62 protein-coding genes and 5 pseudogenes (1 of these 67 cut by a window edge) are annotated in these 56,872 nt (G+C 42.9%); 46 read left to right on the top strand and 21 right to left on the bottom strand.

The features are described from left to right. From FM037_RS16640 to FM037_RS16630, 3 genes are all read left to right on the top strand, one after another. Positions 1-327, top strand: partial view of a hypothetical protein gene (locus tag FM037_RS16640; RefSeq protein WP_144046889.1) — the 3' portion only. Its footprint begins 15 nt before the window's first position; only the last 327 of its 342 coding nucleotides appear in the window; the start codon falls outside the window, past its left edge; its stop codon occupies positions 325-327. Positions 328-438: 111 nt separating this feature from the next. Continuing rightward, positions 439-1,371, top strand: coding sequence for a hypothetical protein (locus FM037_RS16635; protein ID WP_144046888.1), 933 nt, complete (start codon positions 439-441; stop codon positions 1,369-1,371). A gap of 94 nt (positions 1,372-1,465) precedes the next feature. Then, positions 1,466-1,915 carry a GNAT family N-acetyltransferase gene (locus tag FM037_RS16630; RefSeq protein WP_229380924.1) on the top strand — a complete coding sequence of 150 codons (450 nt, stop codon included), beginning with the start codon at positions 1,466-1,468 and terminating at the stop codon, positions 1,913-1,915. A 64-nt stretch (positions 1,916-1,979) separates the two neighbouring features. On the opposite strand, the gene FM037_RS16625 is transcribed toward FM037_RS16630, so the two are convergent. The 7 genes from FM037_RS16625 to FM037_RS16595 all read right to left on the bottom strand — a co-directional run bounded on the left by FM037_RS16625 (position 1,980) and on the right by FM037_RS16595 (position 6,425). Beyond that, the gene (locus FM037_RS16625) at positions 1,980-2,582 is read right to left on the bottom strand and encodes a GNAT family N-acetyltransferase (RefSeq protein WP_144046887.1); all 603 of its coding nucleotides are present in this window, start codon (positions 2,580-2,582) and stop codon (positions 1,980-1,982) included. A 1-nt stretch (position 2,583) separates the two neighbouring features. Continuing rightward, positions 2,584-2,820: a hypothetical protein gene (locus FM037_RS16620; protein ID WP_144046886.1), complete on the bottom strand. Its 237-nt coding sequence runs from the start codon at positions 2,818-2,820 to the stop codon at positions 2,584-2,586. Beyond that, positions 2,817-3,659 (bottom strand): hypothetical protein, encoded by an 843-nt coding sequence (locus FM037_RS16615; protein ID WP_144046885.1) that lies wholly within the window; start codon positions 3,657-3,659, stop codon positions 2,817-2,819. Before FM037_RS16615 ends, FM037_RS16620 begins: the two co-directional genes overlap by 4 nt. Before the next feature lie 547 nt (positions 3,660-4,206). Further along, positions 4,207-4,455 carry a hypothetical protein gene (locus FM037_RS16610; RefSeq protein ID WP_144046884.1) on the bottom strand — a complete coding sequence of 83 codons (249 nt, stop codon included), beginning with the start codon at positions 4,453-4,455 and terminating at the stop codon, positions 4,207-4,209. Between the two features lie 55 nt (positions 4,456-4,510). Then, entirely contained in the window at positions 4,511-4,816 is a 306-nt protein-coding gene (locus FM037_RS16605; RefSeq protein ID WP_229380923.1) for a hypothetical protein, read from the bottom strand. Next, positions 4,813-5,049: a hypothetical protein gene (locus FM037_RS16600; RefSeq protein ID WP_144046883.1), complete on the bottom strand. Its 237-nt coding sequence runs from the start codon at positions 5,047-5,049 to the stop codon at positions 4,813-4,815. Before FM037_RS16600 ends, FM037_RS16605 begins: the two co-directional genes overlap by 4 nt. Positions 5,050-5,732: 683 nt before the next feature. Then, a complete protein-coding gene (locus FM037_RS16595) occupies positions 5,733-6,425 on the bottom strand; it encodes an XRE family transcriptional regulator (RefSeq protein WP_144046882.1) in 693 nt (230 codons plus the stop codon). A gap of 105 nt (positions 6,426-6,530) precedes the next feature. On the opposite strand from FM037_RS16595, the gene FM037_RS16590 reads away from it, so the two are divergent. The 9 genes and pseudogenes from FM037_RS16590 (at position 6,531) to FM037_RS16550 (ending at position 10,988) form a co-directional block, all read left to right on the top strand. Next, positions 6,531-6,725 (top strand): Cro/CI family transcriptional regulator, encoded by a 195-nt coding sequence (locus FM037_RS16590; RefSeq protein WP_144046881.1) that lies wholly within the window; start codon positions 6,531-6,533, stop codon positions 6,723-6,725. Between the two features lie 39 nt (positions 6,726-6,764). Further along, a complete protein-coding gene (locus FM037_RS16585) occupies positions 6,765-7,388 on the top strand; it encodes a hypothetical protein (protein ID WP_144046880.1) in 624 nt (207 codons plus the stop codon). 114 nt (positions 7,389-7,502) lie between these two features. After that, positions 7,503-7,787: pseudogene (locus tag FM037_RS16580) on the top strand (helix-turn-helix domain-containing protein); the annotation flags it as partial. A 188-nt stretch (positions 7,788-7,975) separates the two neighbouring features. Then, on the top strand, positions 7,976-8,221 hold the full coding sequence (locus tag FM037_RS16575) for a hypothetical protein (RefSeq protein ID WP_144046879.1): 246 nt from the start codon (positions 7,976-7,978) through the stop codon (positions 8,219-8,221). Beyond that, positions 8,218-8,892, top strand: coding sequence for a replication protein P (locus FM037_RS16570; protein ID WP_144046878.1), 675 nt, complete (start codon positions 8,218-8,220; stop codon positions 8,890-8,892). Before FM037_RS16575 ends, FM037_RS16570 begins: the two co-directional genes overlap by 4 nt. Beyond that, a complete protein-coding gene (locus FM037_RS16565; protein WP_229380921.1) occupies positions 8,879-9,118 on the top strand; it encodes a hypothetical protein in 240 nt (79 codons plus the stop codon). The genes FM037_RS16570 and FM037_RS16565 overlap by 14 nt, the downstream gene beginning before the upstream one ends. Continuing rightward, complete coding sequence (locus FM037_RS16560; protein ID WP_144046877.1) at positions 9,115-10,365, top strand: tyrosine-type recombinase/integrase; 1,251 nt, start codon at positions 9,115-9,117, stop codon at positions 10,363-10,365. Before FM037_RS16565 ends, FM037_RS16560 begins: the two co-directional genes overlap by 4 nt. Before the next feature lie 55 nt (positions 10,366-10,420). Continuing rightward, entirely contained in the window at positions 10,421-10,639 is a 219-nt protein-coding gene (locus tag FM037_RS16555) for a helix-turn-helix transcriptional regulator (RefSeq protein WP_077755034.1), read from the top strand. Further along, positions 10,629-10,988: a hypothetical protein gene (locus FM037_RS16550; RefSeq protein WP_144046876.1), complete on the top strand. Its 360-nt coding sequence runs from the start codon at positions 10,629-10,631 to the stop codon at positions 10,986-10,988. Before FM037_RS16555 ends, FM037_RS16550 begins: the two co-directional genes overlap by 11 nt. 73 nt (positions 10,989-11,061) lie before the next feature. On the opposite strand, the gene FM037_RS16545 is transcribed toward FM037_RS16550, so the two are convergent. Together FM037_RS16545 and FM037_RS16540 are read right to left on the bottom strand one after the other, a co-directional pair. After that, positions 11,062-11,265, bottom strand: coding sequence for a hypothetical protein (locus tag FM037_RS16545; protein ID WP_077755033.1), 204 nt, complete (start codon positions 11,263-11,265; stop codon positions 11,062-11,064). A gap of 276 nt (positions 11,266-11,541) precedes the next feature. Next, positions 11,542-11,883 carry a helix-turn-helix transcriptional regulator gene (locus FM037_RS16540; RefSeq protein WP_077755032.1) on the bottom strand — a complete coding sequence of 114 codons (342 nt, stop codon included), beginning with the start codon at positions 11,881-11,883 and terminating at the stop codon, positions 11,542-11,544. 645 nt (positions 11,884-12,528) lie between these two features. Here FM037_RS16540 and FM037_RS16535 point away from each other — a divergent pair. From FM037_RS16535 to FM037_RS16425, 23 genes and pseudogenes are all read left to right on the top strand, one after another. Next, positions 12,529-12,942: a S24 family peptidase gene (locus tag FM037_RS16535; RefSeq protein WP_144046875.1), complete on the top strand. Its 414-nt coding sequence runs from the start codon at positions 12,529-12,531 to the stop codon at positions 12,940-12,942. A gap of 203 nt (positions 12,943-13,145) precedes the next feature. After that, positions 13,146-13,481, top strand: coding sequence for a DUF4406 domain-containing protein (locus FM037_RS16530; protein ID WP_144046874.1), 336 nt, complete (start codon positions 13,146-13,148; stop codon positions 13,479-13,481). A 35-nt stretch (positions 13,482-13,516) separates the two neighbouring features. Continuing rightward, positions 13,517-13,990: pseudogene (locus FM037_RS16525) on the top strand (lysozyme); the annotation flags it as partial. A gap of 350 nt (positions 13,991-14,340) precedes the next feature. Further along, positions 14,341-14,616, top strand: a complete 276-nt coding sequence (gene lysC / locus FM037_RS16520; protein WP_144046873.1) for an Rz1-like lysis system protein LysC — start codon at positions 14,341-14,343, stop codon at positions 14,614-14,616. Then, positions 14,609-14,860, top strand: a complete 252-nt coding sequence (locus FM037_RS16515) for a holin (protein WP_144046872.1) — start codon at positions 14,609-14,611, stop codon at positions 14,858-14,860. The genes lysC and FM037_RS16515 overlap by 8 nt, the downstream gene beginning before the upstream one ends. Positions 14,861-14,869: 9 nt before the next feature. Next, positions 14,870-15,298 (top strand): terminase small subunit, encoded by a 429-nt coding sequence (locus FM037_RS16510; RefSeq protein WP_229380920.1) that lies wholly within the window; start codon positions 14,870-14,872, stop codon positions 15,296-15,298. Positions 15,299-15,376: 78 nt separating this feature from the next. After that, complete coding sequence (locus FM037_RS16505) at positions 15,377-17,368, top strand: phage terminase large subunit family protein (RefSeq protein WP_144046871.1); 1,992 nt, start codon at positions 15,377-15,379, stop codon at positions 17,366-17,368. Further along, on the top strand, positions 17,365-17,568 hold the full coding sequence (locus tag FM037_RS16500; RefSeq protein WP_144046870.1) for a hypothetical protein: 204 nt from the start codon (positions 17,365-17,367) through the stop codon (positions 17,566-17,568). Before FM037_RS16505 ends, FM037_RS16500 begins: the two co-directional genes overlap by 4 nt. A gap of 32 nt (positions 17,569-17,600) precedes the next feature. Beyond that, entirely contained in the window at positions 17,601-19,166 is a 1,566-nt protein-coding gene (locus FM037_RS16495) for a phage portal protein (RefSeq protein WP_144046869.1), read from the top strand. Next, the gene (locus FM037_RS16490) at positions 19,072-21,141 is read left to right on the top strand and encodes a ClpP-like prohead protease/major capsid protein fusion protein (RefSeq protein ID WP_229380919.1); all 2,070 of its coding nucleotides are present in this window, start codon (positions 19,072-19,074) and stop codon (positions 21,139-21,141) included. The genes FM037_RS16495 and FM037_RS16490 overlap by 95 nt, the downstream gene beginning before the upstream one ends. Positions 21,142-21,220: 79 nt before the next feature. Continuing rightward, positions 21,221-21,541, top strand: coding sequence for a DUF2190 family protein (locus FM037_RS16485; protein ID WP_144046868.1), 321 nt, complete (start codon positions 21,221-21,223; stop codon positions 21,539-21,541). Continuing rightward, complete coding sequence (locus tag FM037_RS16480) at positions 21,534-21,872, top strand: hypothetical protein (protein ID WP_144046867.1); 339 nt, start codon at positions 21,534-21,536, stop codon at positions 21,870-21,872. Before FM037_RS16485 ends, FM037_RS16480 begins: the two co-directional genes overlap by 8 nt. Before the next feature lie 17 nt (positions 21,873-21,889). Continuing rightward, positions 21,890-22,453: a hypothetical protein gene (locus FM037_RS16475; protein ID WP_144046866.1), complete on the top strand. Its 564-nt coding sequence runs from the start codon at positions 21,890-21,892 to the stop codon at positions 22,451-22,453. Positions 22,454-22,479: 26 nt separating this feature from the next. Then, positions 22,480-22,905, top strand: coding sequence for a hypothetical protein (locus FM037_RS16470; protein ID WP_144046865.1), 426 nt, complete (start codon positions 22,480-22,482; stop codon positions 22,903-22,905). Further along, on the top strand, positions 22,902-23,621 hold the full coding sequence (locus FM037_RS16465; RefSeq protein ID WP_144046864.1) for a phage tail tube protein: 720 nt from the start codon (positions 22,902-22,904) through the stop codon (positions 23,619-23,621). The genes FM037_RS16470 and FM037_RS16465 overlap by 4 nt, the downstream gene beginning before the upstream one ends. Before the next feature lie 108 nt (positions 23,622-23,729). Next, positions 23,730-27,587 (top strand): tape measure protein, encoded by a 3,858-nt coding sequence (locus FM037_RS16460; RefSeq protein WP_144046863.1) that lies wholly within the window; start codon positions 23,730-23,732, stop codon positions 27,585-27,587. After that, on the top strand, positions 27,587-27,958 hold the full coding sequence (locus tag FM037_RS16455; protein WP_144046862.1) for a hypothetical protein: 372 nt from the start codon (positions 27,587-27,589) through the stop codon (positions 27,956-27,958). Before FM037_RS16460 ends, FM037_RS16455 begins: the two co-directional genes overlap by 1 nt. Positions 27,959-27,965: 7 nt before the next feature. Continuing rightward, a complete protein-coding gene (locus FM037_RS16450) occupies positions 27,966-30,380 on the top strand; it encodes a hypothetical protein (RefSeq protein ID WP_144046861.1) in 2,415 nt (804 codons plus the stop codon). Positions 30,381-30,422: 42 nt separating this feature from the next. After that, complete coding sequence (locus FM037_RS16445; protein WP_144046860.1) at positions 30,423-31,412, top strand: hypothetical protein; 990 nt, start codon at positions 30,423-30,425, stop codon at positions 31,410-31,412. Then, complete coding sequence (locus FM037_RS16440; protein WP_144046859.1) at positions 31,405-31,704, top strand: hypothetical protein; 300 nt, start codon at positions 31,405-31,407, stop codon at positions 31,702-31,704. The genes FM037_RS16445 and FM037_RS16440 overlap by 8 nt, the downstream gene beginning before the upstream one ends. After that, entirely contained in the window at positions 31,704-33,545 is a 1,842-nt protein-coding gene (locus FM037_RS16435) for a hypothetical protein (protein ID WP_229380918.1), read from the top strand. The genes FM037_RS16440 and FM037_RS16435 overlap by 1 nt, the downstream gene beginning before the upstream one ends. Before the next feature lie 4 nt (positions 33,546-33,549). Continuing rightward, positions 33,550-33,762: a hypothetical protein gene (locus tag FM037_RS16430; protein WP_144046858.1), complete on the top strand. Its 213-nt coding sequence runs from the start codon at positions 33,550-33,552 to the stop codon at positions 33,760-33,762. A gap of 63 nt (positions 33,763-33,825) precedes the next feature. Then, positions 33,826-34,218 carry a hypothetical protein gene (locus FM037_RS16425; RefSeq protein WP_229380917.1) on the top strand — a complete coding sequence of 131 codons (393 nt, stop codon included), beginning with the start codon at positions 33,826-33,828 and terminating at the stop codon, positions 34,216-34,218. A gap of 302 nt (positions 34,219-34,520) precedes the next feature. Here FM037_RS16425 and FM037_RS16420 read toward each other — a convergent pair whose 3' ends face one another. The 7 genes from FM037_RS16420 to FM037_RS16390 all read right to left on the bottom strand — a co-directional run bounded on the left by FM037_RS16420 (position 34,521) and on the right by FM037_RS16390 (position 41,036). Next, positions 34,521-35,027: a hypothetical protein gene (locus FM037_RS16420; protein ID WP_144046856.1), complete on the bottom strand. Its 507-nt coding sequence runs from the start codon at positions 35,025-35,027 to the stop codon at positions 34,521-34,523. Beyond that, entirely contained in the window at positions 35,024-35,617 is a 594-nt protein-coding gene (locus tag FM037_RS16415; RefSeq protein WP_144046855.1) for a hypothetical protein, read from the bottom strand. The genes FM037_RS16420 and FM037_RS16415 overlap by 4 nt, the downstream gene beginning before the upstream one ends. Further along, positions 35,614-36,429, bottom strand: coding sequence for an AAA family ATPase (locus FM037_RS16410; protein WP_144046854.1), 816 nt, complete (start codon positions 36,427-36,429; stop codon positions 35,614-35,616). Before FM037_RS16410 ends, FM037_RS16415 begins: the two co-directional genes overlap by 4 nt. A gap of 8 nt (positions 36,430-36,437) precedes the next feature. Next, positions 36,438-37,289 carry an AAA family ATPase gene (locus FM037_RS16405; protein WP_144046853.1) on the bottom strand — a complete coding sequence of 284 codons (852 nt, stop codon included), beginning with the start codon at positions 37,287-37,289 and terminating at the stop codon, positions 36,438-36,440. Between the two features lie 422 nt (positions 37,290-37,711). Continuing rightward, positions 37,712-39,232, bottom strand: a complete 1,521-nt coding sequence (locus tag FM037_RS16400; RefSeq protein WP_144045111.1) for an ISNCY family transposase — start codon at positions 39,230-39,232, stop codon at positions 37,712-37,714. A 307-nt stretch (positions 39,233-39,539) separates the two neighbouring features. After that, the gene (locus tag FM037_RS16395; RefSeq protein ID WP_144046852.1) at positions 39,540-40,124 is read right to left on the bottom strand and encodes a hypothetical protein; all 585 of its coding nucleotides are present in this window, start codon (positions 40,122-40,124) and stop codon (positions 39,540-39,542) included. A gap of 147 nt (positions 40,125-40,271) precedes the next feature. Then, positions 40,272-41,036, bottom strand: a complete 765-nt coding sequence (locus tag FM037_RS16390) for a hypothetical protein (protein ID WP_144046851.1) — start codon at positions 41,034-41,036, stop codon at positions 40,272-40,274. 143 nt (positions 41,037-41,179) lie between these two features. On the opposite strand from FM037_RS16390, the pseudogene FM037_RS16385 reads away from it, so the two are divergent. Beyond that, positions 41,180-41,629: pseudogene (locus tag FM037_RS16385) on the top strand (IS110 family transposase); the annotation flags it as partial. An 817-nt stretch (positions 41,630-42,446) separates the two neighbouring features. Continuing rightward, a pseudogene (locus FM037_RS29580) lies at positions 42,447-42,561 on the top strand (transposase); the annotation flags it as partial. Positions 42,562-43,525: 964 nt separating this feature from the next. Here the strand turns inward: FM037_RS29580 and FM037_RS16375 are convergent. After that, a complete protein-coding gene (locus FM037_RS16375) occupies positions 43,526-43,828 on the bottom strand; it encodes a hypothetical protein (protein WP_144046850.1) in 303 nt (100 codons plus the stop codon). A gap of 440 nt (positions 43,829-44,268) precedes the next feature. On the opposite strand from FM037_RS16375, the gene FM037_RS16370 reads away from it, so the two are divergent. The 4 genes from FM037_RS16370 (at position 44,269) to FM037_RS16355 (ending at position 47,325) form a co-directional block, all read left to right on the top strand. Next, on the top strand, positions 44,269-44,766 hold the full coding sequence (locus FM037_RS16370) for a hypothetical protein (protein ID WP_144046849.1): 498 nt from the start codon (positions 44,269-44,271) through the stop codon (positions 44,764-44,766). 410 nt (positions 44,767-45,176) lie between these two features. Then, on the top strand, positions 45,177-45,992 hold the full coding sequence (locus tag FM037_RS16365; protein ID WP_144046848.1) for a hypothetical protein: 816 nt from the start codon (positions 45,177-45,179) through the stop codon (positions 45,990-45,992). A gap of 22 nt (positions 45,993-46,014) precedes the next feature. Further along, a complete protein-coding gene (gene rlmA, locus FM037_RS16360; protein WP_185976843.1) occupies positions 46,015-46,818 on the top strand; it encodes a 23S rRNA (guanine(745)-N(1))-methyltransferase in 804 nt (267 codons plus the stop codon). Positions 46,819-47,118: 300 nt separating this feature from the next. Then, positions 47,119-47,325, top strand: a complete 207-nt coding sequence (locus FM037_RS16355; RefSeq protein WP_005501438.1) for a cold-shock protein — start codon at positions 47,119-47,121, stop codon at positions 47,323-47,325. A 302-nt stretch (positions 47,326-47,627) separates the two neighbouring features. Here FM037_RS16355 and FM037_RS16350 read toward each other — a convergent pair whose 3' ends face one another. From FM037_RS16350 to FM037_RS16335, 4 genes are all read right to left on the bottom strand, one after another. Further along, a complete protein-coding gene (locus tag FM037_RS16350) occupies positions 47,628-48,527 on the bottom strand; it encodes an ABC transporter ATP-binding protein (protein ID WP_144046846.1) in 900 nt (299 codons plus the stop codon). Next, on the bottom strand, positions 48,524-49,366 hold the full coding sequence (locus tag FM037_RS16345) for an ABC transporter permease subunit (RefSeq protein WP_185976842.1): 843 nt from the start codon (positions 49,364-49,366) through the stop codon (positions 48,524-48,526). The genes FM037_RS16350 and FM037_RS16345 overlap by 4 nt, the downstream gene beginning before the upstream one ends. 158 nt (positions 49,367-49,524) lie before the next feature. Further along, positions 49,525-50,205 (bottom strand): YceH family protein, encoded by a 681-nt coding sequence (locus tag FM037_RS16340; protein WP_144046844.1) that lies wholly within the window; start codon positions 50,203-50,205, stop codon positions 49,525-49,527. Positions 50,206-50,334: 129 nt separating this feature from the next. Further along, positions 50,335-51,171: a CvfB family protein gene (locus FM037_RS16335; protein ID WP_144046843.1), complete on the bottom strand. Its 837-nt coding sequence runs from the start codon at positions 51,169-51,171 to the stop codon at positions 50,335-50,337. A gap of 341 nt (positions 51,172-51,512) precedes the next feature. Here FM037_RS16335 and speA point away from each other — a divergent pair, with 341 nt between their 5' ends. The 5 genes and pseudogenes from speA (at position 51,513) to FM037_RS16310 (ending at position 56,793) form a co-directional block, all read left to right on the top strand. Then, positions 51,513-53,426, top strand: a complete 1,914-nt coding sequence (gene speA / locus FM037_RS16330; protein ID WP_144046842.1) for a biosynthetic arginine decarboxylase — start codon at positions 51,513-51,515, stop codon at positions 53,424-53,426. Between the two features lie 60 nt (positions 53,427-53,486). Then, positions 53,487-54,431, top strand: a complete 945-nt coding sequence (locus FM037_RS16325; protein ID WP_144046841.1) for an adenosylmethionine decarboxylase — start codon at positions 53,487-53,489, stop codon at positions 54,429-54,431. A gap of 24 nt (positions 54,432-54,455) precedes the next feature. Further along, positions 54,456-55,391 (top strand): agmatinase, encoded by a 936-nt coding sequence (gene speB, locus FM037_RS16320; RefSeq protein ID WP_144046840.1) that lies wholly within the window; start codon positions 54,456-54,458, stop codon positions 55,389-55,391. 30 nt (positions 55,392-55,421) lie between these two features. Beyond that, a pseudogene (gene pdxH, locus FM037_RS16315) lies at positions 55,422-56,062 on the top strand (pyridoxamine 5'-phosphate oxidase). 155 nt (positions 56,063-56,217) lie between these two features. After that, on the top strand, positions 56,218-56,793 hold the full coding sequence (locus FM037_RS16310) for a YceI family protein (RefSeq protein WP_144046839.1): 576 nt from the start codon (positions 56,218-56,220) through the stop codon (positions 56,791-56,793). Positions 56,794-56,872 lie beyond the last annotated feature (79 nt).

Raw genomic sequence — 56,872 nt, 5'->3', positions numbered from 1 at the left:
TTTGTATCACAAACTTTAAAACAGATCATAGACGGTGTTTCTTCAGCACAAAAGTACAGTGAAACTAAAAATGCAAAAATAAATCCAAGTACCGCTCGAATGGATGGTAAAGCTACTGATTATAGCTTTTGCGTGGAAACATATGTCCCTCTGCAAGGTGTGGAGTTTGATGTAGCTGTAACAGTTAAAGAAGCAAGTAGTACTTCTGAGGGTGGAGGAGATATGGGCGAAATTTCTGTAACTTCGGCATCTCAGGCTTCTAATCAAAACAGTTCAGTCAGCCGAATCAAATTTAAAGTACCTATTTTGCTACCTCTATCAAAGTAGATTGCAATTTAACAAGTTGCTTAAACGGACAAAAAACAGTTGGCTTTTGCTCGTTCCTCGCTAATTTTAGCCAACAATTTTATTGTCGCTTAGCAAAGCGTTAACACTATTATGGATATTACCGAGCTAGAAAGGAAAATTAGGGATTTTATAAATAGCCCTAGACGTCAATCTACGTTGCTCAATAAGCGCGCAGGCTGGAACAAGCTATGCAGCTCCCTCGATTTAATCGGAGATACTGAGCTTGCCATAGCAGCATACCCTTCACTTTGTAAAACTGAAGGAGATGGCGCTGCCTACTTGATCGTCTATGGGATACTGCAAACCTTGCTGCTTCAGCAGGATGCAGCAAAACACATTGCTGATGTTTTGGGTATTAAGATCAAGCTCCCGAAAGAGTTGCAACAAATCAGAATGATAAGAAATAGCGCAGCAGGCCACCCAGGAATGCAAAAAGAAAATGGGCTTGTGAAGTCCTGCTTTATTTCAAGGTTTTCTTTGTCACCGCTGAGCTTTGAACTTATGACAGCATACTCAGATGATAAAGACTATGAAATGTCGCATGTTGTAATTCCTAAACTTCTTGAAACCCAGAATACTTATTTAGGTGAGCTTTTAGAAAAAGTTATCAAAGAGCTGGAGGCTCAAGAAATGGAACATCGAGAAAAGCATAAAGATGTCAAATTGGCCGAGTGTTTTCCACACACAATAAGCTATTTCTTTAGCAAAATATTTGAAGCCTCATTTAATAGCTCTGCATTTTCACTAGGCGCAATACATGTGAAGTGTATCCAAGATTGCTTGGATGACTTTCAGGCTAAATTGGAAGAGCGAGGCGAGTGGAATGTTTATGACTCTGTAAATTATCATTATGAGTTAATAGCTTATCCAATGTCTGAAATCAAAGCATATTTTGACAGTTATCCTGAAGCAAAGCTCAATGATAAAGATGTATACATATTTGCATCTTTTGTTTCTGAGCAAATAAAAACCCTTGAAGTTATTGCTAAAGAAATAGATGAAGAATATGAGTCAAAGTCGTAATGTTAACAAGCGCATGTTGTCGGACTGGCTTTCCGCTGCGCTCCAAGCCAGCCCGAATGCGGGCGTTATACGCTAGTCCATTTTGGAGTGTTAATTGATCCAATATAGAGAAGTACCTTGTGATCTTGTTCCAATGAATTTATTGCTTCTTGCTGATCCTCTAGAATCTAAAGTTCGTGACTATCTAAATGGTGCAACTTGCTTTGGTGCTTTTGTAGAAAACGAGCTTGTAAGTGTCTGCGTTGTAAACTCAAATACTGATGGTGAAATTGAGCTATTTAATATTGCTTCGTTTCAAAATATGCAAGGGCAAGGCATCGGGACAAAGTTGCTTGAGTTTGTTATTAGTGAGCTTAAGAATCGGAATGTAACAAAATTGATACTAGGCACTGGTACATTTGGGCATCAGTTAGCTTTTTACCAAAGGCTTGGCTTTAGAGCCGAAGAGGTTTTTAAAAACTTCTTCGTTGATAATTATGATGAGCCTATTTACGAAAATGGATTACAGCATTACGATATGTTGAGGTTTACTCTTCATATGTAATCAGCGTATAACTAATAAGGATAGGACGCGGCTGCGTGCGACCTATCCTTAGTTATGTGCTTAATTACACACCGAGATTTATTTTCATTTCAACTAAAGACTTAACAAAACCAACTTTTTCATAAGCTCTTATGGCGGCATCATTTCCATCATAAACATCTAAATACAAGTCAAATATATCCTGTTGTTTACTCCAATCAATAAGACTTTCCATAATCAGCTTATTTATACCTAATCCTCTGTAATCTGGTTCGACATACATAAAGCCAAGATAAGCATGTTTGGTATGTTTAAGTGATTTCTTAGACTCTCTAATTTGAGCGTAACCAGATCCAATAATTTTTCCCTTAAGTTCAGCGACCACTAAGTGGGAAGCATCATCTGTAACTAAATTTTTTAGATCATAATAAATTGCATTTTCAGGCTTTATTGTATTGTTAAAAGGTCGCTCTGCTTCAATTACTTTTTGTTCTAAGTTAAGTAAAGCTAATTGATCTTTCGATGATGCTTTTCTAATAATTAAATTTTTCAATTGGTCACGCAACCTGATTTGATTTTGCACATAACGCCCGCAGCAGCGGACAAATGGGGTGGCGGCCGCTTTGCGGTCTTTTGCAAAGTGGATGACGCGCCATTTAGTCCGGCAGCCTGCGCTTGTTAAATGCATGTTACTCCCAGCCAAGCTCAGAATATGTTTTTTTGTTTTCTTCTGGGTAGTCAGATTTATACTCTCCCCAGCTCATGTGCTCGTAGTACTTTGTCATTGCCTCGAAATTAGAGGAGGCCTCGCATGTCCATGTGAGCTTTGCTTCAGGCTCCAGCAAGCGTCGAGCGTCATCACCATGAGGGCCGGAAAGACAAAACGTCTGCTCGTCTTCATTTTCTATCCAGAGTTCGTGCTTCATGATGGTTGAATTTCATCAATAACTTCAATTCCAAGCATATGCTGCGTTGTTTTAAGGCTTGATGGGAATTTTGACTCTAGAACCAATACAGTTCTCACATTTTGTGGAAGTCCTTGCACACCAAGCATTGCCTCCGTTACAGACTGGTATTTTACGCATTGAAATAGCCCTCTACTAATATCTGCCACATCGGATATTTTTGACTTAACCTCAACTGCAACCATCTGTTTCCGCCATGAAAACATCACATCGACTGAATCACCTGACGGTAGATCGAACTCTATTTCACCAATTGGCCAGTTATCAGATAGTCCAACTACAACCGGATTTTTGGCAATATATTCCTTTAGAGCTTTATGCGCTTTGCCTTCGCCCCCACCTTTTCGGGGCTTTTGTTTTGGCAGAGAAGGGAAATCAGGCTTCTTTAAACCAAGTAATTTTAAAATTTTCAGCCAGTCTGGGAATGCATATATTTTTGCAAGCTGACTATCGACCACGACTTTTTTTTGCTTCTTATTTAGCTTGCGAAAATCTGAGTCCGAGATGAACCAACCGATTCCTTCTCCAGGAAGCTCTGTAGTCTTGTTTACAACTAGACATTGAATAGGAGGTATATCTATATCATGCTCTTCGCCAAGCTCGATTAATGTAGAGCCAATACAGCCCAAAACGTAATTTAAGTTCCGAGCGTTGGGCATACTCATTTCATCAGCGAGCTGAGAATAGAATATTTTTTCCCCCACAAGAGCTTGCCTAACTAATAATGGTAGTGCTTCTCTTGCACGCTGTTGATAGAGCTTGTCGCCCCAAAAACTTTCTGATACTTCAGCAGTTTCCATATTTTCCTGCTCTCATTAAGAGCTAACAGTATATTAGGCTGAATTCCGAATAAGAACATACAGCCAAGTTGTTTTCATGTTAACAATTTAACCCAAAATAATCACAAGTTCAATGCCTTACGAAGTTAGAGTCAGCAATTTCGCTAACACCTCTTATGGTGAAAACCAGAATTTACTTATTTGTGATGTGCTTTGATTTAACTGTAGGGGATACTTGCCTGTAAACAGTTGCTTAGCAGTTTTTAGCTTTAGAGAGCCTTCCTTTTCCACCCATATAGTGGCGAAAATGCACAATCACTATTATAACTGTGTAAATAAACAGTAGTAAAGTGAGGCTATGTCATCAGCTTTTATAGTGGAGTTCGGGGTCAGGTCTTGTATTTTGCACCCCACATTAGCTTAGTTATTGCAAAAGCTGACAAACAGGATGTAAACAAAATTTTTCCCTAGCTAACTTTGGGACAATAACGACCTAAAGCAACTGTCAGTTTTAATCACATAATGACTTTAAAACTGACAGCTTGTATCTAGATGAGCTTGTTACTAGTTAATGTACTTCTTGCTTTCTCTCAATGAATGCAATTATTTCGGTTTGTCTATATTGCTTTAAGCCATTTTGGACTAATGACAGCGGCTTAACTATCTGGGTAAAGTCAGGGTCCTTAACCACTTTAGTGTAAAACTTTGCCCTGCTAACGCTAAGGATTTTCATGGTTTGAGTCGCTGATAATAATTTTTCATCTATTAAATAGTTTTTTATAGGTGCATCTTCAGATTGATGTTTAGTTGAATCCATTGCTTTGTCCTTAGGCCTGAATCTGGCTAGTTAAATTGTTTAATAAGTTCTGTATTTAAAGTAGATCAGTTTTTATTTGTGGTGTCGTTGCATATGGTGTTCTAAGTTTTGATTCTGTGAGCAATGCAAATGCTTCTGCATCGGGCTGGGTAAAGTGACTAACATCACCGGCATCGTAGTTGCGGCAAATTCGCCAGCCGTAATAATTATTTGGGGTGTACTTAATCTCGATCTGCTTATTGTCGTGATCGATGGATGCAAAGGGGGCCGATAGAACGACAGTGCCTTGTTGTGTCCTAAATTTGCTCATGCCGCGGCCTCTATCGTCGTCTTTATATTGGCCTGCTAGTAGGTAGTTCATTGCTTATCCCTTGCAACTCGCTCGATTATTGCCTGGTGTTCACTCATCATTCTTTGTTTGGCTTTCCGGTCTTCCTTGATTAGTTTTCTATAACTGGCTGCATGCTCCGGCTGTTCAATGATGTAGTGCTGCCAGAGATCAATGCGGGTGTCATACCATTGGAGGAAAGGTGTGATATTTACCTTTGCTCTTAGCTGGTCGTGGTATTCCTTCAATTGCTGATATGAGCCCATAATGCTTCCTTACCTAGCTAAAGCTGGATGTGTACAGAGGTGGTGAACATTTGGGAGTACAGAGCTATTCATTCTGTAGACCGTAGACATTTGCTCTTCTTGAACTCTTAACGCAAAGGTCTGCCCTAGCTCACCGGCCTTTATGCAATAAGAGCGATAGAACAAGCTAGAAGCCTGGTTATACCTGAGGTAATGATTTAACTCGGCAAGACGTCTTTGTACTCGGGAGCAATCCATTGGGTTCAGTGTTGAACTTAAGAGGCAAGCAAAGCGAATGGAGACGAGTATGCGAAATTCAGTTTTCAGCTTGGTTGTATTCGGTATTTTTGTGAGTATCATTTTCCTTGTCCTTCTTAGTTATGATGGTTATAAATATAACCACAGTTATTTTTAAGGTCAATAACTTTAGTTATAAATTTTACTGTTTTTGTCTTTGATAATATTTATACAGATTGGTGGTATAGATTGGCGGTCAAAAAATGGACGTGAAAATCAAAGGAGTGAGTCGATGGTAGTGGCTGAAAAGATAAGAAACTCATTACTTTTTGGAGATTATGTCTAAATTTTTTAATGAGTAACTAGTTTTATGTCTGACATGTATTGGCTCTGAAAAGAGCCAATACTGCTATTGTCATTCAAAGTTTATCGCTGCATAAATTTAAAGAGCTTTCAAATTTATAGCTTTATACCAGTACTGAATACCAGAATACTTTGCCGATAATTTTTATGTGTTTAAGCTCTTCTGCTTCGTAGCGTTCGTCTGGATATTCATCAATATTGTAGCTACGCATGCGCAGGCCATTACCTGGTAGCCTGTAAAGCATTTTAACCCTTAACATACCGTCGTGGTTGATGGCGTACATCTTTCCGTCGATTATCTTCGTTGCTGCGGTATCTACTCCAATGGTTGAGCCATGGGGTAATACGGGCTCCATACTGTTACCCGTTACTCTAACGCAAGCGGCGTTATCAGCATCAACATTTTGTTTTTTCAGCGTTGACTTAGCAAATCTGAGTTTAGGGCCACTATATTCGGTTGCTTCTGCAATGCCATGGCCTGCAGCAAGTTCTACTTCCATGTAAAAAGGTATCTCTACTCCATCATTATCTAGTGGGCTGTCGTTTCCCCAAGATTCAAATTCTCCAGTCCATTGAGCATTGGAATCACTTTTAGGTTTATCTTCCCCATACTGTAATTGCTCGGCTGTGCAGCCCAAGGCTGCAGCAATATTCAGCAGCTTCGAAGTAGATGTAGTTTTTCCTGAGATCAACTTGTGAACCATTACTTGTGAGATGTTGGCTCTTTCTGCTAGTTCCTTTTGGGTAAGGCCACTGGCTTTAAGCCGATTACTAATGTTCTGTGCGAGTGTTTTCATAACATCATTATATTACCTAGGTTATAACTAACAACTAACTGTGGTTATTGACTTGGGATTAACTCTGGTTATATTATTCCTGCAGTCATTTAAATTGGAGCACATATGAAGAAGTCTGCAGCCATCAAGTTCTTTGGTTCACAAACCAAATTAGCTGAAGTAATCAAAGTGTCTCAGGCAGCGATTTCCAAGTGGCCTGACGATGTTCCTGAACTTCGTGCTTATCAAATTGAGCATTTAACGAAAGGGGAGTTAAAGGCCCATGCCCCGCAGTTGGCTCATTCTGACAATGCAGCTTAACTGCCGAATTTAAATTTAATAGGAAAAGAGGGGACTTGCATGAAAACACAATCACGTTTGGATCTGTTAATGAGAGTTATTCACCGGGTGTTGGAGTTACCGCGAGTGACTAAGCTTGCGTTCGCCATGGATGTAGTTGCATCGGTTGAACGCCTTGGGATGAAAGAGTTACTTGCTGGTGAAGGGATTACTTTTGCGAATACAGGCGATGTACATAACGATGCGCGGGTTAATGCCCAGAAGCTGTTTAGGTGGCTTGGTCAATATGAGGGCCAGCACCCGATAGTGGAAAGGTTGTTTTATGTAGAACAGGCAATTTTAGGAGCTATGCCTGTGCATTTGCGCATGAAATACCTCAATGATGTTTATGGCTGTGTTGGAGTGACAGTGGTTGCTGATCAACGACCAGGTAACAGTGTGTTAAAGCCAGTTGATATGGCTGTGTCATTGACGAAAGAGAACTCTGAGGCTCAGGTCGCGGTGATCCATTTAGGTATGGCGCCTTCAAGAGAGCAAGTTACTACAGCACATCGAGAGCTGAAGGAGTCAGCTGCTACTACTCTGGCAAGCATGGCGCTTTTAGAGCAAGAATTTCCATGTTGGGTGACTAACAGATTCGATTCATCTGTTGGTGAAGAGGGGATCCGTTCCCAAAAGTCATAAGAAAGCCCGCAAAAGTTTGGCGACGAGAGCGGGCTTAATACCTACGAGAGGCAATATCATGTTACGCATACAATCATGTTTCGTCAATTTGACGAGAGTACGGGGGATCCTCGTATGAGTATGGAGCTGATGGTGAAAGCCATGAAGGCAAAAGTCGGAAACCCTTTACGTAAGTTAGTGCTCATTAAGCTGGCCGATAATGCTAGTGATACAGGTGAGTGTTGGCCGAGTTATCAACATATTGCTGATCAGTGTGAGATAGGAAAAAGCACTGTCAGAAAACATATCAAGGAACTTGAGGGGGCAGGGTTTCTCACGATTATCAATCGCAAAGGGCCTAAGGGAAATAGCTCTAATATTTATATTTTGACCCTATGCCATCAGGTAGCCCCCCTGTGCTACCAGATAGCACAGGTGTAGCACCAGATAGCACACCCCCTGTGCCACCAGATAGCACCGGAATCAGTCACCCTTTAGAACCAGTCAATGAACCTTTAAAAGATTTACCCAAATCGAAAAAAACGATGTTGGATTTTTCTTGTTGGCCAGCGTTGCCGTGTGAGCAAACGCTGGCGGATTGGGTTGCGGTGCGCAAGCAGAAAAAAGCGTCGTTGAATCAGACGGCGGTTAATCGCCTTGCCAAGCATTTGCGTGATGCGATAGCGGCTGGGTTTTCGGTTGAAGATTGCATTGCCACTTGTGCGACCCGTGGTTGGGTGGGCTTTGAGGTGGGTTGGTTGATTAACGCTGGAGTGGGGCGTTCGCTTGGTTTGCAGGGGGATCAAGCTAATTGGTCTGAACAGGTGTTTAACGATGGGGATCCGCTGACATGAGTGCTAAAAGTCTGCAAGCTTTGCTTGGTTCTAGTCCGATAGTGGGTGTGGGTAGTTCTGGGTCTAGAAGGCTAGAACCGTCTGAGATGGATATAGCCATTGTCGATAGTGTGTTTGAGAAACTTAAAATTTTGTTTCCTGTTGGTGCTCCTAAATCTGAAGTTGAGGGGACTCATAAGGCCGAGTGGTTAAAGACTCTCGCTGCGCAAAAAATACGTGACCGTGATCAGGTTCAATATGGTTTGAATCGTGCCCGTAGTGAAGTCGGGGAGAGAAAATATTGGCCTTCACCGCGTCAGTTCTGCATTTGGTGTTTGCCTTGCGCGAATGACGCTGGCTTACCAGAAACTGAGCAAGCATTTCGTGAGGCGCTTAAACACTACCGCACTGCAGCTAGTCACAGTTGGACTCATGAGGTGGTTTGGTTAGCTATGCGTGAAACAGGCAATTGGATGTTCAGTCGAGGGAAAAAAAAGGATGTGTTTGAGGTGTTTACCCGTAACTACGATGTACTTGTTCGACGTTTTTTGGCTGGTGAGAAGTTTGATATTGAGCTTCCTAAGGCGCTGCCTCCTAAGGTGAACATTCCAACCAAGCCTGATGATGCCAAGCAAAATATTGCTTTGATTCGTAAACGTTTAGATTTGAGAGGTTCAAATGACTGCAATTGAAAGCAATAAACTCACACAAAAATCTCGTCTACAGCAAATCATCACAGGGACTCAATTCTGGACTCTGTTTGAGATTCAGCTGGAGTGTCTTACTCGCTTTAGCTCTCATGATAGTGAGACTGCACTTTCTGCTCGTTGGCGTGAATTTCCTTTATCCAATCGGGTTAAGCGGATCCGAGCTGGCACCTGTAATACATATGAATATCGGTTAGTGGGGCCTATATGATATCAGGTGTTGATATTGGTAAATTGAATGATGCGGCGATCAGAAGGTGGCTTAAAGGGGGGATCACTCGTGATTTTCGTGATCTTCGCTTTCCTGAGTTACGTCTAAGAGCGAATGCTGGCCGTGCTAAGGCAAGTGTCTTCTTAGTGTTGAATGTGGGTGGTGAGACAAAGTGGGAGAAGATAGCCACCTGGCCAAGTGTTTGTATCAAGACATTAACCAATGATCTGCCTGTCATGCTAGCTAAACGGAGTATTGGAAATATGGTTATTGGCCAGTTTGAAAGTTTGGGCGATCTCCTTAACTGGTATCAGTCTCATATCAAAAACAATTCAACTTATAGTGCTAGTTGGCGTAGCAATGTAGCTTCGTTGATTAAGTGCCATCTTATGCCCCGTTTGGGAATGCTTCGTTTGAGTGAGGTCAGTTTTGTTGAAATAGATACTCGACTGGTTAAGACAATGCTTCAAGATGAGTTTTCACCTAACTATATTCGTGAAGCTGTGAATAAGCTTAAGGTGGCGTTCGCTGCAGCTGCAAAGCTTCGTTTACTTAATACAAACCCAATCGCCGGTTATCAAGTGACTGACTCGATAAAGTTAGACGGTGCCAAAGATACCCGACTCTTTGAAACTGATTTATCAGAGTTGTTTGCTCGTTTGAGTGTCGAAATTATGCCGGTACAAATGTTGTTTGTATTGATGATGATGTTTGGTACCCGGATTAATGAGACTCGCCAAGCACGATGGGAGTATTTTGCTGGTGGTACTTGGGTGATCCCCGCTAGCCATGTAAAAAATAAGCAAGAGCACCGATTGCCCTTAACAGATTCAGCCAGATCTCTACTTAAACGCTATAAGCAGTGGCAATTTAAACATGTAGGTAAGCGTGCTTATTTGTTTCCCGGCATGATCGGACCTATATCAATCCGTACTGCACATAAGTGGAACACTCATATTAGATTTAAGCATTTTACTAGTCATGATTTACGTATTTTGTTTAGAACCATGTTGGCTGATCTAGGTGTCGATACCATGATCGGTGAGCGTTTGGTTAATCATGCCTTGCCGGTATTGTTGCGTACCTATGTTAAATCAACTCTCGATAAAGGAATGAGCCAGGCATTAGAACAATATCATGCTTATTTAATTGATCAGGGATTTTCTTCTGTTGCGCCTGAGATATTGCCTAGATCGAGTGTTGATCATGGGACAGTTGAAAGCCAGATGGCTAGTGGGTGGGTATAGCTATGAGTGCATCATTACTAACAGAGTATGCATTTGGTAGGTTTTGGGGGGATTTATGAAGAAAAAAGGCTCAGATTTACTCAAAGCAGGTCGCACGATCAGAGGTTTTACTCAAGATGAGGTGGCGCAGATTTATGGGATTAGCTCTAAAACTTATGGTAGTTGGGAACGAGGAAGGACTGCAGTTTCTTATGATGATCTGTCAGCTATTTTCGACCAGGTATTTCAATTGCCCCTGGATAAAGTGACTGAGGTGGCTTGCCATGCAGCATGAGGCTCAAAGCGACGCATTAATGAATATTAAGACACTGCGCAAAGAGTTGAAAGTGTGGGGCCGCTATTGGGCGCAGCAAGAGCAGGGTCAAGGTTACTCAAGTCGAAGCGCTTGTGATCGGCTAAAAGAACCATTCACGCCTAGCAGTTGCGGCGGAAGTCGTGAGCATATCCCGCCAGATCATATCAATTTATATGACATGAAGGTGTACACCTTAGCGATAGATTGTCGTCGAGCACTAAGGGGGCAATATATTTGCAATGGCCAGTGGCAGCTATTGGGGTTCGACAATAATAAAACATTTTTGTTTTGGTTAAGACGCGCAGAGATAGCGCTGATCGGGGGGTAAAATGGCGGCTAGTTTGTCAGATGAATCAAAGAAATACCTGTATAATCAACTAATCAAGCCTGACGATGGTTCGTTATACGACCAAGTTTGATAACATTCCGGAATTTATCTCCTTCTCTCTTAGAACCCATGCGGCAGCAATCGCTTCTTGTTCACTAGCTAAAGGGTGATCCCGCTCCAATGCAAGGGTCATGGTCTCTAATGTAGTAAGAGTTTTCGCTCGGCGTAATTTAAGCAAATAGGAAAATGTTATTTCATCAAATTTTTGGGTATGCATGTCATATCTTTTTGGTTGGTAATATAAGGGGATAGGGCACTGGTAACATCAAACGGGAGTTAATAGGGCTGAGATATTACATATTCAATTAATAGTGTAAATAACGAACCTAATATTAGTCCGTTTTATGCATTAATTCCCCATATTTAGGGGTGGTGGAAAGGTTTGTCACCAGAATCCTCAGTTGCCTATGGTCTCAAAGGCCTACGACCAAAATACAAATTTTAGGAGAGTGGCATCCGGTGTCTCTTATCAGACCAGGAAGGCTTGGTATCGCTATACTTTACTTTTGTTTGTGTTTTGGAAGCGCTGAAATTCAGATATTATCATGTGCACAAGGTTATGCCGTGTTTGTGGTAAAAGTAACCGAGTAGCGGCGACAATATCCTTATCTGTCACGGTATCCACATTAAAAGAGTCTAAGATGACGTCCAATTCGGTTAAACCTAGTGCCGTTATGAGGTTGTAATATTGACTTAAGCGCATATCGACAGCTTCGCTCTCTATTCGCTGATATGTTTTCTCACTCATACCTATTTTTTGGGCTAGGTCCTTTTGCGTCATTTTACTTTCAATACGCTTATTTTTGATAATCGTTATGATTGTTTTTGGTGACATGGTTAACCTCACTTCCACCCTTTGTTAGGGGGATCTGGCTAAAAGACGGATTAATATTGGATGCGGAATTTACCCTGATTAGCATCTAGGTACCATGTCAGTCACAATGGTATTAACCTAACTTTATGTTGTTGGTATTATTGTGTGGTTTTGTTAATTCTTTTGTATGTCTTTGTTGCTGCTGTTGTATAGTTTAGTCGAGTAATTGGATGAGTGAAAATCATAGATAGAGATAATATTCAGATTATATTCGCTAATAATCTTCAATATTTAATCGCGGGTCCTTCTGGCTGAAAGTACTGCGGGGGCGGCGAACCTCAGTGCTTAACTACATATGAGGATTTTGGGGTTAGGGTTGTTGTTTTATCGCGGCAAGATAGCCCTGATAGCGATCAACTCACATGAACCCCTAATTTAGCATTGATTATATAGAGTTTTAACAACATCCCCGCTATGACTCTTTGGGTCGCTGAAATCAGATCCAATAGACCAACTTTGTGATCCTTTACGAGTTCAACTGCTTTTTCTCATTCTCTCTCTTATTCTGTTTGACACTTTCAATTGGAATGCTTCAAATCATTAAACTTGATTTTTTAGGTTATTTACTTACAATGACTGTACGGATATACAGTCATTGGGTGGTTTATGAGAATTATCAATATTAGTGCTAGCTGCGGCATTACAGGTTTCGAGAGTCCAGCTAAAGATTACTATCAGAAGCCACTAAATCTAGATGATCTGCTGATTGAAACTCCTTCTGCGACTCAAGTCTATTTGGCTCAAGGAGATGATTTACAAAATATAGGTGTATTCGATGGTGATTTGCTTGTTGTTGACCAGTCGAAGAGTGTTGTTTGTAATGATTTGGTCGTTGCTGAACTGAATGGTGAATTGATCTCCACTCTTATAAATACGAAGTATCGGGTTCTATATTCCGATCCTGGCAGCTCAAGCTCTATTACGATTCAAGAGTTCGATGAGTTTGTAGTTAAGGGAGTGGTAATTCGTTCGGTTCGCTGTCATCGCCCAGTTAAAATTGAAGAGTTATCACTTAACTGATAACTATTGAATACAAGGCTAGGGTATTTAACATTTTGGGTCGATTGTTACCGTTTTTCGGTCGTTTATTACCTTTTTAATCCCCTTCTAAATGGGTATATTTAGCTAAGCTTGTTATTGCTCTGTTTCAGCTATTTCAATCGGTCTCTCGCTTCGTAGCTCCTTTTTAGGAGCTATTTTTTTGCCTGTTGCTAGGTGGGTTTATGTTTCGTAGCAAGGTTTATATTGCCGGGCCAATGTCAGGTTTGGTCGATTGCAATCGTTTGGCGTTTAATCTCGCTGCTGATGTTCAGAAAGAATTAGGCAAAATTGTACTTAACCCAGCAATACTCCCAGCTGGTCTGAGTGAAGCTGAATATATGCAGATCTGCATTCCCATGTTGATGTGCGCTGATGAGATATACGTACTTGATGGTTGGGATCTCTCGGATGGAGCGCTGGCTGAGAAAGCCCTAGCTAAAAAGCTCGACCTCAAAATTGTTTATCAAGAAGGTGTTGATCATGACATAGCTCTACTTGGTTTAACTGCTTCTGCTTAGCCTCGTTAAGGCCTACTAATTCTAGTGAGTTAATGATGAATCTATCCCAAAAACTTGCGGCATTTGGTTTAGCCTCGGTAGCCGTTTTTGCCGGGACAACTTTAGTGGCTCCTTTCGAGGGACGAGTCTTGGAAACTTATGTTGATCCAGTTGGCATTCTTACTGCGTGTTATGGCCACACAGGCCCAGAGCTAGAGCATCGTCAATTTTTCAGTGAGCAGCAGTGTCTAGAGTTATTCGCCAAAGACTTAGCTAAGTTCGATAGGCAACTTCTACGGTTATCACATCCGGTGATGCTCACTGACGGTGAACATGCAGCGTATCTCAGTTTTATCTATAACGTTGGGCCTGGGGCTTTCAGAGATTCAACGCTTCGTCGCAAGCTTTTAGCAGCAGATAGAGTTGGGGCTTGTAATGAGCTATCACGTTGGGTCTATGCCGATAGTAAAAAATTACCTGGATTAATACGGCGCCGTGAAGCAGAAAGGAAAATTTGTTTAGAGGAGTTAATTGATGTTGAGACAGCTGCTATCCGCAGGTGGTCGATTTCACCTGTATATCATTGCGTTTTTAATTATAGCGATCGTCCTACTAGGAGTTTCCCTTTCTCTGGTCCGTTCAGAAGTTGCCATTAAAGAAAGTGAAATTGAAACGCTCTCGTTAGCCAAAGCCGTTTTACAGACCGATTTGAACTTCATGGCTGAGAACGTCAGGAAAGCCGAAGTTGAAAAAGAACGCTTAAGGCAAGAGGCCCAACGAATATCGGTTCTAAATATTGAAAATTATCAGGCTAAAAATGAGATTGAAACTGCCTTTTACCAACAATCAAAACAGCTGGATAGGTTAAGGAACTCCAAGAATGATCAAGTTAATGATTGGGCCAATACTCCTTTGCCTATTGATGCTGCCAGGTTGCTCAAGCAAGCCGCTAATTGTGCGCGCCGTGACCACCACTCAGACAGAATATGTGTTACCTCCAATGGAAATGATTAGCGAGTGCCAACTGCCTCTTGAACAGGTTACGACTAATGCCGATCACCTCGAGTACAGTTTATTGTTGCTTAGTATTATCGCTAAATGTAATACCGATAGGCTAAGACTCAGAAAGTGGTGGGAGGCTCATACTGATGATTAATGATCCAAATGTGCAAAAAGTATTATCAACTGCGGCCTATGGAGCCTCTTTTACCACCGCTGCAGGGGGAGCCGTATCAGTGAATCATATAGCGCTATGGATTGGCATATTGTTCGCGGTGTTGACCTTCGTGATCAACTGGATTTACCAGGCTGCAAGAAACAGACGTGATACAGAATTGCATGAGTTAGAGACACAATTAATTAAAGCAAAAATGGATAAGTTGGAACAAGAAGATACTTAAGGTGTAACTATGGCTCGTATTACTGCAAAAGAGGTTGAGCCTGTATTACTCAATAAATCTGACTTGTGTAAAAGCCTGGGGATCAGCACCACCGCTTTCGATAAATGGGCGGTACCTATTCATAGTAAAAGGGGCCGTGAGCGTCTATATACAGTAGCCGATGTGGTTGCTAACCGAGTCGGTAATGAGCGTAAAAAACAACAGTCATCCCTTGATGACTTCGACCCAGAAAAGCCCAATATTGACTATGAACGATATCGGCTTACCAAGGCGCAAGCCGATGGCCAAGAGCTGAAAAATGAAAAAGATCGTAAAGAGGTGGTAGAGGTTTTGTTCTCTACCTTTTTTCTGTCAAAAATTGCTGCTCAGATTGCACCGATACTCGATCAAATTCCCTTGCAGATAAAACGTAAATTTCCCGATACCCCGAGAAGATGATTGATTCTATCAAGTCAGAGGTGATCACTGGGCAAAACCTCTGCGCTGATTTAGCAGGCGAAATGGAAGGACTATTAGATGAGTATCTCGCCAGCACAGATTAAGAGTCTGAAAGCGGCGATATCGGCTGGGCTACGTTCATTCTATAGGCCACCATTACTCACTTGCAGTGAATATGCTGATCAGCATTTTTATATGTCATCTGAGAGCAGTTACTCAGAAGGTCGCTGGACTTCATTACCGTTTCAGGTTGGCATTCTCAATGCCATGGGGAACGACCAGATCACCACGCTGAATTTCATGAAATCGGCGCGGGTGGGCTATACCAAGATGCTTATGGCCAACACGGCCTACAAGATCGAACACAAGAAACGAAACTCAGTGATCTATCAGCCAACCGATGGTTTGGCTAAAAAGTTTATGAAGGCTCATGTTGAGTCTGCAATCAGAGATATTCCTATTTGGCGCAAGTTGGCTCCTTGGTTGGGTAAGAAACACCGTGACAGCACTTTAGACACCAAGTTCTTTACCAATGGTAAAACCTTACATGTTCGTGGTGGTACTGCAGCTGCAAACTATCGTGAAATCTCAGTTGATGAATGTATCTATGATGAGCTCGCCGCTTTTCTTGCTGATATCGAAAAAGAAGGTAATGCCACCACTTTAGGTGACACTCGTTTTGAGTTGTCGGCATTTCCAAAATCTATTCGGGGCTCAACCCCTAAGGTATTGGGCGAATGTCAGATAGAGAAAGCCTGCAGTGAAAGCCCTTATCACTTTCGATTTATGTTGCCTTGCCCACATTGTGACGAACGCCAGAGTTTGAAGTTTGGCGGTAAAACAGAGCCATTTGGGATTAAGTGGCCTATAGGTAAGCCTGAATCTGCTTATTACTGCTGTGAGCATAATGGCTGCGTAATAGAAAACGCATCACTAATGGCAATGCAAGAGCATGCTGATGCGATGTGGATATGTGAAAAAACAGGGCTTAAGACAAAAGACTTTCTTAGCTTCTTTGATACTGACGGCATTGAATGTGCCACCCCAGATAATATCGCTGTTTATATCTGGTCTGCCTATAACCCGCTAACGACCTGGGCGAAATTGGTTAAAGACTTTCTTAAGTGTCGAGGTGATCAAGAAAAACTAAAGACTTTCGTGAATACGAAACTGGGTGAGCCTTGGGATGCTGACAATGGTGAGCGTTTAGAGTGGGAAGATTTATCTCGGCGCCGGGAAATGTACCCTGAAAACAAAGTCCCTGATTGGGTGGTGTATCTCACTGTCGGTGTGGATACCCAAGATGATCGTTATGAAGGTCGCATCTGGGGATGGGGACCCGGTAAAGAGTGTTGTTTAGTCGATAGATTTATTCTCTATGGGGATCCCGCTAGCCAAGTATTGCTGGATAAAGTCACTGAACGTTTGCAGCAAAGCTATATTCGCGCTGATGGTGTGCGTTTAGAACTGGGGCTCGTTGGTTGGGACAGTGGCGGTCATTATACCGATACTGTTTATGCCATGAGTAAAAAGCTTGGTCCTATGCGGGTCATACCCATCAAGGGGGCCAACGTCTATGGCAAGCCAATCGCTAATTTTCCTCGCAAGAGAAATAACAAGGGCGTCTATCTGACAGAAGTCGGTACCGACAACGCCAAAGAGCTGATTATGTCGATGCTTCGTATCGCGCCCGATCAGTACGTTCGTAAACCCGGGGCTATTCATCTGCCTCTCAATGAATCCATTTGTGATGATGTTGAACTGCAGCAGCTTACTGCTGAGCGAAAAATAGCGGTTCGCAGGAATGGACGCACGGTTTATCGCTGGGATGCTGGTGGCAGGCGCAACGAAGCACTTGATTGTTTGGTTTATGCCTTAGCAGCTCTATATATCGCCATGGAACGCTTCGGCATCGATTTAGACAAAATGGCCAAAGATAATATTGCCGCAACCAACGATACCGATGATGAACAAAGCGTTCAATTCGAGTCGGAAAAACCCCATTCAGAATCACGTTCAACTCAAACCAATAACTGGCTGGGTGATACAGGCACAGGAGGCTGGCTATGAGCCAAGCATTAGCAAAAAAAATGGTAGATGCATATGTCGTAGCTGAACTGGATGTGCTTGATGGCAAAACGGTAGTGGTTAACGGCAAAACCATGGGAATGGAAGATCTGGAACAAATCAGGAAAGGTCGTATGGAGTGGGAGCGTCGAGTTTCAGCATATTCTCGCCCTAATGGCGGCTTTGGTCAGGCTCAGTTCTAAGCCATTCTTGAGCAATGTTTTAAGGAAAAATAATGAGCTGGATAAATAATGCTATTTCTCATATCTCGCCAAGGTGGGCATTAAATAGAGAAGCTGCACAACAAAGCTTTGATGCGATAAAAGGCTATGAAGCTGCAAAGTCTAGTCGAACTCACAAGGCTAAAAAAGAGGGAAGAGGGGCTAACCAAGCTGTATTTGCTGCAGGTAAAAGCTTGCGTGAGCAGGCTCGCTGGTTAGATGAGAATCATGATCTCAGCATCGGTATTCTTGATCGAATGGAGGAGCGAGTTGTGGGGGCTCAAGGAATAGTCGTAGAGCCTCAGCCTCGTGATCTTGAAGGGAATATTCTTGATGACTTTGCTAATGAATTGCAACGCCGTTTCGGTAACTGGTCTCTAAAACCAGATGTTACAGGTCGTTATTCTCGACCCGAACTTGAGCGTTTAGCGTTGCGCACAGCATTACGAGATGGGGAGGTATTTGGTCAGCATGTACTTGGTAAAGTCCCTAAGCTCATTCATCCCAACGAGCAGGGAACGCCTTACTCTATAGAAGCGTTAGAGCCTGATTTTATTCCTTATGAACTTAATGATATCGCTAAGCGGATCAGACAAGGGTTTGAGGTGAATGGTTGGGGCCAGGTGGTTAATTACCATGTATTGCTCGATCACCCCGCAGATCAGAAAGGCTTTCGTTATAAAACGAAGCAAGTCCCTAAAGCTAAGATGTTGCACCTTGGTTTGTTTAAGCGTCTGCACCAGCTACGTGGCATTAGCTTGTTTCACGGCATTATGACTCGCCTGGCAGATATCAAAGACTATGAAGAGTCGGAGCGGGTTGCGGCGCGGATCTCGGCGGCATTAGCCTTTGTTATCAAGCGTGGGTCCCCTGATCTGTTTAATCCTGAGGGAGAAAAGACCCAAGATATAAAATTTGGTCCGGGCATGACTACAACTCTGGCACCAGGTGAAGACATCGACACTCTCGAGTCTAATCGCCCCAATGTTCATCTGGTTGATTTTCGTAATGGTCAGATGAAAGCCGCGGCGGCGGGTACTAGTGGTAGTTATTCCTCTATTGCCCGGGATTATAAGGGAAGTTATTCCAGTCAGCGCCAAGAGCTAGTAGAGCAAGACGAATCAAACCGCATCATGCAGCAATGGTTTTGTGCCGGGTGGTCCAGACCTGTTTATCGAAACTGGCTCAAGATGGAGCAGCTAAATAAAGTTGACCCACTAATTCTGCCTGTAGACCTCGATATCAACACCCTTTTTGATGGTGTTTATTACGGCCCAACTATGCCTTGGATAGACCCTAGGAAAGAGGCTGAGGGGTGGGAAATGATGATAGCCGGTAATGCGGCAACCGAGGCCGAGTGGGCACGAGCCCGGGGCCGAAATCCTGCGGAAGTGAAACGCCAGCGTAAACGCGAGGTGGAGTATAACCGCGACAACAACATGGTGACAGCCAACGACCCTGATCCTTCACTTGGAGAACCTAACAGTGAAACAAACAATACTAGCAACAGCAATGCTCGCGGCAATGCCGACAAGCGCAATGCTAACCGCGCCGCAAGGCATGGCCAGCAAGGCGATTAATGATCAGTCGGTCCCTGATAAAAACTGGTATCAGTTAAAAGCCCAAAATGGTCATGTTGAGTTGATGATCTACGACGAGATTGGTGGATGGGGTATTACCGCTAAGCAGTTTGCCCAAGATCTGCAGGCTCTAGGCAAAGTGAGCTCAATCACTGCCAGAATCCATAGTCCGGGTGGCGATGTATTTGAAGGCATGGCGATTTACAACATCATCAAGGGTCATCCGGCGCAAAAGGTATGCTATATCGATGGGCTTGCTGCCTCTATGGCATCAGTTGTCGCCATGGCATTCGATGAGGTCATCATGCCAGAGAACGCCATGATGATGGTGCATAAACCTTGGGGTGGCACCTTAGGTGATGCCGACGATATGCGCAAATATGCCGATCTGCTCGATAAGGTCGAAAGCAACCTGATTGGAGCCTATGCGCAAAAAACAGGGCTCAGCGATGATGATCTCCATAGCTTACTCGCCAGTGAAACTTGGCTCACTGGTAGCGAGGCTGTTGAAAAAGGCTTTGCAGACACATTAACCGATCCGCTGCAGATGGCAGCATCACTAAGTTCGAAACGACTGAAGGATTTTACCAATATGCCAGAAGCTCTAAAAAACCTGTTTGCACCACAGGGTAATAATCCAGGTGCTACCAATACGCCAACTCCCGCGACCCCTGCACTAAATCAACCCTCACAAGCTGATATCTCTGCCGCTGCGGCAACGATGAATAAAGAGCGAATTGACGGAATTAATGCGGCGTTTGCTTCGTTTCCTCAGTTTGGAGAATTAAAGAATACCTGTATTGCCGATGCGACAATAGATGCTTCAGGTGCTAAAGACAAAATTTTAGCTGCTCTTGGCCAAAATACAGATCCAGCAGCGCCCCAGCCTCAAAGTGTGATTATTCATTCTGGTAACGGCAATTTAGTGGGGGACTCTATCAGTGCGCATTTGATGGCGCGTGCTGGCCAGGTTAAAGCTGAAAAAGATAATGGTTACTCAAGCTATAACTTGAAAGAGTTAGCCCGTGCTTCTCTTGCCGATCGTGGTATTGGCATTGCGGGGCTCAACCAGATGCAGATGGTAGGCCTGGCGTTTACTCACAGCTCATCGGATTTTGGCAACATCTTACTTGATGTCGCCAATAAATCGGTGCTACAAGGCTGGGAAATGGCCCAAGAAACCTTTGAGCGCTTCACTAAAAAAGGCCAACTTGGAGACTTTAAAGTTTCCAAGCGTGTGGGCTTAGAAGAGTTCGGCAGTTTGCGCCAAGTACGTGAAGGGGCTGAATATAAGTACATCACTTTAGGTGATAAAGGTGCCGATATTGCGCTGGCCACTTATGGTGAAATTTTCTCTATCACTCGTCAGTGCATCATCAATGATGATATGGATATGCTCACATCAATCCCTATGAAAATGGGGATGGCAGCAAAAGGCACTATCGGTGATCTGGTGTTTGCAATCTTAACCGGTAACCCCAAAATGGCCGATGGTAAAACGCTGTTTCATGCCGAACATGGCAACTTGGGCGGCGGTGCGCCAAGTGTCGAAGTGCTAGGTGTGCTGGCTGAGCTAATGGAGAGCCAAACTACAGGCGGTAAGAACCCGCGCGCGCTTAACATCATGCCAGAATTTGTGCTGTGTCCTCCTAACCTTAAGCGTACCTTGACCCAGATCATCAAGTCTAGTTCGGTTAAAGGTGCCGATACCAATGCGGGCATTGCTAACCCAATGCAAGATTTTGCCGAAGTGATCTCCGAGGCGCGTCTTAAAGCTTCAAGCGACAAGGCATACTACCTTGCAGCAGGTCAAGGTCGTGACACTATCGAAGTCGCTTACCTAGACGGTATCGACACGCCCTATATTGAGCAGCAAGACGGTTTTAGCATCGATGGTGTCGCCACTAAAGTTCGAATCGATGCAGGTGTTGCGCCACTCGATCATCGAGGACTCGTTAAATCTACAGGTGTTTAATCTGCTTGTTCGATCCATTAAGGCCGCCATTTTCTAGGGCGGTTTTGTTATTTCAGCTTTATTAAACAGGAAACCTGTTATGAAGAATCAAATCTGTGATGGTAATACTATTGATCATACTCCCGCTGCCGATGTTCCCAGTGGGGCGCCGGCTTTAATCGGTAAGCTTGTTGCTGTTGCATTAGGTGATGTGAAAGCTAATAACGAAGGAACCTTTGTCACCACCGGTGTATTTGAACTGCCTAAGGTGCAAGCTGACGATATCGGTCAAGGTGCACAAATTTACATTAAGGCCGATGGCAACATTACCTCAACAGCTTCGGGTAATACGTCAGCGGGTAAAGCATGGGCTGCAGCTGGTAACCCGTCAGATACTGTTTGGGTCAAAATTAATGCCTAGTTTTGCGGTTAAGGCTGCAGTTAAGCTCGAAAGGGCTTTTCGTAAACTGGCTGATACCTGTCAGTTCACTCCCGATTCGGGTGGGATCGTTGCTAATCGTAGTGTCGTTCCTCATGTCACGGAGCCAGATACCTCGCAAGAGTACATACCTCAACCCGTCACAATGGCTGAGTTTCTGCTAAGTGATGGGCCTGTTCATTGTGATGATCTGTTTCAACTTGGCATTCTTGATGGGCAAGGTGATTTTCAATCTACGGGTAAGCAGTGCCGGTTAACCCAGATTTACCAGGTGGATAACATCAGCGTTATTTATATCTATGTAGAAATTTAGCGTGAAGAGGGCAACTTATGGCCAGTAATAAGGTGCATTTAACAGGTTTTGAATCCGTCAATAAAGAGCTCAGGCGAATGCGAAGCCAGCAAGCCCCTGCAATTGCTCAAGCAATTAAAGACACTGCCATATACGGTCAAGCTCAGGCGGTAGATGCCGTGTTTAATCGGTATGGTTTTAAGTCTCGAAGTTATGTTGATGACAATATTAAGCTCCAAGTTGAACCTAGGTTTTTACAGGCTCGAGTGTATTCACGGTATAGAGCCAGTACTTTGACCCGTTTCGTTAATACTCGAAGAACTCGCAACGCCAAGACTAAACCCGCTCGCCAAGTTAGTTCAGGCTATAGCATCAGTTTGCTTCGTAATAAATTCCACATCTTTCGTGGCGCCTTTCAATTCACTGGCCGCAATGGCAATGCGTTAATGGCTATTCGAGAGAAAGGTGATAACAGTTGGCGTGACATTCAACAGGCGTCTTATGGTCCATCAGTGGCGGGGAGCTTTGGGGTTATTCGTCCGGAGATAGATGAAAAAATCAGTCATTACCTTCGTGATCGATATACCAAACATATGACTTAACATGGCTTAATCAGCCGAGGGATCTCATGATAGATGCAATTATCACCCGCCTTGAAGCGGTTGATGGATTTGACGTGCGTGAAGGTTTCTACACGCAATCATCAGCCAGCAAGAGCAAGTTTATTTTTGTTCAACCTCATCAAGATTCTGCTGAAATCCCCTCAGGTAACAATCCCTATAAAGACGAGTTGCGTTTGCAACTGGTTGTGGGGGTTAAGTTGACCTCAACGGCTAAGCCTACCGCTGAACTTATTAATGCTGTCAGGCAGATCCGGGAGGCGTTTTTCAAAGGTGAACGCAACCCGGCTAAACCCTCGTGGCTTACAAGTGTGATCAGCTTTACTGAACCAGAACCGTGTAAATACATTATGCCCGAAGTTCATGAAAAGCATGGCTTAGCGGTGATCACCCTTTCAATAACTCAAACCGTTACATTTGGAGATTTACTATGAGTGAAACAGTAACCGAGAGCTACATCGGCTCAGGCATTATGTATGTCGATGGTCGTGATGTCGGTAATGCCAGCGGCGTTAAAATTGATATCGAGCAAGAAACCAAATCTCAACCGAACTATCGCGGTGGCGGCGGGAACTCTGCTGAGGTTACTAAGATTAAGTCGGTGAAGTTATCAGCCACCATGAATGATTTTAGCAATGAAAATATGGCTCTTGGTTTGCGTGGCAAGGTCGAAGTCGTTGCTGCTGGTGCTGTGGATGATGAGCCATTGACTGCCGTTCTGGATGGCCTTTGTGATACTACAAAGATGATCGACACAAGTATTGCGCCTGTGCTGAAGAATGAGGCTGGCACCACCACTTATGATGTCGATGTTGACTACATTGTTAGCGCTGGTGGTATTCGACCTTTAAGCACCGGTGCTATGACTGAAGGGCAAGCCATTAAGGTGAGCTATACCTCAAAAGCAGGCAACGCCTTACAAGCGCTGGTTGAATCAGGCAAAGAGGTGAAAGTGGTTATTGACGGTATTAACGATGCCACGGGTAAACCTTGGACCTTAAAATTCTACAAGTGGAAGCCAAGCCCAACTTCTTCACTTGATCTGATTGGTGATGATTTTGGTTCATTCGACATTGAGGGCGGCGTGCTGGCCGATGCTTCTATTGTTGCAACCGGTAAGTCGAAATTCTTTGTTCGAAGTGCCGCCTAACACTCTTTTTGTTCTGTGATCCCTTAAGCCATCACCACTATTGATAACTCGAGAGTGGTGATGGCTTTTTCATTTTGTTGAACCTGTTTATCCATTGGAGTGTTATCGATGAGTTTTAAAGATCAAGTCGTCAACCTGATCATCAAAGGTAAAGACCTTTTCTCATCAGAAGCCAATAAGTCTGAAAAGGCATTGGCTGATCTGGCTCAGCAAAGTGAAATTTTAAATGAACGTTTGCATGAGCTTGAAGATCTGCAAGGTGCCGTAGGCGCGATGGATGATCTGACTCGCGCTATCAGTAAAGGTGAAAAAGCCTATACCGATAATAGCCTTGCCCTAGATAAGTTGGTCAAGGAACAAAAACAAGCCATTACCGCTGTTAAGCTGCTTGATGGTGCGCATAAAGAGGCATCAGCCCAAACTGAGAAAACCGAGCAAGAATATCAACAAGCCAAAACACAGCTAGCCCAGTATGAACAGCAGTTAGAAAATACTCGTGCTCAAGTTGATAAGCTTACAGCACAACAACAAAAGGGCAGTCAGGCCAGTAAGGAACAAGCCGCTGCGCTCAATAAAGCCAGCGTTGATCTTAAGCAATTAGAGCAAGCACAATCGACTACAGAAGCCAGCGCCAAAGCTCTGAGTATAGCCCTCGACAAGCAGCGTCATGAACTCGATGCCATTGGTACCAGTGCCGATGAGGCTGGACGTAAGAAAGCCGAGTATACCCTTAAGGTTAAGAACGCAAGATCTGAGCTTAACAAGTTAGCGACCAGCTTAGGTAAGAATAAGACTGAGCTAGAGCAGCAAACCAATAAACTGACTAAAGCCGGTTACTCAATGGATAAGCTGGCCGATGCCAGCAAAGAGTTAAAGCAACAACAAGTTGCAGCAAAGACCGCGATAAGTGGTGTAAATAAACAACTTTCTCGCCATGATAAATTACTTACAGAGTCGAAAAAATCAGCCCGTGATTTTGGTGGTTCTATCGGCTCGGCTACACAAAGTCTACTTGCTATGGCTGGTGCCTATATTGGTATTGATAGATTGTGGGAAAGTTTGAAAGGGATCTTGACTACAGGTGATGATGCCAGGGCTTTTACTGTACAAATGTCTGCCATGATGGGGTCAATTGCACAAGGAGAGCAAGCGACTGCCTGGATAAAAGAGTTTGCCAATAAAACCGGTACACGTCTTGAGAGCGTAAGGACTGCTTTTACTTCTTTGAAAACTTTTGGTATCGACCCCATGAACGGTGCATTGCAATCCATGGTCGATTACAACGCTAGGCTTGGCGGGAGTCAGGAGAAGTTAGAGGGGATTATTCTTGCGGTCGGTCAAGCATGGGCTAAACAAAAACTGCAGGGTGAAGAGATCTTGCAGCTGGTAGAACGGGGTGTACCTGTTTGGGATCTGCTTGAGAAGGTCACTGGTAAAAATACAATTCAGCTTCAAAAATTATCAGCAAGTGGCCAGCTTGGTCGCGAAACCCTTGCCGCCCTTTTTAATGAGATGGGTAAGCAAGCCAACGGTCAAGCATCTAAAAGCCTCGACAGGTTAGCTGGCCAAGTTAATCTGATCTCCAATAAATTTGAAGAGTTCAAACGGATCATTGCTGATTCTGGTGTTTATCAGGTAGCCGTTGATTTCATCAAGGACCTTAATGAACAATTCGACAGATTAAACCAAGATGGAAAAATTAAAGCGGCAGCTGAGGATATTAGTCAGTTTTTCTCATCTATTTTAAGGGATGGTGGCAGCAGCCTAAAGGGGATGCTTGACAACATCACTGCATTTGCAGAAGCACTTAACGTTATTTCAGGTTCATTAAAACTAGTTTGGAATTCAATTAGTGCTGGCATCGTTAGTGTTGCAGCTGTGGCCACTAAAAGTTGGGCCTTGATGACAGAAGGTTTTGCAATATTTGTTGAATCTCTTGGTGGTGAAGAAAGTGCGGCTAAAATTCGTAAAGCCTCTGAGTTACTTAACGCTTTATCTGCCGGTTATTTAAAGCAGTTAGAACAAGACAGTCAAGATATCAAAACTGCTTGGGCACAAGTTACCAACACCGTTGAAAGTGATACTACTGCCGCTTATCAAAAAATAGCTAGCGAAGCAGTAAAGAGCACCACGACTCAGGTGAGTGAGGCCGAAAAGGTTGTTGCTGCAGGTAATAAACAGATTGAAACACTTACTGCACAAGAGCTTGCCGCTAAGCAGGCTTATACTGAGTTGGTTGATGGTGCACAAAAAGGTGGTGAAGCCAGTTATCTGTTCATGGAAGCCCAGAATGATCTCGGTCGAGTCACCCTGGAACTTTCTGTTGCCCAGCAGGGGCAGATTAAAAACCAGCAGCAATTAGAGCTGGCTATTATCAAGGCTACGGCTGCGACTAAGGCAGAATTATTGGTCCAGCAGCAACTCGCACAGCAAACATTAGTTGAGGTGCGCCGAGCATTTATTCAAGGTACAGCTTCAGTTGAGAAATATGGAACTGCACAGAAATCTTTAGAACTTATCACCGCAAAGCTGGCTGCTACTCAGAAAAAACAAACCCAATTACAACAACTGCAGGCCGCTAGTGCAAAAGAACTTGAAGATATCATGGTCAAGGCGGGCATCACGACGGTCAAAACGTTAAGAGATCAAGAACAAGCTGCAAGAATAACCTATCAGGTTATTAAGAAGGGAGCGAAAGAAGGAGCTGTTTCAACTTATGAATTGAATCAGGCTTTTTTGAAATATGCCGAGGCAGCTGTTCAGGCTGCTGCTGCCAGTGATAAGCAAGTTGATGCCTCTGTTCGCCAGCAAGCTGCTGCTTTAGGTTTAACTGGCGACCTTGAACTAGTTATCGCGCAATATCAGCGACTCAATGAAGTTCAAAAAGGCCTTGGGAAACAAACTGGCAATACCAAAGATAAGGTTGAAACGGACTCAAAAGGTATTGGTACCACTATATCTAATACCATGAACACTGTCACCAAAAGTGCAGAGAAAGCTGGGTACGCTTTGGTGTCGATAGCTCAAGCGTTCACTAATCATCTGCAGTCCGTCACTGCAGATATCGCCGAGTTGAGTGAAGGGGCCACGGTTTATTTTAAAAACATACTCTATCACCAGAATAAGTTAGTCGATGATTCATCTGAGCTTGAGAAGGTCAGGGCGGAGTATAGAAGCCTAAGCGTAGAGCTTGGCAACATACAGAATGATTTCGCTGCATTTATTGACTTCACCGGCATTAGATCGTTCGCTATTGAAACCGTGATAGCAAGCAAGAAAACCAAGCTCGCTTATTATGAACAGAGAATGGAATTATTAAGATTAACCGAGGCATTAGATGGAGTAGGCGGCGCCAATGTAGAGTTGGTGCGTAAAGCCGAGATGGCCTCCCGTAGTCTTTCACTGGTTAACGATCAAGATATGAGCTTGCTCACCTCGGCTATCGATAAAGCCAAAGATAAAATGGATGAGTTGCGGGGTAGTGCTAAAGACACTCTTTCATCTCTCAAAGATGAGCTCGATGGTTTAGAGGGCGATAATGCCGCGATTGAGAAGCGTGCGTATGAGCGCCAGCTTGCCGAACTCAATGAGCAGCTAATTAAAGCCAGGCGAACGGGTGATGAAAACCTGATCGCCCAGCTTGAAGAGTCAGAACGGATCCTTAAGCGTATTCATTCAATGAAGATGGCTGAGTTCAAGGCTCAGAAGGAAGCAGACAAGGCCAGTCGCCAGCAGAATGATACCGAGCAGGTTAAACCCACTCCCGCGTCCGTTAAGCCAAGCCCAGCAGCAACAAAATATATCGCCCCGGTACCCACTCCAACCCCTCAACCCTTGCCCTCATCGTTAGACGAAACTGTCTTGGTTTTACAGATAGGTAGTAAGCGGTTTAATACTCAGACATCAAAGAGCATTCTGGCTGAGCTTATGGCTGAAATGACACGCCAACAGCAAGTAGGTGGATAATGACCGAGATAGACATCATTACTCTCTCTGAGCCCTTGTTATGGTTTAACAGGGATAAGCAAAAACGAGTGGCTACCAGTATGATCCGCGCCCTTAATGGGGCTCCTCATATCAATCAAGTGCCAATAGCAGCAGGGCTAAGCATTGTGCTTGGCACCTCAGATACTTGGATAACCCGAACTGAGTTTGAACAGGTTCAACAGCACAGCTTTATCACCCTCACCGAATTTACTTTGGTTATCGATGGCCAAAGCTTTCAAGTGATTTGGGATCATTCCCAAGGCGCCGCAGTGTCAGGTACCGACCTCTTTAAAGAGTTTGGCGGTTATAACGATCTCACTGACGCGACGTTTCGATTCTTAACCGTGTAGGCTCCCTATGAACAGAAATGATTTAAAGCTCTTTAAGCCCGAACGCTTAGGCAATGATGATAATGCGGGGGGACTAAGAACAAGAAACGAAGTGACCAATGGCAAGGTTAATGATCTATTCCTGCCTATCTCTGACATTGATCATGCCCAAAGTGCTATCGACATTGTGAAGTGTTACCCAAGTTTAGATACTCCAGGCACAGAAACTTTACTCGATGCTCATGTATTTTTCTCTGAGCCCCCAAGTGATCCACTAGTGACCATGTTACTCGCTGAGTCTCGCGGTATGACTGATGCCGCTAAATTGTCTGATATGCGTGAAATGCTCGAGAGTGATGTTGTTGCCGGGCAAAAACTCAGGGCGGGAATGTCGGGTTTTCTGCAGTATCAAAATGCCTTTAGTACCGCTAACCTTGCTCGCTGGGATTACTCAGGTAATGAGCCTCAATATGTCAGCCTTAGAGTGGGGGATATTATTGCTATCAGTGTCGAATATGACGGTGCTGAACATGGAAATTGGCCACGCTTAACGCATTATGCTCAAGTGACTCGAGGTGGTGGTAATTCAAGTCATGGCATGATCACCTTTGAGCCAGGTATCCCGTTTGCCACACCCGATAGTGATATAGTTATTAATACTGAATCGCAATGCACTGTGCTGAGAATGATTACCCGCACCTCGCAAGTTAAATATCATGGGGTGAGTAAGTTAACAGAGGTCAGCGCAGGCCAAATATTAAGGGTCGAAGAGACAGTACAAAGTTTGCTACCTACTGTGAGCAGTTCGGTTAGTCATGCAGGCTTATCTCTGAGTACCAACGGTGCAGATCTCGTTAAGAAAACCCTCACCCAAGTAGCAACAAGCGCCCAGACTTATCTCTTTACTGTGAACGATGTATTGCAAAGCGATCTTGCTACCGTTGATTTTACGCCTGAGATTCAATATATCGCTAATGGCCAATTGTATAATGGTGCTGATGCCATCGTTACCGTGGCTAACAATGAGATTAGTGCCACCTTATCGCGTAAACCTGATATCAATACTGCAGTTACGGTTAGCTATATTTCAAGTATTCGTTATGCCGTTTATTATCATGCGGATATATTCCCTGCAGGGAAAGAAATTATCAGAGGAACACTCACTGGTACCGTTAACTGGGCCATAGGTTCTAGCTCAGAGCGACTTTATGAGCTTGAAGATGGTCTTTACGTGCGTAGAGGCGATGGCTCTGAGTATAGAGCTGCTATTTTAAATTATAGCGATGGCACATTTATGCTAGAGCAAGGGTTTAGCTTCCTTAGTTATCATGCGCTGGTCGGCGGCAGTGAGTCAGATACCGGGGTACAATTTTCTATTCCTTACAACGCTATTTTACTCACTAGTTTTTATCTGCAGGTTGAAACAGTTACAGGTTCATTGTTAAGTGCGAGTAGTGATGAAGCCGGGGTCATTACTGGTACCAGTATCAGCGGCTCTATCTCAGGTCGGTTTGTTGCTATCAGCTTTTCTCAAGCGGTTAAGTTATCCACTTTGCGCTATGACATTAGTGAAGTGGTGGACTTATTGCCGCCCCCGGAGATCTACAACCTCAATCCTTTAAGACTGCCGGAAAAAGGACTCGTTGATATCTTTCACCCTTGGGGAACGATATCAATTCAGCATGTGCAGTTTCAGGCGGTAAATTCCCCTGCACCTGGTGGCACAGTTAATATCCGGGCCGATGCTGATTTTGTCGATATTACAGATTCGCTCGGGGCAAGTCTTTGGACGGGTACCGATGATCATTACAGTGTGAATAAGGCCACTGGCGTAATCACATTAAACAGTGATTTTACTGGCTTTACCGCGCCATTCATTCTCAGCGATACATTAAGCGAACGTGCCTTAGTGACATCGGTGGAGTCGGGCCAACTGCAGTTAGCTAAAGCGCTATCGAGAAGTTACCCAATTGGCGCCACAGTATCGAGTGTACAGATACTTGGTGATCAACAGGCACGTATTGAGAACGTGCGAGATTTAGCCGCGTGGAATGATAACTGGGACGTTGACGGGCCAGGGGCCACAGCTTCAATGAATACTATTGATTACCCTATATTGGTGACTAATGACGCCGCCATTAATGAGGATTGGCTGATCCAATTTACCTCTGCTACCGCCTTTAATTTTATTGGTCGCCGAGTCGGTTTTATCGCCTCGGGTGACACCCTCAATAACTTCATCCCGCTAAACCCCTTAGCGGGTAAGGCTTACCTCACTATACCTAAAGAGGCGTTCGGCGGTGGTTGGGTACCAGGTGAAGCAGTGAGGTTTAAGAGCGTTGCTGCAGGCAGCGGCATTATGCCTATACGAGTGGTCGAATCTGGCCATAGCGTTGTCACTAAAGACCAAACCACTCTTGTTTATCGCGGCAACGAAGCCTAACTCGACCCCCAACCACAACCTCAATTAATACAGGACAAAACGATGTCATTACCAGTAACCGTTTATCGCTGGGACGATCCCGGTGCGCCACAATTACCAAATAGCCAAGTTAAGCCATCACATTACATTGATATAATTAAAAAATGCCTCGTTGATGGTTATGGGGCTAAAGCATCTCTTGGGTGGACAATGCCATTTGTGAGCCCTGATGGGTTTAAGGCTGTTTTTAGAAATTCATCGGCAGAGGCTAGCGGTTCTTATGTTCAGATAAAATGCAAGACGGGAGCAGATCCCGTTGGTGGAGTTGTTTATTTACAAACTGCACCGCTACTGACTGAATATGACCCAGATTGGACAACGATAAATTGTGCCAGTAAACGATTTGCTTTTGGTGGTAATAGCCGCATAACTAAATGGTGCTTAATAGGCACTAGTGCGGGTTTTTATCTGTTTGCGATTTATGATAGTAAGCTAACAATGAAAATGGGGACATCTGCCCACGTTGCATTTTTTTGCGGCGATATAGATTCGTTTGTGCCTAATGATTTAAATCGTTTTACACTACTATCTTATGCTGCTCACGCCGATCAAATATCGGCCTCTTGGTCTTTGAGTTTAGCGTATCTAAGTCCAGTCAGTGTTATAGGATTTATGCACGAGAGCAATGGTACTAATCATGGCAAGATTATGGAGTTATTAAGTCAATTTATCACATCTCCAACAACGACAACAAACGGTGTTCCCTCAGAATTTAGAGTGTATAGCAGACCATTAATTTCTATAGATGGTTATACAGTTACAGGTACAACAGGGATCAATGCTGATTCGGAAGGGACTCGAATTGGTGACAGTTCTCTACACCCCGCTTATCGAGGTCATGTACCTGGATTAATACAAACTCAAGCCCCAAGGTATTCAGATCAATTATGGCCTCAAACCTCAATGATTGGAGAGCAAGAGCATTGGTTAATACATTCTGGTCATAATGGCGGCTGTAATTTTTGGGTCAATATGGAGTCTTGGTATGATTAACAAATTAAATCAGGTTCTTGTCGATACCAGCAATAACTTTAAGCAAGCATTATTTGAACTGGATGCAGATTTGAATGCAGAAAGGTTTATGATAATTAATCGAAATACGGCTAAAACAATTTTTCATCATCTTGTTCCTCCAAGCGGCATAGTAAAATTAGTTCTCAATCAAAAATATGCTCAGAAGCATGACATTCTCGTCGTTATTCTCGATGATAATGGCCAGTACAATGCTGTTTGTATGGATGGCGTTAAGCTGCAAGAGATAGATCCTTTCACGGTAATTATTTAATGAAACTTAGTTTCATCACTAAACAAAACGGTGAAGTAGTCAGCCCAATATCATTGCGCTTCGATTCGGGTATTGATTTAAAACTCAGGTTCGACACCCCTTGGCCTAATGCAACTAGCCCGATAAAGTTGAGCTTTACGGGAGGGATAGATCCAGAGCCGCCGATAGTGAATAGCATCACCAGGCAATTTTCGGCTGTGTGGGTGAGTCCTCTTGTCACTGAGTCTCACCAGAGGCTGAGCAATAAGAGCACTCAGCTTGAGGCGAGCAAGGGGCTTAACTGGCTGTCAGAGCGAGCCAAGCAACACTGTTTTAGTTTTGCTTGGGATATTCCGCCTGTTCACATGATAGCCGTTGCCAGTGTCTGGTCTGGTACCTTAGCCCACCTTAAACGCTTTTCAACAACCTGGGGCGGCATTAAAATACAAGAACGGGTGACAGCTATAGCTTACAGCCAAGGCTTAGTCTATGTGGTTCGTCAGGCCTTTTCTTGGTTAGATTTTGCGGCCTTGTCTTCTCAATTTATCCCGGTATGGGAAACACTCGATAAGCCACAGGCTCAACATGAGCTGAGTTTTAATACCTCAGCTGTAATTGATGTTTCTCATTATTTAACATGGGGGCCGCATAAGTCATCGTGGCAATGTAGCGATGACTATAGACTTCCCGTTGGAAAAGTAAGCATGCGCTTTTCTAAACCTTGGACTGACTCATCATCTCCAATCGCTTTGTGCTTTGTTAAATCCCCTATGGTGTGTGAGTACGATGATGGCGGTGGCCTTATCAATGCAAACCCAAGTTTACCCCCGATAGATTTTGAAGTTCCCATAGAGCCACAACTCAGGAGAGCCTATATCATGCAACCAACTATCGATTGCATAAGAGTGAGTGACAGCAAGCGAATAGTGATCAATAGCGTGAGCCTAAACCATAGCCGTGGCCAGTTCTCACAATCAGTCAGTATTGGCTTTAGCAGCCGTATCGATGCCGAAAATGCAGAAAACCAGCTATTGAAGTTAAGCCTAAATGGCTATGACTTTTATTTTATTTGTGAAGAAAAGGCTGAGAGCAAGTTGTTTGGCTCTCATACTTTTACTGCCAATGGTCGCAGTCGCAGCGCGGAACTAGCCACGCCCTATGAGCTACCCGTTAGCTATACCAATGGAACAGGTCGATCTTTTGCTGGGATACTGAGCGACTTGATCCAGTTTTCACCTTGGTCAGTTAGCCTGGCGGGTCTTGCTGATTTCACTGTACCGGCAGGGGCATACTCTACATCGGGAGCATCTCCGCTAGAGGCGATAAATGATGCCGCCGAGCAAGTAGGTTGTATGGTGCTGAGTGATGATGACACTCAGACTTTAACAGTCGTTCCACGTTGGCCCACAGTGCCTTGGCTTATGTCGGGCGCCAATCCTGATATCACAGTACATGAAGCGGTGATCCTTTCTCATTCAATGAGAGAAACGCGCCAGGTACTTTGTAATAGTGTGTGGATCCGGGGCGAACAACAAGGGGTGAGCTGTCAGGTTAAGCGAGCGGGTACCTTAGGTAATGTTAATGCCTCAGATATCAGTGCCCAGCTAATTGTCGATAATCAAGCCGCCAGAATAGCGGGAACCGTGGCCCTTGCCGACACAGGAAAAAAGCGGATCCATAATATCGCCTTACCTATCATGGCTGACATTCCGCCGTTAACTGTGGGAATGTTGGTTGGTGTTCGTGATGGCGCCACGTTATTTAAGAGTGTTTGTGATAGCGTCAATATTAGCGTCAACGTGTCAGAACAGGGGGAGGTATCAATTGAGCAAGCTATCACAGTCATAGAGTCTTTGGAGTGATCATATGTTTAAGCAATTGAAGAAGACCTTCAATAACCCAAGGCAGATCATGAAGGTGACTAAAGTGAATATCGATGGCACCTTAACTGTTAGCAGCGCCAGTGGCGGCAGTATTAACGCAATAGGCACTGGCACCATAGATACTTGGGTTTACGTGCAAGAGGGGCGTATCTTAGGTGTGGCCGCAGACTTGCCTCACTCATCTATAGAGGTGTAGGATTGAGGCTCAAGGAGGAAGTTTATGAGATACCTATTATTTTTTTCTTTACTGGTACCTGAGATGGCTATTAGTGAAGTCTACAAATGCTCTGAAGGTGTTTATCAGGCAGATCCGTGTGATGATGGAACCGAAGCACTTGATTTAAGTCATGTCGGCAGCGTAGTTGAAAATAACCATAAATTAGATAAACAAAATATCCAAACCTATATTAATAATCAACAAGTTGAACGCGAGATTTATTCTCTAGAACTCCAGCGAAAAAAAGCAATAGAGAAACGTGATCGCCGACTAAATGAGCTTAAAAACAGCCGCCGTAGAGCTATGAACAATTTAGCCGGTGCGACCTGGCAACAAAGCTTAGCGCAAGAGATGAATGCCGTCACTCAGCAAGCTGATACTCAGGTTTCTATGATTGACAGGCAGATAGCCCAGCTTAGAACTGAATTTAAGTAAATAGCATGGGGCTCTGTTATCGATACAGTGATTAGAGGTATTTGTTCATTCAGGTTAGCTAGAATGTAGACAGAAATGAGTTTAACTTAAAGTTAAACTCATTTCTGTCTAGGAATAATATAAAAATATATAGGCCAGATGTAAGGTTGACCCAATTATCCTTTGTTGAAGGATAATTGCTGTCGATATCTATAAATCAGAACTCGCATTGATAACAATATGGTTTTGATTGATTTTTTAAGCTAGTGAGTAATTGTTTAATCTAGCTTAATAAGTTAATTGATTTGTATTTAGTCTTTTATTTAGCTGGACTTCCTTAAAGGTGAAACTATATAAGGGATAATTGATTCACACAAAAATACCCATTCAGGCTTTAAGTAATCGTCAACATCGTTAAAGTCAAGCTTGTTTTCCTTTAGATGTTTTACGGTACACTTCAATAAATCAGTACCTAAACCATCAATTAGTGAGCAGCAGCAAGTCTTAACGCTTGTACAACCTGTTTTCTGATTACATACTTTTACTAACCCTGCTTTTTTAAAAGCATCCCCCCAAAATAAATTAGTATCTGGACAGGTAGTTTTTATAAGCTGACGTCGTACTCCTTTTTTAAAGTCAATAAATTTTGTTGGGCTGGAATCAATATTTTTATCATCAATTAGCATTTTTATTTTATCAATATTATTTTTTAATACTTTATTTTTTTTAGCAAAATGGTCAAGAACTTTAGTTGGTATAATATTTTCAGCTTCTCTAGATTTGGTTGTGATGTAACGAGCATAGGGCTCGTTTGGTATAATATCAATCACCCCTGTGCTGTAGTACCGTATGTACTCCAAGGAGTTTTGAAGTCACTGTCTAAGATACATAATGACACGCCATTATTTGATTGATAATGTTTTTTTACAACCTCCTTAGTCGTATCACCTCCGCCATTGATTTCATTGTAAGAGTAACCAATGACTATATTTTTATGTTTTAAATAGGACATTGAAACCCTAGTATAAAAATCAATATCGGTTAAGTTTTCAGCTATCAGAGACGCTCTATCATCTAATTTATAGAAAAGTAAGTCTTTTAATGGTATTTGAAGTATTTCTACATTATTTTCATATTGAGTAGAGATTTTCTGGTTAGAGCTAACAATCCTGACTCTAAAACTGAAAGACTTTAATAAGTTATTCCATCTGACTTGGTCTGTATATATTTTTCTATATGTAGCTATAGACATTTTCCCTAAGTCTTTTATTGAAATAATAGAAGTTAATATTTTTTTACTCGCTATAATAAAATTATAACCTCTAGAACGTGATAGGGCCAAACCAACAAGAGCATTATTTTCATCATCTGTTAGATGGTTTAAACCAGCAGTTATCGAATCATGAATTTCTATGATCATAAGTCAAACTCCGGCTCAAAAAATCCCCATGGCCAATCTTTTAAGTTACCTTCGGAGTCATAACTAGAAAAAGTTACGTCAGTTGGATTGTTTGCACTTGTTTTGTCAAAAATCACGATAGACACATCTTTTTTATCTATAGTGCTTAATGCTTTAGCTTGACGTTTTAATTTGTCGTAATTATCAACCTCATTATCAACCTCATTATCAACCTCATTATCAACCTCATTATCACTATTTGGTTCTTGTCTAATTCTATGACCTATTTGATTGATAATGGTTTCGCTGTGGGTTTCTATAATTATTTTTAAGTTTATATCTTGCGTTTCAGATTTCAAGTAATTGATCATTTTTATAAAAACATCAACCATTTTTGCTTGAAATCTAGGATGTAAATGTAATTCTGGTTGCTCAATAACTAAGTACTTAGTGTTATGATAATATTTTCTAGAACTAGGCCTTGAACTTATTCTGTTAATACTTGTGAACCACAATTGAGTAATAATTGGCAATATTTGAGAAAAACCAAAACCCATATCCGTTATGTTATATGATTGCTCTGAGTTTTTGTACGTTATTCTTAGAGAAAGGTGACCTCCAGTAGAGATTGAATCTATTGAAAAACCAAAATGTGTTGATAGCCAATTTTTATATTCTTCCTTCTTAGATTCACCAAGGTTATAAATGAACATGGCTAAGTTTTTTCCTTGAAAATCTACTTCGTCAACATTTAAGTCCTGATTACGGTAATATCTTTCAGCGGTTGCTCTCAAAGGTGCCACGTAGTTTAAGTTGCTAAATTCATTGGACATATAAACATTTAGTATAACAAAAACCAAGGGGCTCTTGATGCATATATCGCTGCATGAATTCGCTCAATATTATTTAAGTTCTTATGTAATCCGGATGTCTTTTTTTTCCAAGTATTTGTTGGGGAAATTTCTGAAAACGTTTCAATAAAATCACTTAATGGCATTGTTTGTTGCTTTAATATTTTTTGTGACAGGTTTGTTAGGTTGCTTTTTCCATGCGCATATTCTGAGATACAATTATTTATTAGCTCTATAATACTATCGTTTTGATAATCACTTTTTCCAGTATAACTAGAACGTTCATTTGAAAATTTTATATGAGGGAACAATGATAACTTATTTTTTTCTGGCATAATTGTTACGGAGCCAAAGCTATCGGTTAAATTAACACCATTACTAATAACACTAATTATCTTGTGGCCTTTTCCATAAGACACTTCAATTTCATTTTTATTATGCCTGATTTTTACTGCTCGTACTCGAGTTTGGCCATTCTTACCATCATTTACTACGGTAAGAGTTGCTTCTATATCACCTGTAAATATTCCAGCTTTCGAGGCGAAACTTTTAGGTGTTACTTTTAAAATAGACTTAGATTTAACTTTGAAAGTGAAGCTAATGGACTTGTCATCTGAAAAGTTTGAAACTGCATCATCAAAAGAGCCAAAGTCAACGTACGATCCGTACCAAAGCAATGGTCCTCTTGTATAGGACTCCGTACTTTGCCTTAGAAGAGGGAAAGTTCTTAAAAAAGTACTTTTACCTGAGCTGTTTTCACCAAGGAGCAAAGTTAAGGGTTTAATATCAACAAAACCGCTATTTTTTAGACTTTTTAAGCCTTCAATTTTTATGCTTTCCATTACGCCACGTTATTCATAGATAGGTTTTACATATAGTATTGCTGTAACAGCATACGGATCAAGAACTAACGTGTAATAATTAGACCTGTGTTAGTAATATGCTCTACAAACATGATTATTTATAAAGAATTTAGCAAGGGAGTCTGGTTTTTATGACTGCTTGGGCGTTATTTTTTAAACGTAACTAACGATAAAATTATGTCAATGCAGTCGATTAATCTGCTGGTAATGCGCCATTCCTGTGCAGAGGCTTCTGTGAGCGTGATTTTGGTTTTGATAAAATAGAAAAAAGAGAACAAAGGGGTCGTAGCTAATTAACGTTTAGAGCGATCGCTGTGATTACCGAGGGAGACTGACGGATTAATTACCGTGGGACTTTGTCGTTTTACACTATCGATATTAGTCCATTAATATCACTTTCACTAAGGTGTTTTTTCTAATGCCTCTGCACGCTCGATCCGTAACACCTTAGTATTCAGTTTTTCTCTTACCCAGATGTTTCTGATTGTAGAGTGACTGATTGATATATTGTACCTTTTCATCATTTCACCGCTGATATGGATTTGGGTCAGGTGGGGTTTTTCTAACGTTAAGGTGATGATTTTATCCTCAGTATCTTGGTCTATACGATTGGTATGACGAGGGATGCCATACATCCTTTTGAGCGCCAGAGGTCCCTGAGTTTCAAGCAGCCGTCGATTATTGTAGATACTTTCCCTAGAGCAACCACTGATCCGAGCCGCTTCAGATAAGTTACCTAGCGCTTCTGCAAGTTTGATGGCATCGAGTTTTCTCTGCACTTCCTCTCCATATTCCGTGAGCTTGCTCGGCTCCTTGATTTCAGAGATGGCGAGCTTACGATCGGCAAAATAAGCGGCGAAGTCGCCATCTAACTGCTTTCGTATTTCAACTTTCTGGTTCACGATTGAATGCCTTAAGGGGGAGTCTATCGTGTACATGGTGTTGCTGAAACTGAAGGTATGATCGCGCCGGATTTTTCTATATTCCTTTTGGATGCAGATCGCATCAAGGTCGATATACTTAGGAACGGGTTTGAATTCTGAGCGGATATTCTTTGCGTTGACGGTAAGTTTCGGCAACCAGTAATCTGGAATGAAAACGTTTTGAAGGTAATCATTGGCACTGTCCATATCCGCTATTTCTGCCAGACGAAGCTCAGGAACCAAGCGGTCTTGGAAGGTATCGAACGCTCGTTCAACCCGCCCTTTACCTTGAGGAGAGTTAGCAAAAATAATCTCTATCCCAAGCTCCTTACAGGCCCTTTGCATTTGTGAGAAGTTACAACGCTTCGGTCCACCAAAGATGCCCGCTCTATCGACGTAAAGCGTCTTAAACAGCCCTCGCTTCTTGATATAGGCTTTCATGACCTTCATACAACCAACGGTGGTCTCGGACGGGAAGAACTCGGCATGAATATCGCTGGTCGCATCGTCGATAATGGTGATTAAGCAAGACTTATTATCACCGAACCACAGGTGTGGACTGCCATCCATTTGCAGCATTAATCCCGCAGACTCCATCCGCTCACGCCTTCTTCTCACTTTTGAACGGCGATGCTTCGCTCGTTTCACATGGTGAATATCATGAGCCCAAGAGCGAAGAGTCTCACGCTTAACTTGAATACTTTCCACCACCTCTAACATGTCAGCCAAATGCTGTAGGTTGAAGTCGTAGTATTTTTCTTTAATGAGTGACTGAACTTGTCTTTTCAATGTGCCAGGGATCTTGTTGGCAGGGGCTCTCCCCGTATTGCCATGGACAACAAAACGAATGCCATCTTTTTTGTATCGACTGAGATAGCGTTCAATGGTTCGACGGGACTTATTGAGCAGTTTTGAGGCGTTAAGAATGCTGATTTTGCCTTGAGCAACCTTAGCAATCACATCAACAGTAAGTTGGGATTGAGAATCCATAATGATCATCCTTAGTAACCTCTGAAAAGCTCACAGTGGCAATCAGAGAACTACTAAAAGTTAGATCCGTCAATTTCCCTTGGTAATTATTAAAAACGACAAAGTCGCTTGGTAGTTAAGGTACGACAAAGTCCCTTGGTGATCACACGTTTAGAGCGATCGCTCTAAGACGTACCTGGACAAAAGCATGCTAGATTATTTGCTCTAATGCGGGTGACTCAGATGAGAAAAAGTATCTTGGTTTTATTCGAAATCCCTAATTAGTTCCGACCCCTTTATCCGGCTCCAACCCCTTTATGCCAAGTTAATTGATTTGCTATGTGTTTTCTAACTCTATAACGACCCATGGGAACGGTTCTTCATATTGCATAGCAAGCAATTCATCCATAATTTGGCTGTATTGGAGTGTTTGCCATTGCTGTTCCGCGTCATGTTCTTCTATTAATCTTTGTGCCCAAGAATCATCGGGAACAATTATTTGCGTATTTCCCGGGTGAAAATGATAACCATCTGTTTTTACCCTCCATTCACGCTCCCATGTGAAATCTACTGCTGGAGGTTCGTAACACATATGCCTCCAGCTATTGCCAAAAGATAAGTGATGAAACTCGGCTTCTGACTGATAAATTACAGGGCGTCCACCTTGACCATAAATGTGTTCTTTCGTAGTAATAATGCCGAACGGTGAATATGGAGAATAGAAGAAAGGATTTAACAAGCCGCTTTTCAGGCTTGAAATAGGTGCCTCTGAGAAACATACACAATTCGAGCCATCCCTAATCTTTGCATTGGAGCCATAAACAACAGATTGGTCAATAATACTTCTTAAATTTTGATATGCGGCTTCGATATCTTCACCTTTCGTGAAGTGAATTAGAAAATCTGACATGTCTTCTCTCATCGATATTCCTTTTCACACATAGCGCCCTGTTAACAGGCAATAATATAGTTGGCTAGAATAAGCGACGAAGGAGCAAAAGCTAACTGCATTTGTTCCTTATTAAACAGATTGTAATATACAGAATAGCAGCTATAATTCGATATTTTATTATTTGTGTGCCTCATATTCATTTAAATGCTTTTCCAAGTTACTTATCTGAAAAGATTCCGAAGTTTCTACTTGGCATACGACCGTTTGTTCGTGCCCGAGAAACACTGGGTGGTCATATGGAATTGGATTCATAACGACAGCTAGCTTAGGATCACTTATGTATAAGTGAGCGATTAAACCATCCATGTAAAATCTATAAATTTCTTTTTCATCCGGGCCAATTTTCTGTTTTAAAGGAATAAAGTTGTGAGCGGGCCCTTTACTTGATAATTGAACAAGAGCCACAGGAAAGAAACTTAAATCATCTTCCTCTTCACCGACAATAATTTTTCTTAATCTCTCCAGCTTACTAGGCTGCAATTCAATATCGTAGAATTCAGGTAAGGATGAAACTGCTGCTCTCCATAACAGGCTCAGAAAGTACTTTCTAATTTTAGCTGGGTTACGGAACTCAACTACGGTTAATTCATGTATAGAAGGGCTAGCCCTTTTTCTAAGTTTTGGGCTTGACCAGAGTAATCCTAAAGATCTCAATTCTTCTATTGCATGATCATCAAGATCTGATAAGTAATCCTCACCTTCTCGTATGACAATAGTTTTGTCGTACCAGCTATCAGCTCTTTTTATATAGCGTTTTTTACTGGAGCGAGAATCAGGTTGGACAAATTTATTCCCCGGCTTTGAAGGTCTAGTCAGAGCTTTAGGAATAATATGTGACTTTACGTACTTTCCACTCTTATTCGTGAGTTTACAAATTCCCATCAATGCTCCCTCATAGGTATATAGACATAATGACTCCCCACGAGGTGCTAGCCTCCAAGTTCGTGGGTTAGTTCAAAATAATTAAATTGTGCACCAGAGCCATACTGTATTTGTGACCATACAATATTACAAAGGAGGCTAGCATGAGGAAATATAGCATAATTTTCATATATTTAGACACTCATAAAGAATTTATTGAAGTGGCCTATGCCAAAATAGTCCAGTACACTTAGGACGAGTTCCCAGTACTAAGGTTCAACTGCGTAAACTTGCCAGAAAGTTCGAGTCTAAATATCCTCAGGCAACACTACATTTTGTCTATGAAGCGGGAACTTGCGGCTACTGGGTGTATCGATTTTTAACGAGCTTAGGCCACTGCTGTTATGTCGTAGCACCATCACTTATTCCCAAGAAACCTGGCGAGCGGGTAAAAACGGATAAGCGAGACGCACTGAAACTGGCACAGCTCTTAAAGAATGGCGATATCAGCCCTATTTATGTACCTGAGCCTGAAGATGAAGCTGTACGAGACCGCAATGAAAGATCTTAAAGATGCAAAGAACCAGCTTAAAGCGATGCTTCTTAGGAACAACAAAGGGGTCGGAGCGAATAAGGTAAAAACTGGGTGAGGTTTCACTTAGTGAAACTCTTCGAACGAGAGGCTGAAGTCATAGGGTCACGTCTTGATTCTTGCCTGATTCATTAATTCAGGTATGGCAAATTTTGATAAGCCATATCTGAAGGGTTACTGATCTAACTCGTTTTGGGGCAATGGTAAGTTAGAGCAAAAAAATCAGATAAGATTCTATTCTCCTCGGAAAGATTACTGGTACGTCTAAACTAGCAAAGAGCAAAGAATAAATTAGTTTTATTTATGTTATTCAAGCTATTAGTTTAATTTGTTAAACTAATGCCCCGTTTGGAATGTTTCTATCAACTGTGTTTGTCAGCCTGCTTTCAGTTAAAATATCAACTACTTAAGAGCTAAAAATTAAGGGGAATTACAAAAGTGCATCATAAAGTGCATCACAATGATTATTGTTTGTTAATATCTATTATAAATCAGCGTGTTAATTAGGTAGGAGTATAATCGTGCCAGAAGATGGTGTGGTTTGAACTGTGAGGCATAGGTGATTATTTTTAGGAAATGGTTGTCAATAATCATAGCATTCTATTATATCCCTTGTCGTTAGCCTGATTGAGTACGCTGGGCCGTTAGTGGTATAAATCAGTAAGTATTGTGACATTACAAATAATAAGCCAGCCAGTGAGCCTAGATAAAGCGGTAGAAGATTGGAGGTGCAAGTCCTCTGTTTAGACCTGCATGGCGTATGTGAACCACTCTTCATGAATAGATATTCCCATTCGTGCCAAGGTGGCAGATACAGCAGGATCCTCAGAGTTCAATTGCTGTTTAAAGGCCCTGTAGAAACGCTCCAGGAGTTAGATGCTTACTGTCAGCATCTAGAGCGTAAACGTAGGCAAGGGGGCTGCGAATTGCCATAAATGGATAGATAGTGCCTAGCAGAGAACCATTTTCCCAATAGAGTACAGATCTCAAGATAAAACAGTTAACCGAACTTACGTTCGGAATTTTTGATGGTTTAATTTTAGAGATAAGTCGACATTTTAGATTTTAATAATCAAGTTACTCTCATTTATGCTTATTTAGCAGGAAAAATGTTGAGTCCTGAAATATGTGGTGCTCTTCTACTTTGAACAAGGGCGGGGGAATTAGCGGGTTGGAGTCACTGAAAACTAAATCGGAATCTAACTTCCCATACTGGAATGATTGATTGGTGACGAGTAACTCCCCTAAAGCTCAGTTGACGAAAATTAAATCTAGGTAGTTAGACGGTAAGAAATTAAGGCAAAAAAAAACCGCTAAGATAGGGTAGCAACTTAGCGGTCAAAAGATAGCAATGTTTGATAATGAGTAACGCAAAAAAGCAAGTGGAATGCCTTTCCTTCGCCACTAGAATGAGGGATAGAGTAATACTGAGCAACTCTCCCTATGGTCAGTTGACATAAAGATGAAATCATCAACCATAAGCGTGGTAAATTCAGCTTCAAGTGTACAGTTATTTCTTTGATATAAATCATAATAATTTAAATTAAATGCAAATTTTTTAGATGCTGGTTCAGGGCTGTTAAAGCTGTAATGTGGTCCTTTGAAACTCCTGTTTTTCTGAAGAAACAAGTAAAAAATCACTCTTGATAATTAGCCTATTCCAGCACTGTGACACTTGAACCTATAATGGAGCTCTATACCTTGAAATGATAAAGTTCAGTCTAGCTTTTAATTTAATTATTAAGTGTTTTTTTGAATAAGCTTCCCATCATTGGTATGCTCAATTGAGTTGTATTTAATTAAGTCATGCTGCTTTTAAAGTGATGAAGGTTAATTAGCATTTGGTAAAGCTAGAGTTTTTTTAAATGATAATTTAATGTGTCGCCACTAACGGAGTAGTAACGACTAAGTTATGACGTTAAAGTGGTCTTATTGAAATCATTAGCTCGGTATTAAAGAACTCACCGTCACTTTCTACCCAGTTTCCATTAATGCTATCTATAAATAAATTAAATTTATCGCCGCTAGAAGTTCTTATGTCGTAGTATTGACCTTCGCTCATTGGTAGATATTTGTTTTTTCTCATAAGCAGTTCACTTTGGATTACTTCATTGTTTTCAAATTGTTTAGTGGTTTCTACTGGGTTTGCTACCGCTATGCCGACGAGCGGAAATAATATACTTGCATATAGAAATATTAATAAAGTTTTACTGATTTTCATTTTTCTTCCTTTTCAACTTTATGACCATGATGAATAATTAACCTTCGCGGTTAGGATGAATAATGAGTCGATAATGAACAACTCACCTAAAAGGCAGTTGACGAAGATAGATGATATCTGGTTAACCTATCTATTTAAGAGGTAACAAGTATCCCTCATGCCCTGCTATTATACCCCTTGTCGTTAGCCTAATTAATAACCCTGAACCATTGATGCTATTTAGTATTCTGCTGTTTAAATAGGCATTGAAATACTTCTTGCCATCCTTAGATGTTGCTCACCTAACACATTGATGTTATTAGAGTGTTGTTGCAAGCTGTCCCTACGGTCAGCAGCGATACTACTGCCTTTTATGTTTTAATTCTGTTCTGCACTGTTGCCGTTGAATTAATGGTGGCGTGTGTCCTTGAAAATAAGTTTTTTATATAATTGGTGATAAAATGATTAACAGCAAAATAGCTAAGGTGATAGCTTCTGTCCTTATTCTCTCCTCAGCTTATGCTTATGCAGAACAGACAGAAAATTTAAAGTTTGATGAAGATGCAGCCATGGCTGAAACAGCTGAAATGGCTCAGGATGATCCGGTAAATTATTCTGGTGACGGTGGATATGCACAAGTAAAGGTATTCAATTCAACAGATCAAAATATAGAGGGAGTAGCTAAGTACAAATGGTGCGGTCAATCGACTTTCAAACTTTCTGCCAATCAAGCTTTTAGAGATGTAGGGCGTAATTTATGCCTAATTAGCTCAATCGAAATAACATTCCCTGACAATCCTGATGCAACAGTTTTTAATTATCATAGTTCGGGAACGAGCTTTGCTGAATTTGTACTGTTTAAAAAAGGGGAGTTAGGACAGCATTATACAGTAACAAGAAACACCAGTACCGATGACCCTTACAATATGCCAAATAATGAGTACGTAGGGCGAAATTAAGTACTCATATAATTAATCACTCACTTTGATAGTATATCCAAAAGCCTCATGTTGGGGCTGAGTTATTGAGTTATTGAGTTATTGAGTTATTGAGTTATTGAGTTATGATCGGTAATGAACGGCTTGCCTAGAAATATGTGAGCCGTTTTGCTTTGTCGTAAAGTGTATTATTTATGAAGCGGTAGGCACTGTACTATTAGTGAACGTCTTAAAAGCTTGTCATTGTGGAGGCCATAAAATTACAATAAGCTCAGATCACAGAGTCACCCATCTATTTTTGATAGTGTCGGGCCGATGCTAATAATTAAATTGTCATATTCGTTTATCCTGTTTGTTTTTAGTCTCTTACCCCTCTGGTGCTGTAAAAGGAAGCAAGGTACACTGCCTCCTTAACCTGAGGTGAATTTGTCATGTTTGAACCCTTGCTAACCCAGCCTGAAATCCTTACTTTTGATCATGGCTCGACTCTCAATATATATCTTAATGAAACTGTCAGTGATTTTGGTTTGCTACAGGCCATGAGTGGTCATGTCGGTGAGTTTATTTTAGTCGAAGTCGGTCCGACATCATTATCTGTGTTATTTAGGTTGCATCCATTTTTATCGCTTAAGTGCGGATCACAGCTGACGCAAACAAAACCTGACACCAGTATCCTCTCAAGAGGGGTAGGGCAAGGTTGGCGGTTATTTTCTGGATTAGGCGTTTCTCCCACCTTATGTGGACAACAGCTGAGGTCTGGACTGGCGATTAATATAGACTTCAAAGCCAATGAAAATGTCGAATTTAGTATAGCCGATTCTACTAAGTGGCAATTAGTGGCGCTCGAAGAAGACTTGCGCCTGTTTCATGGGCCCAGAGAGTTAGTGCAGGCGAGGGCTTTGGTGTCGAGAGAGGTGCTTCATGGTTTCACTACCGAGCAAATTTTACTCGAGCTTTCTGAGCTGGAAAATGTCAGAAGCGATCTTTCCAGGTTTGGCTGTAGCGAACTCGTGCTAAGACACCCGGATGTCAGTGTGGAAGTATTGAAGCTTGATGCGCAGCTGTCCCGCAAGAAGCAGTGGCTATCACGGAGTTTCAATCAATCTGTGGAACGGCCAAATTGGCAAGCGGCTTCGCATCATAAATTAACTAATGATGTTCAGGCTCGAAAATTAGAGTATTATCGCCTGCTTTCGACCCCTGCCGTCAATGACATGATACAAGAACTCATTTTGGATGAAGAATAACCCTAGGACCATTGGATTAAAAATGAAATACGTTTGCCCCATCTGTAAAACCCCTTTGATGCTTCAACAGAAGACCTGGTCCTGCTCCAATAATCATAGATTTGATTGTGCTAAGGAGGGTTACGTCAACCTGTTGCCGGTACAGAACAAACATTCTAAAGATCCTGGCGACAATAAAGAGATGATGTTCGCTAGGAGAGAGTTTCTTAATCAAGGTCATTACCAACTGCTCAGTGACAGAGTGAATGCACTCGCCAAGCACCGTTGTCCGGGCGCCAAGCTGGGTTTGGATGTCGGCTGTGGGGAAGGCTATTATAGTCACCGTTTGTTTGATAGCTTGCCTGAGCTGGACCTGCAAGGGCTAGATATCTCTAAGTCAGCATTAAAATATGCGTCTAAGCGATACAAAGACATGAGTTTTTGCGTTGCCAGTGCATTTGAAATGCCATTTGAAAATGAACAGTTCGATTTCATGTTACGAATATACGCTCCTTCATTAGACGAGGAGCTGAGACGAGTCATTAAACTGGGCGGCACGCTCATTACGGTATCTGCTGGCAAGCATCATCACTTTGCCCTGAAAGAACTCATTTACGAGGCACCTAAACACCATATTAGTGAGAGTAGCTATATAGAGGGCTTCGAATTAGTGCATAGAGAAAATCTAGAGGCTGAGCTGGTGTTGAGCAATGAAGTGGATATCACTCATTTCCTTAATATGACCCCTTATAGCTGGAAGTTAACTCAGCAGCAGAAAGCCGACATGATTAGCCAAGGCCTCAAGTGTGAACTCGATTTTAAAATCGAAGTATTTAAAGCAATTTAATTTTTAAATTACAATGATCGATTAAAAAGTGACCAAGCGTTTGTTTTTAGTGTTTTTCCCCCATTTATTGCTAGCGCTAATTTGGACAAGCGACAGAAAATAAAGCGAAATTAGACTGACTTATTGTGTTTGATTGTTGACATAGGCTGAGAATGATTTATAGTGAACGCAGCTTGAAGGTTGGGCTTATTTTTATGTATCAATGCGATCCGTTCGTCCTGTTAACATAAGTAATACCGGCATTTTCCAGCTTACTGCCGTTTTGGCTTTATTTTTTTATTTAGTTACAGGATTTATATCATGTCTCAAGTTACTGGCGTTGTTAAGTGGTTCAACTCTGACAAAGGTTTTGGATTTATCGAGCAAGAGTCTGGTCCAGACGTCTTCGTTCACTTCCGTGCGATTCAGTCAGACGGTTTCAAAACTCTTGACGAAGGTCAGAAAGTTCAATTCACTGTGACTCAAGGTCAGAAAGGTCCACAAGCTGAAAACGTAACTATCGTTTAGGTTTGGACTTTCGATTAGCTTTTAGCTAATCCAAAAGAATTTGTAAGAGCTGCGATTTATCGCGGCTCTTTTTTTGCCTGCAATTTAGAAAATAATAATTTAACTCAAAGTGTTAGGCTTTCTGGAACTCTCATTCAGCATAGTGTTAGCGAGTTGACTAAGGGCCACTTCTGGCACCCAAACTCATCTTCATTTATACCTTTGAACAAGCCTCTCCTATAAACCTCATTCCTCTAAAGTTGTGGGTAAAAGAAGGGCGCCTCATGGGCGCCCTTGCTATTGATTGATATGATGGTATTAAGTTAAGAGAAGAGTTTGTCTTCCAGAGTACGTCCCTTGAGTATCGCCTTGTACCTCCAGCCGAGACTGGCGAATAGGGTAAAAAGCTGCACCTCTATATCTTTTACCTCACTGGCTGCGTAATGAATTAAAAATTCATTCTCCTGTTTAAGGGTCACCGAATTTATGCCTGTTAGCGCTTCAACTCGTGCAATTAACGCCTGATTGTCGCACTCCTGCATCGAAATCGTCAGGTACTCATCGAGTAAGTTCTCCTGCATAGAAACAGATTGGCCTAACTTTCCTTGATCTAAGTAGAGCACCTGATCGCAGAGTTTCTCTAACTCATCTAAGTTATGTGAGCTAATGACGAAGGTGATATTAGCTGAAAGGGACTTGACCAGCTCACGGACCACCTTGGCATTGACTGGGTCCAGTCCTGCCGTGGGCTCATCTAATAGCACCATCTGAGGTGAACCTATTAAGGCTTGAGCTATGGATGCACGCTTACTCATTCCATGGCTTAATGCCGTTGGCTTTTGCTCGACAACATCACTCAATCCCACCAGTGACAGGACACGCAGGCCCTCGGCCTTAGCCTGGTTCTTAGTCAATCCCTGCAGGGTGCCAAACAGGGTGAATTGGGTGATAAGGTTTAGGTTTGGATCCAGGCTGGCGTCTTGTGGTAAGGAGGAGACTCTGCCGAGTAATTTTCTGCTGCCGGGCTTCTCACCCATTATGGTCACTTTGCCGTGACTGGGTAGCAGGTATCCGCAAAGTAAGCTAAACAGGGTGGTCTTGCCCGCACCGTTCGGGCCTACGAGGGCGATTGGTGCCCCGGGTTTCAGCTCGAGTGTGACCGAATCCAATGCGAGTTTACTGCCGTAGGATTTACTGAGATTTTCACATTTAATCAGACTCATAGTGAACTCCTGATCATGTAACTTCTGCCTATGAAAAGTAACACGCCTGCTTGAATGAGAGGTATCGGGGCATAAATCAGGCTAGCGATCCCTTGGGTATTGATCATCATGCTTAGCTGAGCACCGGGTAATATCCAACTTAATAGTTCCCCAACCGCGGGCAGCTGACTATTGACGATAGCAATCACAATCGCACTCACGGCCCAGAATAAGATGGCGTAGATAGTGGCTTGTCTCGCGGAGTTAGCGTACAAGGAGAGCAGGGCCATCAAGGCCGTGTATGGCAGCAAGATGATGAAGATATTAATAAACACCATCAGGCCTGAGCCTAATGCGGGCAGTAACAGGCTGGACTCCCGTGACAGTGCCAGCAGTATCGTGGCCGCTACAGTTAACATTAATAGTAAAGATTGAATGAGCATGTGGCCGATGAAGCGACCGAAAAATAAACTGTCTCGCCCCGTCCTTAAGATCAAGAAGCGAAAGCTGCCTCTGCTTTTATCTGAGGCAAATTGATCGGCGGAGACAAAAATGCTGAACATGGGAAAGAGATACAGGGCCGCGACCCAAAATATCGCCATCTCAGCCACTTGCCACTGGAAGAGTTTATCGACCGAAGACTCGCCAAATATCCCGGCGATCAACTGCCTGAAATCCGCGCTCAGGAGAATATCCGAGGCGCCGCGAATGGGATAGAGTAAGATCAACATCCACACGAGTGTGAAGGCGATGAGGGCGATCAAGCCCTTAGGATTAAACAGTAACTTCTTTAATTCAAACTTGGCCAGTATGAGCGTATTGCGCACTAAGCCGGTATTTAGGTTAGGTTCCAAAATCATCCCTTATTATAGTTATCGAACACTGATACAGGCGTCAGATTATGAGTTGAGAAAATCCTGCATGTATTGCTATCGAAGATATACAGACGTCAGGTTATCATTGTCATATATGTGCTTGTATCTCGTTTAGTAACATGCTGTTTCATGTGGCAGCGCTATCAGTTGAGAAAATCCTGCAGTGCTTCTTTTAACTGAGCGACTTCCTGCTCGAGCGTGGTCACTCTTGCGACTAAATCGGCTTGAGCTAAGCTCTGGTCTTCAGTGGCAGATTCTGGGGCTGCGATTGAGCGAGCGCTTGTTGGCGTGAATGCCATATCAGATCCACTCGCTTGGGCCACCTCGTCTGAAAAAAGCCCGATAAAGCGTGAGTCTCGTCTCCCAGGCTCTCTGGCAAGTTGCTTGACTAAAGCCGGGTCGGTGAGGGTTAACGAGTGTAAGGTCTTATCGACTTCGCTGACATCGTTGAAAAGGTGTAAACGGCCACTTCGACTCTTCAACTCTCCCGGTGTCTGGGGCCCCCGTAACAGTAATAAGCAGATGATGGCGAATTGAGCCGAATTAAACTGTAGATCGCTAAACTCGGTGTTACAGAATCTATGCTTATACTTAACCACTCGCGAACCGAAGCCAGTTTGATCTGTCACTAGCCTGCGTTTCATCAGCGCATCGATACTGGCTTGAGTTTCGGCTTCCGTCATGGCAAGAACCGGATCTCGACTCGACTTTTGGTTACAGGCCATAGTGAGTGAATTGAGCGATAAGGGATATTGATCTGGGGTGGTGACTTCTTTCTCAAGTAGACAAGCGATCACTCTTGCTTCATGGAGCGTTAGATTCATTTCAGTAAACTCATAAAAAAGCATGACTTTGTTATAACAGAGTCATGCTTTTAATCAAAGAGCCAAGCAATAAGTTACTGGTTTTATGCACGATAACTAGACAATTATCGATGCTTAGGCCAGATGTAGCTAGTCTTCTACTATTCTAATGCCATCGGGCGCTATGGTGATCTGCTTATTCTTATACAGTCCACCTATGCTTTTCTTGAAGGCTTTCTTACTCATCGACATTTTGGCATAGATGGTTTCTGCATCAGTCTTATCATTGAGAGGCAGGAAGCCGCCAGCTTGGTTAAGTTTAAACATGATGGTAGTCGAATGTTTATCCAATTCGGATTTTACACCTTGTTGCAGGATAAGGTCTATTTTGTCATCGCTGCGTACTTGCTTGATGAAGCCCTTCAACCTTTGACCAAAACTCAGGGTACGAAACACCTCATTTTTGAAGATAACGCCCCAATGGCTGTGGTTGATGATAGCTTTATAACCAAGATCTGTGGTGCCACCTATGATCAGGTTAACCGCTTCATCTTTATCATATGGAGGCGGCGTTCTGTCGAGGAACTTATCGACTTTAGCCGAGGCGACAATGCGCTCATCGACGTTGCTGGTGTAGATATAGACTAAATAGGAGCGACCCACTTCAATCTCTCTGTGTTGTTCAGCGAAAGGAAGTAGCAGATCTTTATCTAGCCCCCAGTCGAGGAAGGCACCGTATTGACCGGTAGCAACAGCTTCTAAATAGGCAAACTGACCTACTTCAGCCAGTGGCTTCTTGGTGGTCGCAATGATGGCATCTTCTGAGTCCAGATAGAGAAAAACATCGACTTCATCACCGACATTACACTCTTTGGGGACCACCTTGCTAGGCAATAGTACTTGGCCTAGGTCGTGTGCATTGAGATAAACGCCAAAGTCGACTCGTTTTACGACTTCGAGGGTGCAAGATTTTCCTATTTGTATCATGTGACTCTCTGTTGCTTGGGGACTGCTTCGATGCTGGATTATAGTGGAAAAAGGATGAACAATCTTTAAGTGATTTTAATCTCTGGGGCTGATTTGTTTAAAAAGTCGACGTCGAGTGCGAATTCACCCCCAATCATGTTAATCTTGACGGGTTTTTTGACCTTAGATTTTTATATCTTATGCTTGCAATAGCATCGTCTGGGGTGTTTAATTACGCCCCATTTTTATGGTCTGGGTATCAGGTTTCATATTGAAGCCAGAGCCAGATTGTTCTATGGTTTGTGCTGGCACAGGCGTCGATATCGCCTTTGTTTTTGATTTCTTTTTTAGGTTTAACAATTATGAGTGATTGGTCTATTAATGATGCCCGCAACGGGTATAACGTTAATTATTGGAGTCAGGGACTCTATGGGATAAGCGACGCCGGAGAGGTCACCGTTTCTCCCGATCAAGCTAACCCGGAATTTACTATTGGCTTAAATGAGCTTGCCCAGGATATGGTCAAGTCTGGCGTGGCCCTTCCCGTATTGGTTCGTTTTCCGCAGATTTTGCATCATAGGGTCCACAGTCTCTGTCATGCGTTTAATCTGGCTATTCAGAAATACCAATATGAGTCAGACTACTTGCTGGTTTATCCGATTAAAGTGAACCAGCAACAAACGGTAGTAGAAGAGATCCTCGCCAGCCAGAAATCGAAAGAGGTGCCGCAACTCGGTCTGGAAGCCGGCAGTAAGCCTGAACTGATGGCGGTGCTGGCCATGGCTCAGAAAGCCAGTTCTGTGATTATCTGCAATGGTTATAAAGACATTGAATATATCCGCCTCGCGCTTATCGGCGAGAAATTAGGCCATAAGGTTTATATCGTACTCGAGAAGCTGTCGGAGCTAAAAAGCATACTCGAGGAAGCTAAAAAGCTAGGCGTGACTCCCAGACTGGGTTTACGTGTACGTCTGGCGTTTCAGGGCAAAGGTAAGTGGCAAGCCAGTGGCGGAGAGAAGTCAAAATTTGGTCTCTCAGCGGCCCAAGTTCTGACTGTGATTGAATCTCTCAAAGATGAACAAATGTTAGACTCCTTGCAGTTACTGCATTTTCACCTGGGATCGCAAATTGCTAACATCAGAGACATAAGGCAAGGGGTGAGCGAAGCCGGACGTTTCTATTGTGAGCTACAAAAGCTTGGCACCAATGTTAAATGTTTCGATGTCGGTGGTGGCTTAGCGGTCGATTACGATGGGACTCGTAGTCAAAGCAGCAATTCGATGAATTATGGTTTGACGGAATACGCCAACAATATTGTTAGCGTGTTGACCGATATCTGCAAAGAATATCAGCAACCTATGCCACAAATTATTTCAGAGTCTGGTCGATACCTCACGGCTCATCATGCGGTGCTTATCTCAGATGTGATCGGTACCGAAGCCTACAAGGCCGAAGTCATTGAAGCGCCCGACGAAGCCGCGCCTCAGCTGCTGCATAATATGTGGCAATCTTGGGTGGAGGTGAGTGGCCGTGCAGATCAACGGGCCTTAATAGAGATTTATCATGATTGCCAGAGTGATTTGGCCGAGGCTCACTCATTGTTTGCCTTAGGTCAGCTGTCTCTTATGCAGCGGGCCTGGGCGGAGCAAGTTAACTTAAGGGTGTGTCATGAACTTCAAGGCGTCATGAGCACTAAGTATCGTTTTCATCGGCCAATCATAGATGAGCTTAATGAAAAGTTAGCCGATAAGTTTTTTGTGAACTTTTCTCTGTTCCAGTCGCTACCCGATGCATGGGGCATAGATCAAGTCTTTCCGGTATTGCCGTTATCGGGCTTGGATAAAAAGCCAGAGCGACGCGCGGTGATGTTGGATATTACCTGTGACTCCGATGGCTCTATCGATCAGTATGTCGATGGCCAAGGCATAGAAACCACCTTGCCAGTTCCGGCCTGGAGTGCCGAGAGCCCCTATCTGATTGGCTTCTTCTTAGTGGGAGCCTATCAGGAGATCTTAGGGGATATGCATAATCTCTTCGGTGATACTAACTCAGCCGTGGTCCGGGTCGATGAGAATGGCCTGACTAATATCGAGTCTGTTTTAGCGGGCGATACGGTCGCGGATGTACTCAGGTATGTAAATTTAGATGCCGTGTCATTTATGCGTACCTATGAAGAGCTGGTTAACATGCATATAGAAGAATCTGAGCGAGCTAATATCCTGGAAGAGTTGCAGTTAGGCTTGAAAGGCTATACCTATCTGGAAGACTTTACTTAACTTGAAGGCCTCAACGAGCACTGATTTTGACAGTGATACTTGAGGCCAAGGTAACCCTATATGGTATTTGAAGGTTCTGAAAAGATCATCGAGCTGGGTGTGCAGCCTGGCTCGCCTTCATTAAGACGTCTTCCCTATGCCTTTTGGCAGACTCTGGTGACGAGTGCGGGCGCCGAAATCATCTCTTGTGTGAAAAATGACGCGTGCGATGCCTATATCCTCAGTGAATCCAGCCTGTTTGTGTGGGATGGACGGATCAGAATGCTGACTTGCGGCGCGACTCAGTTATCCAATGCACTGGTGCTGTTTATCGAAAGGCTAGGGGCCGAGTCGATCGCTTACGCGACGTATCAGAGAAAAAATGAGTATCTGCTGCAACCACAAATTCGCAGCTTCGATCAAGACCTTGCTTATATCACTCAGACCATACCTGGTAAGGGATACAGAATAGGCCATCTGGACAGTCATCATCATTATCTTTTTACCGCCAATGGCGAAGCGCATTCGGGTAAGTCACTGGCTACTGCTAAGCCTTTAGCCACCATTGAGCTATTGATGTATCACTTAAAAGGCCCTTTGGCTGAGTACTTTCGTTCCCCCCAACAGACTACTGAGGGGATCCGTGATGCCTTGCAGCTGAGTTCCATGTTTATTGATTTCGAATTTGATGACCACCTCTTTAGCCCATGTGGCTATTCTCTCAATGGCATTAAAGGAGATAGATATTTCACCCTGCACATTACCCCACAGGAACAGAGCTCCTATTGCAGTTTTGAGACTAATTTGACTGAAAAGGATCTACCGGCTGAAGTACTCGAGCACTTTTTAGTAAAATTACAGCCCGAGCGCTGGGACTTGATCTGTGTCGACCGGCCCTTGCTCGTCGCTAAACCGCGAGATAATACCAGCATCAACACCTGTTTAATTACTACTGATGGCGGCTATGATGTTAATTTTAAGCATGTTGATCAACAAGATGAATTGCTTTTTACCCAAGTTATATAAATATTTAGACCTGTTGGAGAGTGTATGACCACCATGATAGATAAACCTGATTACTCATTGTATTCCAATGCCTTTGGTTATCTAAGACAACCCCTGAATTTTAATCCCATTGCATCGGATGCCGATGTGGTGATCTTAGGCTTGCCGTTCGATATGGCAACCACAGGTCGCTCCGGTGGTCGTATGGGACCGGGTGCTATCAGGCAGGCATCGATTCATTTAGCCTGGGAAGAGACACGTTGGCCTTGGGATTTCAAACTCAAAGATCATCTTAATATCGTCGATGCCGGTGATCTTGTGTATGACTGTGGCGATTCGGCAGATTTCACCCGAAGAGTCGAAGACTTTGCAACGGCAATTCTCGATGCCGATAAGGGCTTGTTGAGTTTTGGCGGGGATCACTTTGTCACTCTGCCTCTGCTCAGAGCACATTTTAAAAAGCACGGTAAGATGGCACTACTGCATTTCGATGCACATACTGACACTTACAGCCAAGGCAGTAAGTACGATCATGGCACCATGTTTCACCATGCACCGAAAGAGGGGCTCATCTCAACCGAGCATTCGATTCAGGTCGGGATCAGAACCGAATATGATCGCGAATCACATGAGTTTCAGGTGATCGATGCCGCGACTGCTAATGATATGCAAGCCGATGATATCGTGGACCAGATAAAGGCGCGAGTTGGTGACATGCCCTTGTATGTGACATTCGATATCGATTGTTTAGATCCTGCATTCGCGCCAGGTACAGGCACTCCCGTGTGTGGCGGGTTAACAAGTGATAAGGCCATGAAAATTTTACGTGGCCTGCGCGGCATGAACCTGGTTGGCATGGATGTAGTCGAAGTGGCCCCAGCTTATGACTCGGCCGAGATCACGGCTCTGGCGGGAGCAACTCTGGGACTCGAGATGTTGCATTTGTGGGCGGATAAAAAAAGAAATACCCAGAAAAAATAGTGATTAATGACTTGTGTAGGGAAAGCAAAAATGTCGAAACTGAGTGATATCAGGCGTGAATATACCTTGGGCGGACTCAATGAAGAGGATCTTCCAAGCGATCCTATGGTCTTGTTCTCTAAATGGATGGAGCAGGCAAGGGACAGTGAATTGCTAAGCGACCCTACCGCCATGGTGGTTGCCACTGTCGATGCTGATGGACAGCCATTTCAAAGAATCGTGCTGCTTAAACGTTTCGACACCGGTGGCTTCGTATTTTTTACTAATTTAGCCAGCAGGAAATCACAGCATATCGCCGTTAACTCGAAAGTCAGCATCTTGTTCCCCTGGCATTCACTAGAGCGACAGGTCGCCATAACGGGCGAGGCGGAGGCGTTGTCGACAGCTGAGGTAATGAAATACTTTATCACTCGTCCCAAAGAGAGTCAGATCGCTGCCTGGGTCTCTAAGCAATCCAGTAAGATCTCAGCAAGGCAGGCGTTAGAAAGCAAGTACGCCGAGATGAAAGCCAAATTTAGCAAAGGTGAGGTGCCCTTACCTAAGTTTTGGGGAGGCTATATCGTTAAGCCTAGCAGCATTGAGTTTTGGCAGGGGGGGAGAAACGTCTTCATGACCGCTTCCTCTATACCAAAGAAGCGACCCGTTGGGACATCAGCAGGCTAGCGCCATAAAGACTCACACATATATGTTTAAGTAAAAAAATGGGAGTGGCGATGCCACTCTCATTTTTTTACTTTCTTTATCAGCATTTACTTATGTAAATTCATTTATATACTGTTACTAACCAATCATATTTTGATTATGACAATTAGTAGAGGGAGCAGGCATGAATAAGTTATTGATAGGGATCTTGTTATGTACCATAGGCGGGGCGGCATCGGCGACGCCTTGGATCGTCGACAGTAAAAATTCCAATGTGAATTTTATTTCGATAAAGAAAGTCAACGTGGCTGAGGTCCATCATTTTAACTCTTTCTCAGGTCAGTTGGATGACAGTGGTAAATTTGCGTTGACTATAGACTTGGCGAGTGTGTGGACCAATATTGAGATCCGTGATATTCGGATGAAAGAGCTGCTTTTTGAAGTGGGTGTGTATCCAAGGTTAGTATTGAGTTCAAATATCGACTTGTCTAAGCTTGCCGATATTCCTGTAGGCGGTACCAGTGTCATGGATATGTCTGCCGAATTATCAATGCACGGCAAGAAACAAATAATGCCTATTACGGTCACTATTGCAAAATTGTCAGATAATCAGCTCTTGGTTGTGAGTACAAAACCTGTGATAGTCAACGCGGCTAACTTTGATCTGACGCCAGGTATTGAGAAATTAAGAGAAGTTGCGGGCTTAACCTCAATAAGTCAGGCTGTACCCGTCTCATTTGTATTGAACTTAACCCGTTAAAGGCCTGATGTAACAAATTAGCTAACCTATGATGAAAACGGTTTAAAACTTCTATAGACTGGACAGTGAGCATGGCATC

The organism is Shewanella psychropiezotolerans (assembly GCF_007197555.1).
In the GTDB taxonomy this organism is placed as follows: domain Bacteria; phylum Pseudomonadota; class Gammaproteobacteria; order Enterobacterales; family Shewanellaceae; genus Shewanella; species Shewanella psychropiezotolerans.
The sequence above is the reverse complement of the archived record's forward strand: the minus strand, read 5'-3'. Positions and strand labels throughout refer to the sequence as shown.

Bases quoted from the DNA above. Each gene is read 5' to 3' on its own strand.
- FM037_RS16635 (WP_144046888.1), top strand. From the start codon at position 439: ATGGATATTACCGAGCTAGAAAGGAAAATTAGGGATTTTATAAATAGC.
- FM037_RS16625 (WP_144046887.1), bottom strand. From the start codon at position 2,582: ATGCATTTAACAAGCGCAGGCTGCCGGACTAAATGGCGCGTCATCCAC.
- FM037_RS16620 (WP_144046886.1), bottom strand. From the start codon at position 2,820: ATGAAGCACGAACTCTGGATAGAAAATGAAGACGAGCAGACGTTTTGT.
- FM037_RS16615 (WP_144046885.1), bottom strand. From the start codon at position 3,659: ATGGAAACTGCTGAAGTATCAGAAAGTTTTTGGGGCGACAAGCTCTAT.
- FM037_RS16610 (WP_144046884.1), bottom strand. From the start codon at position 4,455: ATGGATTCAACTAAACATCAATCTGAAGATGCACCTATAAAAAACTAT.
- FM037_RS16605 (WP_229380923.1), bottom strand. From the start codon at position 4,816: ATGAACTACCTACTAGCAGGCCAATATAAAGACGACGATAGAGGCCGC.
- FM037_RS16600 (WP_144046883.1), bottom strand. From the start codon at position 5,049: ATGGGCTCATATCAGCAATTGAAGGAATACCACGACCAGCTAAGAGCA.
- FM037_RS16595 (WP_144046882.1), bottom strand. From the start codon at position 6,425: ATGAAAACACTCGCACAGAACATTAGTAATCGGCTTAAAGCCAGTGGC.
- FM037_RS16590 (WP_144046881.1), top strand. From the start codon at position 6,531: ATGAAGAAGTCTGCAGCCATCAAGTTCTTTGGTTCACAAACCAAATTA.
- FM037_RS16585 (WP_144046880.1), top strand. From the start codon at position 6,765: ATGAAAACACAATCACGTTTGGATCTGTTAATGAGAGTTATTCACCGG.
- FM037_RS16570 (WP_144046878.1), top strand. From the start codon at position 8,218: ATGAGTGCTAAAAGTCTGCAAGCTTTGCTTGGTTCTAGTCCGATAGTG.
- FM037_RS16565 (WP_229380921.1), top strand. From the start codon at position 8,879: ATGACTGCAATTGAAAGCAATAAACTCACACAAAAATCTCGTCTACAG.
- FM037_RS16560 (WP_144046877.1), top strand. From the start codon at position 9,115: ATGATATCAGGTGTTGATATTGGTAAATTGAATGATGCGGCGATCAGA.
- FM037_RS16555 (WP_077755034.1), top strand. From the start codon at position 10,421: ATGAAGAAAAAAGGCTCAGATTTACTCAAAGCAGGTCGCACGATCAGA.
- FM037_RS16550 (WP_144046876.1), top strand. From the start codon at position 10,629: ATGCAGCATGAGGCTCAAAGCGACGCATTAATGAATATTAAGACACTG.
- FM037_RS16545 (WP_077755033.1), bottom strand. From the start codon at position 11,265: ATGCATACCCAAAAATTTGATGAAATAACATTTTCCTATTTGCTTAAA.
- FM037_RS16540 (WP_077755032.1), bottom strand. From the start codon at position 11,883: ATGTCACCAAAAACAATCATAACGATTATCAAAAATAAGCGTATTGAA.
- FM037_RS16535 (WP_144046875.1), top strand. From the start codon at position 12,529: ATGAGAATTATCAATATTAGTGCTAGCTGCGGCATTACAGGTTTCGAG.
- FM037_RS16530 (WP_144046874.1), top strand. From the start codon at position 13,146: ATGTTTCGTAGCAAGGTTTATATTGCCGGGCCAATGTCAGGTTTGGTC.
- lysC (WP_144046873.1), top strand. From the start codon at position 14,341: ATGATCAAGTTAATGATTGGGCCAATACTCCTTTGCCTATTGATGCTG.
- FM037_RS16515 (WP_144046872.1), top strand. From the start codon at position 14,609: ATGATTAATGATCCAAATGTGCAAAAAGTATTATCAACTGCGGCCTAT.
- FM037_RS16510 (WP_229380920.1), top strand. From the start codon at position 14,870: ATGGCTCGTATTACTGCAAAAGAGGTTGAGCCTGTATTACTCAATAAA.
- FM037_RS16505 (WP_144046871.1), top strand. From the start codon at position 15,377: ATGAGTATCTCGCCAGCACAGATTAAGAGTCTGAAAGCGGCGATATCG.
- FM037_RS16500 (WP_144046870.1), top strand. From the start codon at position 17,365: ATGAGCCAAGCATTAGCAAAAAAAATGGTAGATGCATATGTCGTAGCT.
- FM037_RS16495 (WP_144046869.1), top strand. From the start codon at position 17,601: ATGAGCTGGATAAATAATGCTATTTCTCATATCTCGCCAAGGTGGGCA.
- FM037_RS16485 (WP_144046868.1), top strand. From the start codon at position 21,221: ATGAAGAATCAAATCTGTGATGGTAATACTATTGATCATACTCCCGCT.
- FM037_RS16480 (WP_144046867.1), top strand. From the start codon at position 21,534: ATGCCTAGTTTTGCGGTTAAGGCTGCAGTTAAGCTCGAAAGGGCTTTT.
- FM037_RS16475 (WP_144046866.1), top strand. From the start codon at position 21,890: ATGGCCAGTAATAAGGTGCATTTAACAGGTTTTGAATCCGTCAATAAA.
- FM037_RS16470 (WP_144046865.1), top strand. From the start codon at position 22,480: ATGATAGATGCAATTATCACCCGCCTTGAAGCGGTTGATGGATTTGAC.
- FM037_RS16465 (WP_144046864.1), top strand. From the start codon at position 22,902: ATGAGTGAAACAGTAACCGAGAGCTACATCGGCTCAGGCATTATGTAT.
- FM037_RS16460 (WP_144046863.1), top strand. From the start codon at position 23,730: ATGAGTTTTAAAGATCAAGTCGTCAACCTGATCATCAAAGGTAAAGAC.
- FM037_RS16455 (WP_144046862.1), top strand. From the start codon at position 27,587: ATGACCGAGATAGACATCATTACTCTCTCTGAGCCCTTGTTATGGTTT.
- FM037_RS16450 (WP_144046861.1), top strand. From the start codon at position 27,966: ATGAACAGAAATGATTTAAAGCTCTTTAAGCCCGAACGCTTAGGCAAT.
- FM037_RS16445 (WP_144046860.1), top strand. From the start codon at position 30,423: ATGTCATTACCAGTAACCGTTTATCGCTGGGACGATCCCGGTGCGCCA.
- FM037_RS16440 (WP_144046859.1), top strand. From the start codon at position 31,405: ATGATTAACAAATTAAATCAGGTTCTTGTCGATACCAGCAATAACTTT.
- FM037_RS16435 (WP_229380918.1), top strand. From the start codon at position 31,704: ATGAAACTTAGTTTCATCACTAAACAAAACGGTGAAGTAGTCAGCCCA.
- FM037_RS16430 (WP_144046858.1), top strand. From the start codon at position 33,550: ATGTTTAAGCAATTGAAGAAGACCTTCAATAACCCAAGGCAGATCATG.
- FM037_RS16425 (WP_229380917.1), top strand. From the start codon at position 33,826: ATGGCTATTAGTGAAGTCTACAAATGCTCTGAAGGTGTTTATCAGGCA.
- FM037_RS16415 (WP_144046855.1), bottom strand. From the start codon at position 35,617: ATGATCATAGAAATTCATGATTCGATAACTGCTGGTTTAAACCATCTA.
- FM037_RS16410 (WP_144046854.1), bottom strand. From the start codon at position 36,429: ATGTCCAATGAATTTAGCAACTTAAACTACGTGGCACCTTTGAGAGCA.
- FM037_RS16405 (WP_144046853.1), bottom strand. From the start codon at position 37,289: ATGGAAAGCATAAAAATTGAAGGCTTAAAAAGTCTAAAAAATAGCGGT.
- FM037_RS16400 (WP_144045111.1), bottom strand. From the start codon at position 39,232: ATGATCATTATGGATTCTCAATCCCAACTTACTGTTGATGTGATTGCT.
- FM037_RS16395 (WP_144046852.1), bottom strand. From the start codon at position 40,124: ATGAGAGAAGACATGTCAGATTTTCTAATTCACTTCACGAAAGGTGAA.
- FM037_RS16390 (WP_144046851.1), bottom strand. From the start codon at position 41,036: ATGGGAATTTGTAAACTCACGAATAAGAGTGGAAAGTACGTAAAGTCA.
- FM037_RS16375 (WP_144046850.1), bottom strand. From the start codon at position 43,828: ATGAAAATCAGTAAAACTTTATTAATATTTCTATATGCAAGTATATTA.
- FM037_RS16370 (WP_144046849.1), top strand. From the start codon at position 44,269: ATGATTAACAGCAAAATAGCTAAGGTGATAGCTTCTGTCCTTATTCTC.
- FM037_RS16365 (WP_144046848.1), top strand. From the start codon at position 45,177: ATGTTTGAACCCTTGCTAACCCAGCCTGAAATCCTTACTTTTGATCAT.
- rlmA (WP_185976843.1), top strand. From the start codon at position 46,015: ATGAAATACGTTTGCCCCATCTGTAAAACCCCTTTGATGCTTCAACAG.
- FM037_RS16355 (WP_005501438.1), top strand. From the start codon at position 47,119: ATGTCTCAAGTTACTGGCGTTGTTAAGTGGTTCAACTCTGACAAAGGT.
- FM037_RS16350 (WP_144046846.1), bottom strand. From the start codon at position 48,527: ATGAGTCTGATTAAATGTGAAAATCTCAGTAAATCCTACGGCAGTAAA.
- FM037_RS16345 (WP_185976842.1), bottom strand. From the start codon at position 49,366: ATGATTTTGGAACCTAACCTAAATACCGGCTTAGTGCGCAATACGCTC.
- FM037_RS16340 (WP_144046844.1), bottom strand. From the start codon at position 50,205: ATGAATCTAACGCTCCATGAAGCAAGAGTGATCGCTTGTCTACTTGAG.
- FM037_RS16335 (WP_144046843.1), bottom strand. From the start codon at position 51,171: ATGATACAAATAGGAAAATCTTGCACCCTCGAAGTCGTAAAACGAGTC.
- speA (WP_144046842.1), top strand. From the start codon at position 51,513: ATGAGTGATTGGTCTATTAATGATGCCCGCAACGGGTATAACGTTAAT.
- FM037_RS16325 (WP_144046841.1), top strand. From the start codon at position 53,487: ATGGTATTTGAAGGTTCTGAAAAGATCATCGAGCTGGGTGTGCAGCCT.
- speB (WP_144046840.1), top strand. From the start codon at position 54,456: ATGACCACCATGATAGATAAACCTGATTACTCATTGTATTCCAATGCC.
- FM037_RS16310 (WP_144046839.1), top strand. From the start codon at position 56,218: ATGAATAAGTTATTGATAGGGATCTTGTTATGTACCATAGGCGGGGCG.